This window comes from Bdellovibrio bacteriovorus (assembly GCF_041888015.1).
In the GTDB taxonomy this organism is placed as follows: domain Bacteria; phylum Bdellovibrionota; class Bdellovibrionia; order Bdellovibrionales; family Bdellovibrionaceae; genus Bdellovibrio.
The window spans coordinates 284379-340793 of the sequence record NZ_CP168968.1; the positions used below are offsets into that span (position 1 = coordinate 284379).

59 protein-coding genes and 1 tRNA gene (2 of these 60 running past the window's edge) are annotated in these 56415 nt (G+C 48.5%); 31 read left to right on the forward strand and 29 right to left on the reverse strand.

What is annotated here, in order from left to right; genetic code table 11:
* The 3 genes in view from ACES2G_RS01450 to ACES2G_RS01460 are tightly spaced (at most 9 nt apart) and all read left to right on the forward strand, a layout consistent with a single transcriptional unit that may run on beyond the window.
* Positions 1–104: the 3' end of a helix-turn-helix domain-containing protein gene (locus ACES2G_RS01450; RefSeq protein ID WP_374001098.1), read on the forward strand. It extends 1072 nt beyond the left edge of the window; the window shows 104 of its 1176 coding nt (coding positions 1073–1176); its start codon lies beyond the left edge, outside the window; the stop codon is at positions 102–104.
* 5 nt (positions 105–109) lie between these two features.
* On the forward strand, positions 110–739 hold the full coding sequence (locus ACES2G_RS01455; protein ID WP_374001099.1) for a hypothetical protein: 630 nt from the start codon (positions 110–112) through the stop codon (positions 737–739).
* A 9-nt stretch (positions 740–748) separates the two neighbouring features.
* Positions 749–1435, forward strand: a complete 687-nt coding sequence (locus tag ACES2G_RS01460; protein WP_374001101.1) for a hypothetical protein — start codon at positions 749–751, stop codon at positions 1433–1435.
* 238 nt (positions 1436–1673) lie between these two features.
* Here ACES2G_RS01460 and ACES2G_RS01465 read toward each other — a convergent pair.
* The 8 genes from ACES2G_RS01465 to ACES2G_RS01500 form a co-directional block, all read right to left on the reverse strand.
* Positions 1674–1764 (reverse strand) — tRNA-Ser (locus ACES2G_RS01465).
* Positions 1765–1841: 77 nt separating this feature from the next.
* A complete protein-coding gene (locus ACES2G_RS01470) occupies positions 1842–2342 on the reverse strand; it encodes a hypothetical protein (RefSeq protein ID WP_347356783.1) in 501 nt (166 codons plus the stop codon).
* Complete coding sequence (locus ACES2G_RS01475) at positions 2339–3448, reverse strand: 3-oxoacyl-[acyl-carrier-protein] synthase III C-terminal domain-containing protein (protein ID WP_347356785.1); 1110 nt, start codon at positions 3446–3448, stop codon at positions 2339–2341. Before ACES2G_RS01475 ends, ACES2G_RS01470 begins: the two co-directional genes overlap by 4 nt.
* Positions 3449–3492: 44 nt before the next feature.
* A complete protein-coding gene (locus ACES2G_RS01480) occupies positions 3493–4767 on the reverse strand; it encodes an NAD(P)/FAD-dependent oxidoreductase (protein WP_347356787.1) in 1275 nt (424 codons plus the stop codon).
* Between the two features lie 182 nt (positions 4768–4949).
* A complete protein-coding gene (locus ACES2G_RS01485; protein ID WP_347356789.1) occupies positions 4950–6290 on the reverse strand; it encodes an MFS transporter in 1341 nt (446 codons plus the stop codon).
* Positions 6287–7930, reverse strand: coding sequence for a hypothetical protein (locus ACES2G_RS01490; protein WP_347356791.1), 1644 nt, complete (start codon positions 7928–7930; stop codon positions 6287–6289). Before ACES2G_RS01490 ends, ACES2G_RS01485 begins: the two co-directional genes overlap by 4 nt.
* Before the next feature lie 54 nt (positions 7931–7984).
* Entirely contained in the window at positions 7985–8440 is a 456-nt protein-coding gene (locus ACES2G_RS01495) for a GNAT family N-acetyltransferase (RefSeq protein ID WP_347356793.1), read from the reverse strand.
* Complete coding sequence (locus ACES2G_RS01500) at positions 8437–8970, reverse strand: HNH endonuclease (RefSeq protein ID WP_374001102.1); 534 nt, start codon at positions 8968–8970, stop codon at positions 8437–8439. Before ACES2G_RS01500 ends, ACES2G_RS01495 begins: the two co-directional genes overlap by 4 nt.
* Before the next feature lie 185 nt (positions 8971–9155).
* Between ACES2G_RS01500 and ACES2G_RS01505 the strand changes: the two genes are divergently transcribed.
* The 7 genes from ACES2G_RS01505 to ACES2G_RS01535 all read left to right on the forward strand — a co-directional run bounded on the left by ACES2G_RS01505 (position 9156) and on the right by ACES2G_RS01535 (position 15538).
* The gene (locus tag ACES2G_RS01505; protein ID WP_374001103.1) at positions 9156–9635 is read left to right on the forward strand and encodes a peptidylprolyl isomerase; all 480 of its coding nucleotides are present in this window, start codon (positions 9156–9158) and stop codon (positions 9633–9635) included.
* A 27-nt stretch (positions 9636–9662) separates the two neighbouring features.
* Positions 9663–10148 carry a YajQ family cyclic di-GMP-binding protein gene (locus ACES2G_RS01510; protein ID WP_262554589.1) on the forward strand — a complete coding sequence of 162 codons (486 nt, stop codon included), beginning with the start codon at positions 9663–9665 and terminating at the stop codon, positions 10146–10148.
* 130 nt (positions 10149–10278) lie between these two features.
* Complete coding sequence (locus ACES2G_RS01515; protein WP_347356800.1) at positions 10279–10632, forward strand: RNA-binding protein; 354 nt, start codon at positions 10279–10281, stop codon at positions 10630–10632.
* Between the two features lie 168 nt (positions 10633–10800).
* Positions 10801–11298, forward strand: coding sequence for an arylesterase (locus ACES2G_RS01520; RefSeq protein ID WP_374001104.1), 498 nt, complete (start codon positions 10801–10803; stop codon positions 11296–11298).
* Positions 11295–11960 carry an ABC transporter ATP-binding protein gene (locus ACES2G_RS01525; RefSeq protein ID WP_347356804.1) on the forward strand — a complete coding sequence of 222 codons (666 nt, stop codon included), beginning with the start codon at positions 11295–11297 and terminating at the stop codon, positions 11958–11960. Before ACES2G_RS01520 ends, ACES2G_RS01525 begins: the two co-directional genes overlap by 4 nt.
* Complete coding sequence (locus tag ACES2G_RS01530; protein WP_347356806.1) at positions 11960–14509, forward strand: FtsX-like permease family protein; 2550 nt, start codon at positions 11960–11962, stop codon at positions 14507–14509. Before ACES2G_RS01525 ends, ACES2G_RS01530 begins: the two co-directional genes overlap by 1 nt.
* 15 nt (positions 14510–14524) lie before the next feature.
* Positions 14525–15538, forward strand: coding sequence for an L-threonylcarbamoyladenylate synthase (locus ACES2G_RS01535; RefSeq protein WP_374001105.1), 1014 nt, complete (start codon positions 14525–14527; stop codon positions 15536–15538).
* On the opposite strand, the gene ACES2G_RS01540 is transcribed toward ACES2G_RS01535, so the two are convergent.
* Positions 15539–16060: a hypothetical protein gene (locus ACES2G_RS01540; protein WP_347356810.1), complete on the reverse strand. Its 522-nt coding sequence runs from the start codon at positions 16058–16060 to the stop codon at positions 15539–15541.
* Between the two features lie 117 nt (positions 16061–16177).
* Between ACES2G_RS01540 and ACES2G_RS01545 the strand changes: the two genes are divergently transcribed.
* The 5 genes from ACES2G_RS01545 (at position 16178) to ACES2G_RS01565 (ending at position 19530) form a co-directional block, all read left to right on the forward strand.
* Positions 16178–16915 (forward strand): GNAT family N-acetyltransferase, encoded by a 738-nt coding sequence (locus ACES2G_RS01545; RefSeq protein ID WP_374001106.1) that lies wholly within the window; start codon positions 16178–16180, stop codon positions 16913–16915.
* A 100-nt stretch (positions 16916–17015) separates the two neighbouring features.
* Entirely contained in the window at positions 17016–17852 is an 837-nt protein-coding gene (locus tag ACES2G_RS01550) for a lysophospholipid acyltransferase family protein (protein WP_347356815.1), read from the forward strand.
* A 32-nt stretch (positions 17853–17884) separates the two neighbouring features.
* A complete protein-coding gene (gene dinB / locus ACES2G_RS01555; RefSeq protein ID WP_347356817.1) occupies positions 17885–18955 on the forward strand; it encodes a DNA polymerase IV in 1071 nt (356 codons plus the stop codon).
* A 195-nt stretch (positions 18956–19150) separates the two neighbouring features.
* Positions 19151–19321 carry a hypothetical protein gene (locus tag ACES2G_RS01560; RefSeq protein ID WP_347356819.1) on the forward strand — a complete coding sequence of 57 codons (171 nt, stop codon included), beginning with the start codon at positions 19151–19153 and terminating at the stop codon, positions 19319–19321.
* A gap of 68 nt (positions 19322–19389) precedes the next feature.
* Positions 19390–19530 carry a hypothetical protein gene (locus ACES2G_RS01565; protein WP_347356820.1) on the forward strand — a complete coding sequence of 47 codons (141 nt, stop codon included), beginning with the start codon at positions 19390–19392 and terminating at the stop codon, positions 19528–19530.
* A 34-nt stretch (positions 19531–19564) separates the two neighbouring features.
* Here ACES2G_RS01565 and ACES2G_RS01570 read toward each other — a convergent pair whose 3' ends face one another.
* Both ACES2G_RS01570 and ACES2G_RS01575 read right to left on the reverse strand, forming a co-directional pair.
* Complete coding sequence (locus ACES2G_RS01570) at positions 19565–19924, reverse strand: arsenate reductase family protein (protein WP_347356822.1); 360 nt, start codon at positions 19922–19924, stop codon at positions 19565–19567.
* The gene (locus tag ACES2G_RS01575) at positions 19917–20972 is read right to left on the reverse strand and encodes an agmatinase family protein (RefSeq protein ID WP_374001107.1); all 1056 of its coding nucleotides are present in this window, start codon (positions 20970–20972) and stop codon (positions 19917–19919) included. The genes ACES2G_RS01570 and ACES2G_RS01575 overlap by 8 nt, the downstream gene beginning before the upstream one ends.
* 154 nt (positions 20973–21126) lie before the next feature.
* On the opposite strand from ACES2G_RS01575, the gene ACES2G_RS01580 reads away from it, so the two are divergent.
* From ACES2G_RS01580 to ACES2G_RS01600, 5 genes are all read left to right on the forward strand, one after another.
* Entirely contained in the window at positions 21127–21672 is a 546-nt protein-coding gene (locus tag ACES2G_RS01580; RefSeq protein ID WP_374001108.1) for an ABC transporter substrate-binding protein, read from the forward strand.
* On the forward strand, positions 21669–22742 hold the full coding sequence (locus ACES2G_RS01585; RefSeq protein WP_374001109.1) for an ABC transporter substrate-binding protein: 1074 nt from the start codon (positions 21669–21671) through the stop codon (positions 22740–22742). Before ACES2G_RS01580 ends, ACES2G_RS01585 begins: the two co-directional genes overlap by 4 nt.
* A 138-nt stretch (positions 22743–22880) precedes the next feature.
* Positions 22881–23918 carry an ABC transporter permease subunit gene (locus ACES2G_RS01590; protein ID WP_347356828.1) on the forward strand — a complete coding sequence of 346 codons (1038 nt, stop codon included), beginning with the start codon at positions 22881–22883 and terminating at the stop codon, positions 23916–23918.
* Entirely contained in the window at positions 23915–24934 is a 1020-nt protein-coding gene (locus ACES2G_RS01595) for an ABC transporter permease subunit (RefSeq protein ID WP_347356830.1), read from the forward strand. Before ACES2G_RS01590 ends, ACES2G_RS01595 begins: the two co-directional genes overlap by 4 nt.
* Before the next feature lie 121 nt (positions 24935–25055).
* Positions 25056–25649, forward strand: coding sequence for a hypothetical protein (locus tag ACES2G_RS01600; RefSeq protein ID WP_374001110.1), 594 nt, complete (start codon positions 25056–25058; stop codon positions 25647–25649).
* Positions 25650–25727: 78 nt separating this feature from the next.
* On the opposite strand, the gene speA is transcribed toward ACES2G_RS01600, so the two are convergent.
* Both speA and leuS read right to left on the reverse strand, forming a co-directional pair.
* The gene (gene speA / locus ACES2G_RS01605) at positions 25728–27632 is read right to left on the reverse strand and encodes a biosynthetic arginine decarboxylase (RefSeq protein ID WP_374001112.1); all 1905 of its coding nucleotides are present in this window, start codon (positions 27630–27632) and stop codon (positions 25728–25730) included.
* Between the two features lie 82 nt (positions 27633–27714).
* Positions 27715–30105, reverse strand: a complete 2391-nt coding sequence (gene leuS, locus ACES2G_RS01610; RefSeq protein ID WP_374001113.1) for a leucine--tRNA ligase — start codon at positions 30103–30105, stop codon at positions 27715–27717.
* A 442-nt stretch (positions 30106–30547) separates the two neighbouring features.
* Here leuS and ACES2G_RS01615 point away from each other — a divergent pair, with 442 nt between their 5' ends.
* The 4 genes from ACES2G_RS01615 to ACES2G_RS01630 all read left to right on the forward strand — a co-directional run bounded on the left by ACES2G_RS01615 (position 30548) and on the right by ACES2G_RS01630 (position 33697).
* On the forward strand, positions 30548–31549 hold the full coding sequence (locus ACES2G_RS01615) for a diguanylate cyclase (RefSeq protein ID WP_347356838.1): 1002 nt from the start codon (positions 30548–30550) through the stop codon (positions 31547–31549).
* 44 nt (positions 31550–31593) lie between these two features.
* Positions 31594–32634, forward strand: a complete 1041-nt coding sequence (locus ACES2G_RS01620) for a cation diffusion facilitator family transporter (RefSeq protein ID WP_374001114.1) — start codon at positions 31594–31596, stop codon at positions 32632–32634.
* The gene (gene trmB, locus ACES2G_RS01625; RefSeq protein ID WP_347356842.1) at positions 32603–33310 is read left to right on the forward strand and encodes a tRNA (guanosine(46)-N7)-methyltransferase TrmB; all 708 of its coding nucleotides are present in this window, start codon (positions 32603–32605) and stop codon (positions 33308–33310) included. The genes ACES2G_RS01620 and trmB overlap by 32 nt, the downstream gene beginning before the upstream one ends.
* Before the next feature lie 87 nt (positions 33311–33397).
* Positions 33398–33697 carry a hypothetical protein gene (locus ACES2G_RS01630; RefSeq protein ID WP_347356844.1) on the forward strand — a complete coding sequence of 100 codons (300 nt, stop codon included), beginning with the start codon at positions 33398–33400 and terminating at the stop codon, positions 33695–33697.
* 1 nt (position 33698) lies between these two features.
* On the opposite strand, the gene ACES2G_RS01635 is transcribed toward ACES2G_RS01630, so the two are convergent.
* Positions 33699–33989 (reverse strand): 2Fe-2S iron-sulfur cluster-binding protein, encoded by a 291-nt coding sequence (locus tag ACES2G_RS01635; protein ID WP_347356845.1) that lies wholly within the window; start codon positions 33987–33989, stop codon positions 33699–33701.
* Positions 33990–34097: 108 nt separating this feature from the next.
* Here ACES2G_RS01635 and trxB point away from each other — a divergent pair, with 108 nt between their 5' ends.
* The 4 genes from trxB (at position 34098) to ACES2G_RS01655 (ending at position 38189) form a co-directional block, all read left to right on the forward strand.
* A complete protein-coding gene (trxB, locus tag ACES2G_RS01640) occupies positions 34098–35042 on the forward strand; it encodes a thioredoxin-disulfide reductase (protein ID WP_374001117.1) in 945 nt (314 codons plus the stop codon).
* Positions 35043–35049: 7 nt separating this feature from the next.
* Positions 35050–35547: a response regulator gene (locus ACES2G_RS01645; RefSeq protein WP_374001119.1), complete on the forward strand. Its 498-nt coding sequence runs from the start codon at positions 35050–35052 to the stop codon at positions 35545–35547.
* A gap of 172 nt (positions 35548–35719) precedes the next feature.
* Positions 35720–36460, forward strand: coding sequence for a hypothetical protein (locus ACES2G_RS01650; protein ID WP_374001120.1), 741 nt, complete (start codon positions 35720–35722; stop codon positions 36458–36460).
* Positions 36447–38189 (forward strand): S8 family peptidase, encoded by a 1743-nt coding sequence (locus ACES2G_RS01655; protein WP_374001122.1) that lies wholly within the window; start codon positions 36447–36449, stop codon positions 38187–38189. Before ACES2G_RS01650 ends, ACES2G_RS01655 begins: the two co-directional genes overlap by 14 nt.
* 9 nt (positions 38190–38198) lie before the next feature.
* Here ACES2G_RS01655 and ACES2G_RS01660 read toward each other — a convergent pair whose 3' ends face one another.
* The 6 genes from ACES2G_RS01660 to ACES2G_RS01685 form a co-directional block, all read right to left on the reverse strand.
* Entirely contained in the window at positions 38199–39329 is a 1131-nt protein-coding gene (locus ACES2G_RS01660) for a hypothetical protein (protein WP_374001123.1), read from the reverse strand.
* A gap of 235 nt (positions 39330–39564) precedes the next feature.
* Positions 39565–40419: a PilZ domain-containing protein gene (locus ACES2G_RS01665; RefSeq protein WP_374001124.1), complete on the reverse strand. Its 855-nt coding sequence runs from the start codon at positions 40417–40419 to the stop codon at positions 39565–39567.
* A 51-nt stretch (positions 40420–40470) separates the two neighbouring features.
* Positions 40471–41439 (reverse strand): ABC transporter ATP-binding protein, encoded by a 969-nt coding sequence (locus ACES2G_RS01670; RefSeq protein ID WP_374001125.1) that lies wholly within the window; start codon positions 41437–41439, stop codon positions 40471–40473.
* Entirely contained in the window at positions 41439–42431 is a 993-nt protein-coding gene (locus ACES2G_RS01675) for an ABC transporter ATP-binding protein (protein ID WP_374001126.1), read from the reverse strand. Before ACES2G_RS01675 ends, ACES2G_RS01670 begins: the two co-directional genes overlap by 1 nt.
* Before the next feature lie 105 nt (positions 42432–42536).
* The gene (locus ACES2G_RS01680; protein WP_374001127.1) at positions 42537–43199 is read right to left on the reverse strand and encodes an HAD family hydrolase; all 663 of its coding nucleotides are present in this window, start codon (positions 43197–43199) and stop codon (positions 42537–42539) included.
* A gap of 26 nt (positions 43200–43225) precedes the next feature.
* Complete coding sequence (locus tag ACES2G_RS01685) at positions 43226–43750, reverse strand: OmpA family protein (protein WP_374001128.1); 525 nt, start codon at positions 43748–43750, stop codon at positions 43226–43228.
* Positions 43751–43865: 115 nt separating this feature from the next.
* Between ACES2G_RS01685 and ACES2G_RS01690 the strand changes: the two genes are divergently transcribed.
* The gene (locus ACES2G_RS01690) at positions 43866–44522 is read left to right on the forward strand and encodes an O-methyltransferase (protein ID WP_374001129.1); all 657 of its coding nucleotides are present in this window, start codon (positions 43866–43868) and stop codon (positions 44520–44522) included.
* A 46-nt stretch (positions 44523–44568) separates the two neighbouring features.
* Here the strand turns inward: ACES2G_RS01690 and ACES2G_RS01695 are convergent, their stop codons facing one another.
* Positions 44569–45627 (reverse strand): OmpA family protein, encoded by a 1059-nt coding sequence (locus ACES2G_RS01695; protein ID WP_374001130.1) that lies wholly within the window; start codon positions 45625–45627, stop codon positions 44569–44571.
* A gap of 252 nt (positions 45628–45879) precedes the next feature.
* Here ACES2G_RS01695 and ACES2G_RS01700 point away from each other — a divergent pair, with 252 nt between their 5' ends.
* Entirely contained in the window at positions 45880–46899 is a 1020-nt protein-coding gene (locus ACES2G_RS01700) for a hypothetical protein (protein WP_374001131.1), read from the forward strand.
* On the opposite strand, the gene ACES2G_RS01705 is transcribed toward ACES2G_RS01700, so the two are convergent.
* From ACES2G_RS01705 to ACES2G_RS01725, 5 genes are all read right to left on the reverse strand, one after another.
* A complete protein-coding gene (locus tag ACES2G_RS01705) occupies positions 46880–47686 on the reverse strand; it encodes a hypothetical protein (RefSeq protein WP_347358810.1) in 807 nt (268 codons plus the stop codon). The two genes, ACES2G_RS01700 and ACES2G_RS01705, sit on opposite strands and share 20 nt — an antisense overlap.
* Positions 47687–47707: 21 nt before the next feature.
* Positions 47708–50905 (reverse strand): error-prone DNA polymerase, encoded by a 3198-nt coding sequence (locus ACES2G_RS01710; RefSeq protein ID WP_374001132.1) that lies wholly within the window; start codon positions 50903–50905, stop codon positions 47708–47710.
* Positions 50889–52211 carry a hypothetical protein gene (locus ACES2G_RS01715; RefSeq protein ID WP_347358808.1) on the reverse strand — a complete coding sequence of 441 codons (1323 nt, stop codon included), beginning with the start codon at positions 52209–52211 and terminating at the stop codon, positions 50889–50891. The genes ACES2G_RS01710 and ACES2G_RS01715 overlap by 17 nt, the downstream gene beginning before the upstream one ends.
* On the reverse strand, positions 52159–52815 hold the full coding sequence (locus ACES2G_RS01720) for a recA protein (protein ID WP_347358807.1): 657 nt from the start codon (positions 52813–52815) through the stop codon (positions 52159–52161). The genes ACES2G_RS01715 and ACES2G_RS01720 overlap by 53 nt, the downstream gene beginning before the upstream one ends.
* 136 nt (positions 52816–52951) lie before the next feature.
* A complete protein-coding gene (locus tag ACES2G_RS01725; RefSeq protein ID WP_374001133.1) occupies positions 52952–53602 on the reverse strand; it encodes a hypothetical protein in 651 nt (216 codons plus the stop codon).
* A 16-nt stretch (positions 53603–53618) separates the two neighbouring features.
* Here ACES2G_RS01725 and ACES2G_RS01730 point away from each other — a divergent pair, with 16 nt between their 5' ends.
* Positions 53619–54596: a hypothetical protein gene (locus tag ACES2G_RS01730; protein WP_374001134.1), complete on the forward strand. Its 978-nt coding sequence runs from the start codon at positions 53619–53621 to the stop codon at positions 54594–54596.
* On the opposite strand, the gene ACES2G_RS01735 is transcribed toward ACES2G_RS01730, so the two are convergent.
* The 3 genes from ACES2G_RS01735 to ACES2G_RS01745 form a co-directional block, all read right to left on the reverse strand.
* Positions 54593–55084 carry a methylated-DNA--[protein]-cysteine S-methyltransferase gene (locus ACES2G_RS01735; protein ID WP_374001137.1) on the reverse strand — a complete coding sequence of 164 codons (492 nt, stop codon included), beginning with the start codon at positions 55082–55084 and terminating at the stop codon, positions 54593–54595. The genes ACES2G_RS01730 and ACES2G_RS01735 overlap by 4 nt on opposite strands.
* Before the next feature lie 45 nt (positions 55085–55129).
* Complete coding sequence (locus tag ACES2G_RS01740) at positions 55130–55549, reverse strand: hypothetical protein (RefSeq protein WP_347358803.1); 420 nt, start codon at positions 55547–55549, stop codon at positions 55130–55132.
* Positions 55550–55664: 115 nt separating this feature from the next.
* Positions 55665–56415: the 3' portion of a hypothetical protein gene (locus ACES2G_RS01745; RefSeq protein ID WP_374001139.1), read on the reverse strand. 272 nt of this gene lie beyond the right edge of the window; the window shows 751 of its 1023 coding nt (coding positions 273–1023); the start codon falls outside the window, past its right edge — the gene reads right to left on this strand; it ends in the stop codon at positions 55665–55667.

Sequence of the window (56415 nt, forward strand, 5' to 3'; positions counted from 1 at the left end):
TTGCCAATTTGACGGATAGTTTTTTTAAATCGAAAGAACAACTCAATTTGGAATTTATTATGAATGATTTTCCCAGTAATGTTGTTCCATTAAGACGAGGCTAATTATTATGGCAGAAGCAATTAAACTCACCGAAGACGAAGCGAGATTAGTGATTGAATTGACTACCATGTTAGATGAGGCCAGAAAAAATGAATGGAAGTGCGATTACGATAAGCTTGATTCCATTGCAAATGAACTTCATGGCAGTCTTGCAAAGCGTGGCCTAGAGCCTATTCATCATAAGTATATGATTAAAAATCGTGGCACTAAGCCTGGAACCAAAGGTTTCTATGATCATATTCATCCGGTACAAGACCTACTGAAGTTTGTAAAGGATCCCGAGGCAAATAAAGATCCAGAAGACAAGACGCTTGGAGAAGAGTTTAGGTTTGAAGTTTACACTCAACGTTGGGGGCACTCTGATAGCTATAAGGTTGTGAGAACAAAGAGTGGTTGGGACATTTCGCATATCGCGATAGGTGGCAGTTGTGATATGGAAGGCAACCCTTATTTATTCAAAAACCTTCAGCAAGATTATGTTAGTTATCCTGAAGATCTGGGAAGTTTTTTCTGGTCAATTTGGAAAAGAGCCGAAGATCAAGGACTGTCTAAGCAGGAGGTTCAGGCAATGCTCGATGCAGTCAGCATATGGGTCTCCAACTGCGAGAAGTCTAAGCCTGATCAAATTATACTTTAAGGTTTTGCTGTGAATAATTTCGACTCTGGAGCAGTTACTTTTATTGATGTGCTTGGTTGGAAAGGGATTTGGGCTCGCAAAAACAGCCAATCTCCTATCGAAAAACTGAAAAGAATTGTTGAAAATGTAAATGTTGAAATTCAGTCCATAATCACGAGTCTTATTGATCGTGTACCTGAGTTGCATGGTCTGGATGCCAAGAGCGTTTCGATTCTAAACATTTCGGATACGATCGTAATCATCACCAAAGGTGATGCAGTTGCAACAATTTGCTTACATGGCGAAATTTCCAAAAGAATTCTGACTGATGGTCTGCTTAGTGAACTACCAATGCGAGGGGCAACTTCATATGGGGAATTTTCTCATGAGGATTTGACTTTTATGGGGCCTGCCGTCGATGAGGCAGCAGCTTGGCATGAGGTGACGAATTGGGTGGGAATTATTTTAACACCCTCTGCACTTCTGAAGTTGAAGACTCCGAAGGAGTCCTGGATAAGCTATCAGAAAGTGCCGTACAAGAGCGCGGATATTCGGATAGGAAAATCTCTTGTCCTGAACTGGGCTGCTGAGTGGTCAAAAAGAGGAAAGCAAGCTGATGACTTCAGAGAAATATCATATTTGGCAGGGCCACTTTTGCCTGAAGTTGGAAAGTATTATCTCAATGCTTTGGACTTTTTAGAAGAAGTGACAACATGATCGGTATTCGCGCTTTCCGCGCTTATCGCGCGTAAGGTTTTTCCTGTAGTTGGCAAAGCCGTAGTAGATGAATCAAAAACTACAGCTCCAACTACAAACAGTAAGCACACGGAAAAGTCTCCCTAGGTAACTCGAGATAATCGAAGAAAAAGGATCTGAGAAGTCGGATTCATCCAACCATTTGATGTTATTTTGTTTTTATTAATTTTCAGTTGATTCTGTATCTAACAGGAAAAAATGGCGGAGAGAGAGAGATTCGAACTCTCGGTAGGCTTGTGACCTACACACGCGTTCCAGGCGTGCGCCTTCAACCACTCGGCCACCTCTCCGCAAACAGGAACGTAAAGAGAAGCCAAGATAGCATAGCGCATTGCAGCAAGGCAAGAGCTTCTAAGGAAAAAAGACCTCACTCGCTGAAGTATTCGTACAATTCCTCCTGTCGAACCCGGGCATAGTGGGCCTTTTGCTTGGCTTTGCGGGCTTGGGCCTCGACAAAATTCCAATAAACGATCTGATAGACGAAAAATACGAAAACTCCTCCAGCCACGGCCAGGAAAAGGGGGCGGTTGTCTTCCCATTCGGCCATCGCGGTAAATAGAACCAACGGATGCATAATGAATAAAACCGCGTGCAGCCACATTTCTTCGGCTGAACAAAACTTGCGATGCACCCATTCGTCTTTAGTGACCAGAAGGCAGGACCCGATCGCCATCGCATAATAGATAGTTTCGGTGGTGGGAGTGCGATCCGCGAACGTCAAAAATAACAAACAAATGATCACCGACAGAGTGTCTATGGGATGTCCGATGCGCTCCCACCGCGGCAGTCCGCGGCGGCGATGAAAGACGAATTCATCAAATAAAATGACAGCTCCTTGTACGACCGAAGCAATTAAAAACGCACTCATAGTTTCTCCATCAAACTTCCACAGACGGTCAGGCCGGGGCCAAATGCATAGCTGATAATCGGAGTTCCGGAGGGCACAGAGTCATCGCGCAGAATTTGTTCCCACAAGTGAGGAAGCGTCGCCGAAGACATATTCCCCCGCTGACGCAGCAGTTGGCGGCTGTGGGTGACTTGATCTTCGCTCAGTTCAAGATGTTTCAAGGTCTGGTCGATGATCTTCGGCCCGCCGGGGTGAACCGCGAACAGTCCGTTCTTCATAATGGAAGCCACATCGAAACCACGCTCATTCAGCCAACGGTAAGTGAAGTCGCGGATCTTATCGCCGACCATCATCGGCACGTCCTTGGACAGGGTCATTTTCATGCCCCAGTCAGAAACCATCCATTCCATGGCGCCAGTGGTGTTGGGCAGAAGTTCTTCATACAGTGACAGAACCTTAAATCCCGTCTTGGGTTTATCGTGTGACATTGAATAGGCGATGCAGCCGTCGGCGAAAAGGCTTTGGATCACCATCTGCTCCAGGGTCGGATCTTCGGGGTTTAAGTGCAGACTGCAAAGTTCGGTGTGCACTAGATCGACTTTTTTCTTTTTTCCCAGAATACTTTCGTTGGCCAAAAATCCTGAAGCCATTCGCAATGCCGGGAAAGCCCCATAACAACCCATATGGTAAGAGTGGGTCACCGTCACCGGAGTCGCCGACTTCACAGCTGTCATTTGGGCGGCACTGGGAGAGATATATCCCGTGCAGCTGACGTGGATCAGGTCATCCGGGAAGGCTCGCTCGGTGTAAATGCGATCAAAAAGTTCAGTGACGATCTTGTGATAGTACTCATGCCGCCGATGCATGCTGACTCCATGAGAACTTTCTTTCACCGGATAGATGGGCTTATCCTCCCATCGGGTTTTTTCCACATCGGGAATGAAGAAATACCTTTTTTCGATTTGCGTCTCCGAACAACCCACACGCTGAAGCATCTTCAGGTATTCTTCTTGAGAAAAACCCTGTTTCTTCTGCGCCAGTTTGTGAGCTTCGGAAAGCCACTCAAGGCATTCGTTTTGATTTTTTTGATAAGGCGGCTGTATGGAGTGAAAGTTTTCTAAGTACATGTCTTGAGGCTAGAGATCGCCTCAAGACTTGAATAGATCCAGTGTTACGAAACAGGCGGCTTAGGTTTTGATCTCCACTCTTTATCAACGATCAAGCGTGCTCCACGCTTGAAGGTAAAGTAAGCGTAGGCCCATTGCCAGATGACGAAGACCTTGTTCTTAAAACCAATTAAATAGTAAACGTGGATAAAGAGCCACAAAAGCCATGCAAAAAAACCACTGAATTTTAGGTTATGTATCTGCGCGATGGCCTTCCTGCGACCGATGGTGGCCATCTGGCCCTTGTCGAGATACTTGAACTCGGTCCGCGACTTTCCGGCAATTTCATTCAGAATGACATGCGCAGCATGCACGCCTTGTTGCATGGCCACCGACGCAAGGCCAGGCAAGGATTTGCCGTCTTCTGTTGGGAAGCAGGATTGGTCACCCAAAACGAAAACTTCCGGATGATTTTTAAGGCTCAAATCTTTTTCAATAATCACGCGGCCCGCGCGGTCCAAGGGGGCATCCAGAGTTTTGTTGATACTGGAAGGTTGCACTCCGGCGGCCCACAGGATGGTGGAAGCTTTGATCACCTCATCGCCCAAGACCACAGAGTCTGATCGCACATCGGTCACGCGTGTGTTTGTCCAGATCTGCACGCCGAGGTCTTCCAGATCGCGAGCCGCTTTGCGGGAAAGGTCGGGATGGAAGGCGGCAAGGATGCGAGGCCCGGCTTCGATTAAAATGACACGAGTTCGTGAAGGGTCAATATGGCGGAAGTCTTTGGTAAGGGTGTGGCGGCTGATTTCGGCGATAGTTCCGGCCAGCTCAACGCCGGTCGGCCCGGCTCCGACGATAACAAAGCTAAGTTGTTGCTTTTGTTTTTCAGGATCGGTTTCTTTCTCTGCCAGTTCAAAAGCCATCAGAACACGGCGACGGATTTCAGTGGCTTGCTCCAGCGTTTTCAGGCCGGGAGCATTTTCCTCCCATTCGGGATGGGCGAAATAGCTGTGCTTGGCTCCGCAGGCAAGAATCAGATAGTCGTAGCTGATGTCGCGACCGGTGACGTGAATCTTTTTATTCTGAAGATCCACGGATTCAAGATTATCAAGAAACACAGAGATGTTCTGATACTTGGAAAGAATGCCGCGGATAGGTCCTGAGATTTCCGCCGGAGAAAGTCCCGCTGTGGCGACTTGATAAAGTAAGGGCTGAAAAAGATGATAGTTGCGTCGATCAATCAGTGTGACAGAGATGTCCTTCTGATTGCCCAGAGCGCGAGCTGCCTTGAGACCTGCAAAACCACCACCGACGATGACGACTTTTTTAGCTGGCATAAATACCTCTGGGCACACCTTAGCATCTTCTGTGTCAGAGAGAAATAGAAAGACCTTTGTCAATGCTGCGAAGTAACTTGGGCTCTGAAGCATTGTCTTTCCAATCCAAGGCGAAAGTGGTGTTGGAAAAACAACATTGTTGCATCTTGGAAACTAAAAAGGCCCCAGCGGGGCCTTTTCGTTTATTGCTTTGAAGCACTTGGAAGTTTGGTGTTGCTTCGAACCAACAGAATACAAAGAAGTAAAGCAGGAATACCGATCAAGGCTGTCCCCAGGAAGAAGATGGCATAAGATTCCAGCAACGCGTGGGTTTCAGAAAGCTTCTGAACCACAAAGCCCGAGAATCCTTTTAAAACTTTTCCTAACAAAGCATAGAACGAACTTAGCAGGGCGTATTGTGTGGCCGTATATCCCAACGTTGTCAGGCTGGACATATAGCCAACCAAGGCCGTTCCGGCAAAGCCTGTGGCAAAGTTGTCCACGATCATCGCGCCAGTGAAAACTTCAGTGCTAGGTCCTACCATCGCCAGAACTGAGAATCCCAAGTTAGAGGCGGGCCCAATCACCGCGCCAATCAAAAGCGTTGAGATAAACCCGAAGCGAACTGCTGTCAGACCGGCTGCAGCAACACCCACAACAGAAGCAATCAGTCCGACAGAGCCACGAACGGCACCCACGGTTTCTTTGGTCAGACCCAAGTCTGCATAGAACGGATTGGCCATCGGACCCATAACGAAATCGGAAAGGCGATACAGGCACACAGCCGCCAGAATTAGAAGAGCTCTGTGACCGTGTTGTTTGAAGAAGGAAATGAAAGGACCTGCAACTGCATCGAACAAACCGCGCGCACTCCATAGTGGTGCGACGTCGGCTACGGCCGGGCCTCTTTTGGGTTCTGCTGCAAATAAAGTGGCGACAATCCCGACGGCCATCAATGCGCCCATGGCCGAGTAAGAAACCGACCAGCCAATAGCGCCAGCCAAAATCAAAATCAGGGCATCGGTAACCAGCAAGGACGCCCGATATCCCAACTGATAAGACGATGACAAGAGCGCCATATCTTCACTGGCATCGGAAACCTCAATCCTCCAGGCATCCACCACAATATCCTGAGTGGCTGAAGCAAAGGCGGCGATCGCGGCCAGCAAGGTAAAGAGCATCAGTCCGCCTTCAGGCTTGATGTACGACATGCCCAAGAGGCATAGCCCGACAAGAATTTGCGAAATGATCATCCAACCGCGGCGCCGACCCAGCCAGGCACCAACCAGCGGAGCATCCATTTTGTCAATAAGCGGAGCCCAGAGAAACTTCAGGGAGTAAGCTAGACCCACCCACGACAGGAAGCCGATGGTCGCCAAGGCAATGCCGCTTTCGCGCAACCAGTAGCCGAGTGTATTTCCCACAAGCATGAACGGAAGGCCGGAAGAAAAACCCAAGGCCAACATGATGGAAACCTTCGGTCGGGCAAGAGAGCGGATGGTATCCATCCAGCTCAGGCGTCGTGATTTTTTAACAGTTGTCATTTCTGTGCTGTCTTTCCAAGTTGCTTTCTCATCTTCCAAAGAAGGTGGCTGATGTAAGGGCGGCGGGTTTCGCCCGTCGTCACCATCAAAAGTTTTGTGATCTTCAAGTTCACGGCATCCGTGTAAAGAAGGATTAACATTTCATAGATGAAGTTGGTGTTCAGTGTCACGTGATTGTCAGTGCCGACGCCCAGTTGAACGCCTTTTTTCTCCCACCACGAGAACGGGTGGTCTTTGTAATCTTCAAACTTGCCGGTCAGCTTGTTATTCGAAGAAGGCAGGGATACCAGGGTGACACCTTTTTGGATCATGCGGTTTAAAACGTCGTGCTGATAATGCTCAACTTCCCGGGCTGTGTGGAACTTGGCTTTGACAAAAAGAATGTCTTCTTCTGTTGTCAGCTTGGTTCCCTTCAGAAGCTTTTCAAGGACATGGCGGTTGAAGCCCCAATCCAATTCGTTCAGCTCGCGGAACAGAGGATCTTTTTCTGTGATGGCTTGTCCTTGTTGATTTTTCTCTAAAATATCCTGATAGATTCGGTGGAAGTACTTATTGGGATTGATCCCCAAACTGATTCCGTGTTCCAGCGTATCGATGTGCCAGATGTTCATGGCATTGTCGACCGCTTGGATACCTTTTTTCAAAGTGTGCCAAGTCTCGCCGTGGTGCGAACGTATTTTGAAGCCACGATATTGCAGCTTGCGGAATCCGGACTGCATTTCATTAAAGTGCTCTTTGCGATAAAGATCGCGCTCGTCGCCGACAGTGTCGACATCGCGCAAATGGCGTTCCAGGAACGGATACTTGTCGACCATGTCCACGATCTCGTTGATCTGCGCCATAAAGTGTTCTTGGCGAGTTTCAAATTTCTCAGAGTCAAAGTGATTGGCTTCTTTTCTGAAAGACGGCGACAGGATGAAGTCAAAGTTCGGATGTTTTTCCTGGAAAGCGCGGAAGCCGTCATAAAGTCCCAGTACAACGTCTTCGGAGGTTACATTGTCGATGCCGGGAATCTGTTCCGAGGAGCTCGCGGTTGAGCGAGATAGCGAAAACTTCAGACGAACGCGACCGACGTTGAATTTGTAATAAAGTTCTTCCGCCATGGAATAGGCGGCTTCCTTGTGGACTTCGCGGTTGATAAAAATCAACTTCGGAAGATACAGAATTTTCAGATAGCGTGAAAAGCCTTCGTTTTCCTGCAGGCGAATCAGTCGATCCACGTCTTCGACAGAGCGAATTGGCAAGGCCTTGTCGCCGTACACCTCAGTGATTTTTTGTTCATAGATGGCTTTGTCCGGGCCTTCCAAAAGTTTCTTCAGACGGGGATAGATAAACTCCGCTGTAATGGCGCCGGTCAGGTGAATATGTTCTTCGTGATATTTCAATGGAAAGTGCTTGAAGAATTCAAACAGCGCCGCTGATAGTGGGTGTTTCAGTAAAGAAGAGATCGTGACCTGGTTGATTTGAAAGCTATTTAGCAGTTCGCGAAACTCAACCACCAGTTGATAAGCTTCAGTGCTTTCGTTTTTAAGTTTTGAAGAAATCAACAGATCGATGGTGTCGGAAAGAGAGATCCCGTTGGTTTCGCTGATGATAGTGGTAAGAGCTGAAGTCAGCTTGTTGTGAACGTCCTTATTCACGGGAATCCTCCTGACAAAACGAGGACTTAAGATCATTTAAGTCCTACAGGAAGATTAACGGGGAATCAGATGCTTGTACATGACTTTATGGGGGCCGATGTCCTTGATGTCGAACAGGTCTCCATAGAATGAAAAACCGAGTCTTTCATAAAATGGAAACGCCTTGATGCGTGCGTTGAACCACACCAGATCACAGCGGCGTTGCTTCAGGTCTTCGACGGCAAATCGTACAAGCTTTTGTCCGATGCCATGACCGCGATAATTGTCGTCGGTGGCCATACCACGAAGTCGATATGGGAAGCCGGAGCTAAAAGCTGGATGTGATTCCTGGATGAAGGTCGCGACGGAAATCAGTTTGTCGGCATGAAAGAGTCCATAGTGATGGGTCGTGATCAGGTCATCACCAGGATTGATGCATTCTTCTTCGGAAAGAAAAGGTTTTAAAACTCGTTTGCGAATCGGAAGAGTGTCGGTGGTTTTAATGCGTTTGATTTCGTACTCGAATGTCATCCTGTGCTCAGTCGTAAGTAAGGCGTCCAATCCGGTGGAATGTGATCTTCGCCGATTTCCAGTTCCAGTGTCGGCAGCCATGATGGAGCACGAGGCTCATTCAGTAAAGGCATATTGGCAGTGCGGGGGGTTCGATTGGCTTTTTTCTGATTGCAGTCTCGGCAGGCGGAGACAACATTGGTCCAGTTTTTGGGGCCGTTGTGAGAAGCGGGGACGACGTGATCAAGAGTGAGCTGTTTGGCGGCGAGTTTGGTGCCGCAGTACTGGCAGGTGTAATTATCGCGGATATAAACATTTTCTCGGCAGAATCGGACGGCGGCGACGGCCCGTGGCCGGACATAGGTTTTCAGCCGCAAGACACTGGGCAACTGAAACCTCCGGTGGACCGACCGGGCAAACGCTGAATGAAACTCAAGTATTTCTACCTTACCCTGAAACCACAAAACCAAGGCCTTTTGCCAACTTACAACCCGCATGGGTTCGTAACTAGAGTTGAGCAATAAGGACCTCAGCGAGGACACGTGCATCATGCTTTCCCCCCTCAGGTGCGAGACCAGATCTCATTCAGAAATTGGTCCTAAATATGATTATATCTAGCTCTGCGTCTCAATTTCAAGTCCCTCGTTAAATATTCAAAAGAACTGGGTCTTTTCGGTTGCCTGAGGGGGCCCAAAATGGGATACCCTCGGGCATTAGCGCTACAGGAGGCCTAAAAATGAAAAGAGTCTTGGCATTTAATTACGTTCTAAAAGGGCCTGACGGCAATGTGTTGGATGCTTCTGAGAAGAGTCAGCCACTTCCATTCCTTGAAGGTGCGGGCCAGATCATTCCTAAATTGGAAGAAGAAATTAAAGACCTGAAAGAAGGCGATAAAAAAACTGTTAAGCTTGCTGCCAAAGACGCTTACGGTGAAGTGAAGGACAACATGTACATGGATGTTCCTAAGCAAGAGCTTGCACACCTTCCACAGTTGGAAGTAGGCGCTCACCTTCGTTTGGAATTGGGTCAAGGTGCGCACATCGTTCGCGTCACTAAAATCACTGATGAATCTGTAACTTTGGATGGTAACCACCCATTGGCTGGTCAGGATCTTGAATTCGCTATCGAAATGGTTTTGGTTCGTGAAGCCACTGCAGAAGAAATTCAACACGGTCACCCGCATGGTTTGCACGGGGACGCTGGTCACCACCACTAATTGATTTTTTAGATAGAGGAAAACGTTATGCCATCTTTTGATATCGTATCTGAAATCGACATTCAGGAAGTGGACAACGCCATCAATCAGGCGCGCAAGGAAATCGAAGCGCGCTATGATTTTAAAGGCAGTAAGGCTGAAGTTCTGTGGGACAAAAAAGAAGTCACACTGACGGCGGAAGACGACTACAAAGTCGGCGCTATGGCCAGCATCCTTCAGACAAAACTACATCGTCGTGGGATTGATATTAAAGCGATCAAGTTTGAAAAGATTGAAGAAGCAGGTGGAAGAATGCTTCGTCAAAAGGTCACTTTGGTGCAGGGAATTGACCGCGAGGTGGCGAAAGATATCATTAAATTGATTAAAGATTCCAAGCTTAAGGTTCAACCGCAAGTCGCAGATGATAAATTGAAGGTGTCGTCAAAAAGTATTGATGAGCTTCAAGAGTGCATCAGCCTGGTACGGGGTGGAAACTTCCCAGTTCCCTTACAATTTAATAATATGCGCGCTTAAAATTGGTCTTGCACGTTTTTTGGGCTATGCTAGCGTTATTGATAGTTAAGGTCCCCGTGTGAGTAACTCGATTTTATCTTGTTCGAAGGCTTCCTCGGGTATAACAGCCCAACCATTATAGGAGGTCTTTGTGGCTAAGAAACTTTACGTCGGAAATTTGCCTTACTCTGTAGACGATGAGGCACTTCACCAGCACTTCGCACAATTCGGTGCGGTTGATTCAGCAAAGGTTATCATGGACAGAGAAACGGGTCGTTCTAAAGGCTTCGGCTTTGTGGAAATGGCTGAAGACTCTGCTGCTGATCAAGCAATTGAAAGAGGAAACGGCATTGAATTGAATGGCCGTCCTATCAATGTGTCTGAGGCTCGTCCTCAAGCTCCTCGTGAGGGCGGTCCTCGTCGTGGTGGTTTCGGTGGTGGCGGACGCAATGCTGGTGGTCCACGTGGCGGCGGCTTCGGTGGCGGTCGTGGTGGCCCTCGCTAAGTAGCCCATACTTTGACGAAGCTGGACTTGTCATTGTCTTAAAAACTAAGGTCTCATAGGAACCCTATGAGACCTTTTTTATTTCTCCTTATCTTTGCTTTTAGCTCCCTATCATTTGCTCAAAAAAAACTAATCGTCTTGGGTGATTCGCTCACCGAAGGTTATGGTGTGGCTAAAGATGCGGCCTTCCCCGCTGTGCTTGAAAAAAAGCTGCACGAAGCTGGCAAAAAGGAATGGACGGTCATTAATGCCGGGGTCAGTGGGTCGACGACGGCGTCTGGTATCAGCCGCATGAAATGGGTGTTTAAATCCAAACCCGATGCGGTGATCCTGGCGTTGGGAGCCAACGATGGACTGCGTGGTCTTAAGATCGAAGACAGTGAAAAACATCTGGCCCAGGCAATTGAATATGCTCAAGGGCAAAAAGTGCAAGTGATTTTGGGTGGTCTTTATATGCCACCGAACTATGGCAAAGCCTATACGGATCAGTTCAAAAAAATGTATGAGACTTTGGCAAAGAAATACAAAGTCACTTTTATTCCGTTCATTTTGGATAAGGTGGCGGGAAATCCTAAATACAATCTGGCCGATGGAATTCATCCAAATGAAGAAGGCCATAAAATTATCGCTGACAATGTTTTTACAGCTTTGAAGGGGGCCCTGTGAGCTTGATCCTGAAAGATGTCCGTAAAGGTTTTCACCAAGGTGAAGCCGAGATCCAGGTGCTTAAAGGCCTGAACGTCACTATTGAGCCCGGCCAGGTGGTTTCCGTCGTTGGTCAGTCGGGAAGTGGTAAATCCACACTGCTTTCGATTCTTGCCGGTCTGGAGCGCGCAGATCGTGGGGAAATCCTTGTGGATAATATCAACCTGACCCCGATGACAGAGCAGCAGATGACCTTGTTCCGTGCGCAGAACATCGCTGTTGTTTTCCAGCAGTATCATTTGATTGCGCACTTAACAGCTTTGGAAAACGTGATGCTGGCGTTGGAGATTCTGAAAATGGAAAACCCGCGTGAACGAGCTGAGGAGGCTTTGCGTGAGTTGGGATTGGGGCATCGCCTGACTCACTTCCCAAGTCAGCTCAGCGGCGGGGAATGTCAGCGTGTGGCGATCGCCCGGGCCTTGGTGGTAAAACCCAAAATTCTTTTGGCGGATGAGCCCAGTGGAAATCTGGATACGCACACGGGTGACAAGGTCATGGATGTGTTCTTTGATATCGTTCGCAAACACAAGATTACAACCTTGCTGGTGACACACAGTGAAGCTCTGGCGAAAAAGTGTGAACGCACTTTACGTCTTGAAGAAGGTCAATTGAGGGAAGCGTAATGTTGTTAAGACTGGCATGTCGAGAGCTTCTGCGCAGTTGGCGCTTTGGCTTGTTCTTTATTTTCAATTTAAGTCTGGGGCTGACGGGCTTTGTGTCCTTGCAAGCTTTCAATGAGGCATTGGAAACGGAAATCCAAGCCAACTCTAAAGCCATCTTGTCGGCGGATCTGGCCGTGGCCGCTCGTCGAGAGCTGACCGAAGATGAAACGACAAAGATGCGGGAAGTCCTGCCTGCGGGGACTAAAGAAGGCAAGATCTACGAATTCTTTGCGATGCTGAGTTCCGTCAAGGGCTCGCGTCTGGTTCTGGTGAAGGCTGTTGATAGCGCCTATCCGTTCTATGGGGAACTGGAGCTGGAATCAGGTCGACAGATCACCGCAACCAGTGACAACAAAGATATTCTGAAAGAGCAAAAGGCGTGGATTTATCCCGAGCTGAAATCCCAACTGGGATTGGATGCCGGAGATGAAATTCAACTGGGTCAATTGAAGTTGCAGATTTCGGATCTGGTTAAGAAGGACGCAACTCAGACTTTCCGGGCGGCAAGTCTGGCTCCGCGTGTTTTTATCAATCGTGAGTTGTTGCCTCAGTCGGGTCTGCTTCAGTATGGCAGTACGTTTTCTTTAGCGCATTTATTCCTGCTGCCGCAAGGAGCGGTGGAAGCTCAGGTGCGGGATGGTCTTTACAATGTGCTGACGGATCCACAGATCAATGTGGAAACGCCAGCGACAGCGGGTGAGGATTCCGGTCGCCAGTTGGGCTATCTTTCTGACTATCTGGGGCTGGTATCTATTGTGGCGCTTTTCATGTCAGCCTTGGGGGCTGCGTATATTTACCGCCTGTTCCTTTCCACGCGCATGAAGGAAATTGCGATTCTTAGAACTCTGGGGCTGCAGAGTGGGCAGGCCGTCGGAGTTTATATTTTGCAGGCTTCGATGCTGGGGTTGATTGCAACGATTCCGACGATGCTTTTCAGTCTTTTGGTGTTGCCACTATTAAGTAAACTGTTAGGAAGCTTCACTCCATTTGATTTGCATCCGACCATCACGGGCGAAGCTTTTGTGATTTGCCTTTTGATGGCCGTATTTGGCAGCTTTGTAGTCAGTATCCCATTCCTGACGAAAATCTTTGATCTTCGTGCGGCAAAACTGTTCAGCGAAGAAAAATTTTCCGTTGGGGAGGGGCAAAGGCGTTATTGGACGTTCCTGCCTTGTCTGGTGCTGTTTTATTTCCTGGCAGTCTATCAGGCGCATTCCTGGAAGATTGGAAGTCTGTTTATTGGCTCGATGATTTTGGTGGTGCTGGCTTTGCTGCTGATCGGGTATGTCACGGTCAAGGCGGCAGGTTTGATCAAAGGACTGCATCGCTGGTTCCTTAAGTTCAGTTTCTTAAGTCTGTCACGCCGGGCAGGGGCCAGTCTTGCCGTCTTTGTGGCGCTGGGAATGGGAGCTTTGCTGATAAATATCCTGCCGCAGTTGAAGAATTCTTTGCAGGCTGAATTCCAGTTTGAAGGAAAATCCAAAATTCCGTCCTTGTTTATGTTTGATATTCAGGACGAACAATGGCCGGGTATTGATCAGGTTTTGAAAGAAAAGAATGTGACACCGCTGGCAAGATCCCCGTTGGTGCGTGCGCGTATTCTGAAGGTCAATGGGCAGGACTATGAAAGAAAGATCGAAAGTGAAGGATTTAAAACCCGCGAAGAAGAACGCGAGGCCCGCTTCCGCAACCGTGGGATGAATCTTTCTTATCGCGAAGGTCTGTCGAATTCAGAAATTATGACCAAGGGTCGCCCGTTCTCTGGTCCGTTTGATCCGGACAAGCAAAAACGAGCTGAACTTTCCGTGGAAACCCGCTTCGCCGAGCGCATGGGCTTTAAACTTGGCGATGTGCTGGTCTTTGATGTTCAGGGTGTGGAAGTTGAAGGTGAAATCATCAACTTGCGCAAAGTAAAGTGGACCAGCTTCCAGCCGAATTTCTTCATCCTGGTTCAGGATGGTGTTCTGAATGAAGCTCCGAAATCCTGGATTTCGGCGATTCCATTCCTGCCAGAAATGCAGCGTGTGGACTTGCAAAATGCACTAGCCAAACAGTTTTCCAACGTGTCGATCATTGATGTGGTTCGCACGGTGGATGATGTTTTAAAGACCGCAGAAAAGATGAGCTGGTCGCTGGAGCTGATGGCGGGATTGGCGCTGATCACCGGATACATTGTTCTATTCTCAATTGTGCGAAGTCAGATCAAACTGCGTCGTTGGGAGCTGAATATGTTGAAGATCCTGGGGGCTTCCGGCGGCGAGGTGGCCAGCTTCATTCTGACGGAGTTTGCATTCCTGGCATTTATTGCCTCGTTCTTTGGGGCGGCTTTAAGTGTGTTGGTCAGCTTTGCGCTGAATACTTTCATATTTGAAAGCGATTTCAGACTGTCTTTCGTTCAGCCCCTGGTGTCGGTGTTGATCATCACGGGTCTGAGCTTGCTTATTTCGTTCCTGGCCAGTGTGGATATTGTCCGGGAAAGCGCTTTAAGTATTCTCCGCGAAGAAAAGTAATGGTACAAAAGGACCATGACGCCGAACGAAGCCTTGGCTAAGGCAAAAACGATTCTAGAAGAAGGGGGAGTCATTGGCTTCCCTACCGAAACTGTCTATGGGCTGGCAGCCCGTATTGATATTCCCTCAGCCATTGAAAAGATCTTTACGACGAAAGAGCGTCCCTTCTTTGATCCCTTGATCGTGCATGTGGCCTCGATTGAGCAGGCGAAGAAAGTGACGGCGTTCTGGGGACCGGCTTCTCAGGCATTGGCGGAAGTCTTCTGGCCGGGACCGTTGACGATGGTTTTGCCGCGGGACCCTTCCGTGGATGCCATGATTACTTCTGGTCTGGAATCTGTGGGCATTCGTATGCCGAATCATCCGTTGGCGCTGGAACTTTTGCAGCAGGTGGGTGTTCCGCTGGCAGCGCCAAGCGCGAATAAATTTGGCCGGACTTCGCCGACTTCAGCCAGTCATGTGCGTGTGGAATTCAAAAATGAAAATGTTTTTGTTGTGGATGGTGGCGATTGCGAAATCGGTATTGAGTCCACAGTGTTATTGGTTCGCCATTTGGCGGACAAAGTGATGCTGTCAATTCTGCGTCGTGGGCACATTCTAAAGTCAGACCTCGAACAGGTTTTGCAAAGCAAAGGCCTTGCTTACGAGTTTGTTGAGCAGGTGGATAAGAGAGAATCCCCGGGTCACATGAAACATCACTATATGCCGCCAGTGCCATTGATCATGTGTCTGGATCCGAAGCGCAGCCCTGAAAGTGTTTTGGCGGAAGTAAATACCAAGATGAATGATCTTCCTGATGAAATCGAAAGCATCAAGATCATCAAACCCAAGGGCGGCATTCATTCTTATGAAATTTTGAAGCTTGCAGCGGACCCCTTGCTGGCCACGCGGGAGCTTTACGGACATCTGCGTGAATCAGCATCCCATGGCAAGGACTGTATCTTGTTCTATCGCGAAGGCCATCAGCAGGGCGAGCGTTGGGAATCCCTGTTTGATCGCCTGAACAAAGCGGCATCACTGATTGTTTGATTAGTTCTTTTTGTTTTTTCTCCAGATAAAGAATCCTAATGCACCAAAAAACACCACCAGAGTCACCACCAGCATAACAGTGTTGGTGGTGCTGGGGGCCGCGGCAGAGTGCATTCCGAAGTAGAAGAAGCTGGTCTTCAAGACCAGCAACCCCAGGGTCATGATCAAGATGTAAGGCCACATCTCGCGGAAGGTCTTTTGTTCCTGGGTCAGGATTTTTTCAGGTTTTTTATCCGTCACAGGGTAGTTCCAGTTATTGTTGCGGTGATAGTCCACCACAATATCCGTCCATACCGAGCGAAGCTCTGCAAATCCAATAGTGCCCGAAACGGCAGCCAATTGTTGCGCCAGTCTTTCTGCAGCTTCGGTGTAAAGTTTTTCATTGGTTTCATGAGAATAGTAGCCGGGACGATCTGGTGCTAAGTCCTGCGGCAGGTTCTGAATGATCTCCTTCAGATAGGATTGAGCTTCATCGTTCAGCTGCAAAGGACTGAGGATTTTTTTAAAGATGTCTTCACCCATGAGCTGGTCATAGCACGGATCTTCAAGGTAATGCCAACAATATCCTGATGGAGTTCTGACAATTCCAAAAATGAAACCCCGCTACACTGAAGCAGATCCTAAAGGGGAGGGGCCTTGATGATCAACTCACTAGCGTATGCAAGTCTGGAACGTGTTTCGTTGAACCTGCAATCTTTCTATCAGTTGCGTTTGAACCGCATCCATAAGTTCAAAGCCAAGATTCATATTCAATCCGAGGTGGGGCCTTTTGAAATCAAGACCGTGACCGATGTGGAGGAATTGAAAGAGGCACTAACTCTTCGCTATGAAGTTTTTCATCGCGAAATGCAGGGTAAGACAGCTTCGACCGGAGTGGATGTTGATGAATTTGATTTTGATTGTGACCATCTGATCATCAAGGAAAAACGCAGTAATCGAATTGTCGGAACCTATCGTCTGAACTGCTCTCTCTTCGCGGAGGAGTTCTATTCAGCCCAAGAATTTATGATGAATGGAATTCTGGCGCAGCCGGGGGTGAAGCTGGAGCTGGGGCGAGCTTGTATTCACAAGGATTTCCGTCGTGGTGTTTTGATTTCTCTTTTGTGGAGAGGAATTGCTGAATACATGGCGGCCTCGGATTCCAAAATGCTTTTCGGATGTGCCACGGTGAAAACGGATGATCCCCGTGATGCGGCTTTATTGACCCGCTATTTCGAGGAAGAAGGCCGTATAGTGCCGGCTTTGCGCACGCGTCCGACCCTGGCATACACCATGCCGATGTTGAATCACTTTTTAGAAGAAGTCCGAGGCCCTCTCACGGAGACTCAGAGAGCCCAGACCGAGGAACTTCTTCCCCTTTATGCCGGGCGTACCTGAAGGCGGGAGCCTATATCGGCGGTGAACCTGCCTGGGACCGTGAGTTTCAGTGCATTGACTTCTTGACCATTCTTCATAGGGAAGATTTAAATAGGACCCTGTGGAAGAGATTCAAGCTGGACTCCGCGGAGTCATAAAACTTACTGTTTTTGTTATCATCATTTTGACCTTTATGGTGTGGTCCTTTATCTGCCATCTGGTGGTGCGGGACCCGCATAAACGATTGATTCGTTTTTCCAGCAATTCCAGATTCTTTTCCGGTCTGATTTTGAAAGTTTTTAATCTGGATCTGAAAGTGGTGAACAAGCCGCCCGCAGATCAGAAGTGCCTGATCGTCAGCAACCACATGGGCTTTGTGGATATTCTGATGCTGGCGTCTTGTCAGCCGATGCTATTTGTGACTTCCAATGAAATGCGAGAAACGCCGTTCCTGGGAACTCTCACTGAAATGGGCGGATGTATCTATGTTGAGCGCCGCAGTCGCACCAAAATTCTGGAAGAGATGAAGTCCATCGTAAGTGCTCTGCGTGCCGGTTTCCGCGTGGTGCTTTATCCTGAGGCGACCTCCACCAACGGAGAGCGTGTTTTGCCATTCAAGAAAACCCTGATGATGGCGGCCGCTCAGGCCGGAGTCCCGATTCAGCCTGTGGTGATCAATTTCCGCGAAGTGAACGGCGAGGAATTTTCGCTGAAGTGGCGGGATCATCTTTGTTGGTATGGGGATATTCCTTTTGCGACTTCGATGTGGAAGTCCGCTGTTTTAAAATCCGTGAAGGGTGAGATCGAATTCCTTGAGCCGATCTATACAACCCCGGAAGATGACCGTGGTTTGATTGCTGACAAGGCTCACGCGATGATCTCGTCCAAGTTCGTTCCCGTTAAAGGATTGCCGACCGAGGCCCAGCCTCCGGCCGAGATGGAAGCAGATCCTACTTGATTTAGTTCTTTTGATATGTAAATAATGTGTAAATGAGAAAGATCATTCACATCGACATGGACTGCTTTTATGCGGCTGTAGAGGTGAAGCACCGTCCTGAACTGAAGGGAAAGCCTTTGGGGATTGGTGGGCCACCGAACTCTCGCAGTGTTCTTTGTACTGCTAGCTATGAGGCTCGCAAGTTCGGAGTTCGTTCGGCCATGCCATCTTCACAGGCGGTGCGGTTATGCCCGCAATTGATTCTGATCCCTCCGCATTTCGACTTGTATAAAAATGAAAGTCGCAAAGTTCGCGAAATTCTTGAAAGATTCACAAACAAAATTGAGCCGTTGTCTTTGGATGAAGCCTATCTGGATGTGACGGATTGTCCGTTGTTTGGTGGCAGTGCTACCCTGATTGCACAGGAAATCCGTCGTTTGATTTATACCGAATTGAATCTGACCGCTTCGGCGGGGGTGGCTCCGAATAAGTTTCTGGCCAAGATTGCCAGTGACTGGAAAAAGCCCAATGGGCAGTTCGTGATTCGTCCAGGCGACGTGGAAGCCTTTATAAAGGATTTGCCTGTTGGAAAAATTTTTGGCGTTGGCAAGGTCACCGGACAGAAGATGAATGATCTGGGGCTTTACACTTGTGGCGACATTCAGAGGTATTCTGTTTCCGAGCTGTCCCATTGGTTTGGCTCACGCGCGGCAGAGCTTTATGATTTTGCCCGTGGCATTGATCATCGCGAAGTGATCACAGAGTGGGAAAGAAAGTCCCTGACGGTTGAGGAAACCTTCAATAAGGATCTGCAAACACTGGAAGAGTGTGCCAAGGCTTTGCCTGCTTTGTATGAGGACTTTGTTTTACGCATGGATCGTGGGCAGTACCATGATCGCATCAAAGGTTTGGTGGTGAAGTTGAAGTTCTTCGATTTTAAACAAACCACGCACGAAGAAGTCATTCACGAGCTTCCAACGCTGCAGGATTTTGGGCGTCTTTTGGAAAAAGCCTGGAGCCGGCGTGGGGTGCCGGTCCGCTTGGTGGGTTTGGGAGTCCGCTTAGGTTCCCAAAAGAAACCCACGGTGGATGAGGACTCTTCGCAATTGAAGTTCGCTATCTGATAGGGGTGGTGCGTTTTTTTCTGGCATCACTGTTGCTTTAGATCCTTTTTGCCCAGCAATGGAGTCACAACGACTTCGTTTGTAATAGAAAGGACACCCCTATGAAGAAGATGGTTTTATCTGGCCTTCTCATAGCCACCTTATTTCGTTATTCAGGCCATCTCGGTTAGAATCCTGCAGGAGGAACTGTCAGGATTGTCACCGGCATTAGCCCTTATTCCTGGTTCTATGGCCGTGGTCACTGTGATGATCGTGGTACTGCACGTATTGGTAAATCTGGACGATCTGTCTGAAACGACGCCTATGCGTCGTACAGCCAAGCGCTGGATGCGAAGAATTTCTGATTTGTTTAAAAACAAGAACTAAGGATGCACAACAACTAGGGACTCACATTTTCATATGTCAGAATAAGGAAGCGAAGAGAGGAGGTTTATATGATCAGCCTATCTGTCGTGATACTGGCGTTGGCTTTAAGTTTCGGAGGGGCTTTTTTAATTCTGCGCTTTAAAAAGCATGGTTTCTTTGAAGAGGAAGTGAATAAAAAACGCCCACCAAGCTATCGCCCTCACCATTAAAAAAGGGATTCAGTATCTGAATCCCTTTTCTTATTTAGAACTCTTTTTTCCAGTCGTCTTCTTTAAAACCGACCAGATGGATATCGTCGCCAATAACAAACGGGCGCTTCACCAGCTTGCCATTTTCAGAAAGCAGTTTCAGGGATTCAGCCTCTGTCATGGACGGAAGCTTTTCGCTAAGTTTCATCTCTTTGTACATCACGCCGGAGGTGTTGAAGAGATTGCGAATACTGCCGCCACGTTCTTTCAGGGCGGCTAACATTTCTTTGAGCTCTTTCTGTGTGGGGGCTTTGTCAACGATCGGCAGTTTGTCGTATTTGACTTTTTTGCCGTCGAGGAACTTCAAAGCTTTCACACAAGTGGAGCACTTGGCGTATTCGTAAACCTTAAGCATTGCTCTTCACCAACCAGCCGCACATTTTATACAAAATACGCGCGCCGACGTTGCCGTCCCACTCAACCTCTTCTTCTGCAAGACCGCCAGTGGACACTTCGTTCAGGTCAAAGGCGACAATCTTGCGGCCGGAAGCATGAACTTCGCGGAACAGGAAGAAGACCTGATCCACACTCAACCCACCTGGAACCGGAGTTCCTGTGTGAGGGCAGAACGCCGGGTCCAGACCATCGATATCAAAAGAAATATAAACATTCTGCGGAAGCTCTTTGATGATGTCTTTGCAGACCTGTTCCCAAGTTTCGCCTTTCAACATGCGACGCTTCAGTTCCAGATCATAGAAGGTCTTGATGTCTTCGCGGGAGTTGCTGAAGTCGTACTCTTCCTCGCAGAAGTCACGGATTCCGACCTGAACCAGCTTCTGAGGCTTTTTAGCATCAGTCATCACGTTATACATGATGGAAGCGTGGGATTGTTTGAAGCCCTGATAGGCTGTGCGCAGATCCGCATGGGCATCGATGTGCAAAACGCCGAACTCGCCTTTGTATTTATCGCTGACAGCCTGAATCGCGCCCAGCGGAGTGGAGTGATCGCCGCCAACTAGACCCAGCAACTTGCCTTTTTTAAGTACGTCAGAGCACTGATCGTACACCCACTGGGTCATCTCAGAGCAGGCCTCGTTGACCTGGGCAGCCAGCTTGTTCATCTTGGCTTCATCCTCGCTGAGATTTGTTCGCATTTCGATCAGTTCTTGAGCCACAGCTTTGAACTTGTCGTTCATGTTGCACAGATCTTCGGGGAAGTCGCGCATGTGGTAGCCGACTTCATAAGCCTTGCCGACTTCGATGTCGAAAAGATCAATCTGTTCACTGGCTTGGCGGATGATTTTAGGGCCACGGGAGGCGCCCTCACCGTAAGAGGTTGTTACTTCCCAGGGAACTGGGACCAGGACGACTTTGGATTCTTCTTCTGTCATCGGAATTCCGAAGATTCCGAACTCTGCAGAGATGGTAGTTGTGGGATCAAATTTCGTAGTCTTTTCAGACATTTTTTACTCCTTAAATCAGCCCCAATGGTATAGCATTTAAGCGCGGCGTCAATCGAGCAATAACTTGATTATTTTTGTCGCATAACCCATTTTAAGCCCACTTTGGGAACTATTGAAATTCCCTACGAAATTCTTTGGAGGAAACACAATGAATATGAAGGGTCTCCTAGCTCTACTTCTGAGCTCAGCTTTGACAGCCCCCGCTTTAGCAGCAGCACCCAATGCGAACGCTCCTAAAGGCGGAAATTTCGTCTTCAACCTTGGAGGAGAACCTCCAACAGTTCACCCGATCACTGCAACTGACGCTTACTCTCGTCGTGTGCAAGAATACGTGTGTGAAGGTTTGGCAACTCGTGATTCCGAGACTTACGATTGGAAACCACGTTTGGCTGAAAAATGGGAAATCTCTAAAGACAACAAAGTATTCACGTTCCACCTCCGCAAAGACGCTGTTTTCCACGACGGTACGCCTGTAACGGCTGACGACGTGAAGTTCTCTTTCGACGCGATCTTTGAGCCTAAGTACGAAGCAGCTCACTTGCGTCCGTACTACGAAGGTTTGACAAAAGCTGAAGTTATCGACGCTCACACAATCCGTTTCACGGCTCGTGATCTTTACTTCAACAACTTCGAATCTGCTGCGACTTTGACTGTGATCCCTAAGAAGATCTACAGCGATGTTGAAAAGTCCAAAAAATGAACCGTCAGCTTATCTGCGCGGGTCCTTATGTGCTTTCCAAGTTTGACCGTGGTCAGCTTATCTCTTTGAAAAAATTTGATAAGTGGTATGGCAACAAAGACGTTGCTTACGCTGGTATGTACAACTTCGACACAATCACTATGCGTTTCTACAAAGATGAAAACGTAGAGCTTGAGCGTGCGAAAAAAGGTGAGCTTGATTACCTTGATCTTCGTGTTGAAGCGTTCATGAAAAAAGCGGTTGGTGCTCCTTGGGGCAAAACTATCATCAAGAACAAAGTTGAAAACAGCGCGCCGAAATCCTACGGCTTCATTGGCTGGAACTTCCGTAAAGATTTGTTCCAGGACAAAAACGTGCGTGTGGCTTTGGCTCACTTGTTGAACCGCGAAGAAATGAACAAAAAATTCCGTTATGGCATGTCCGACCTTGCTAACGGTGCGATCTACCTTCGTTCTGAGTACAACCCAGGCAACAAAGCTTTGGAATTCAATCCGAAGAAAGCTCAAGAGCTATTGGCTAAAGCTGGCTGGACTGACAAAGACAAGAACGGTGTTCTTGAAAAAGAAGTTGGCGGCAAAAAGATGGAATTCAAATTCACTTTGATTTACCCATCTAAAGACACTGAAAAGTACTACACAATGTACCGTGAAGACCTGAAAAAAGCGGGTATCGATATGGACTTGAAATACTTGGAATGGAACTCATTCTTGAAGCTTGTTGACGAAGGTAACTTCGACGCTGTGACAATGGCTTGGGGTGGCGGTTCCGTAGATCCAGATCCTAAACAAATCTGGCACTCTGCAAGTGCTGTTGCCGGTGGTTCTAACTTCATCGCGTACAAAAACCCTGAAGTGGACAAATTGATCGACCAAGCACGTGTTGAGCCAAATAAAGCAAAACGTGTTGCTGCTCTTAAGAAAGTTTACGCGAAGATCGCTGAAGACGCTCCATATGCGTTCCTGTTCAACGATAAGTATGCATTTTATGCAAACTCCTCTCGCATGGGTAAACCTGCAGAGACCTTCAAATATGAGATTGGTAGAGACTACTGGTGGTTGCAGGCTAAATAGCCTTTGCCCTGCGCAATCATGATTAATTTTTTACCAGAAGGCGTACAATGTACGCCTTCTTTCTTGCGCCTCATCGAAATTAGTATTACAGCGTAACTGTCTTATCTGTAATCGAATGCATATTGTGGGAGTAAGGCCTTGATCGTTTACCTGATTCGCCGATTGTTATTGATGATCCCGACATTTTTCGGGATTACCATCGTCACCTTTGCGTTGATTAATCTCGCTCCTGGAAGCCCTATTGAACAGAAGCTTCAAGCCATCCGTTTCGGTGCTGCCGGCGGTGGTGGGGGCGGCGGCGGTGGAGGCGGGATCAACACCCGTGGCGACACCTCTGTAAATGAAGAAGTTATTGAGGCTTTGAAAAAGCAATACGGCTTCGATAAACCGATTCACGTTCGTTATTTTATCTGGGTTAAGAACCTGGTTCGTATGGACTTCGGTGAAAGCTTCACCTATCAAGAGCCAGTTATCGACGTTATTAAGAGTAAATTTCCGGTTTCCCTGCAGTTTGGTATTGCGTCTTTGCTTCTGACCTATCTGGTGTGTATCCCGTTGGGGGTTCGTAAGGCCATCAATGCCGGCGGAGCTTTTGACCGCTGGACGACCATCATCCTGAATCTGACTTACTCTATTCCTCCAATCGTTCTGGGTATCTTCCTTATCGTTGTTTTGGCCGGTAAATTGAACTTGTTCCCGCTGGGTGGTTTGCATTCCGACGATTATGAGTCCCTGACTGCTTGGGGTAAGATCGTGGACCGCGCCCACCACTTTGTATTGCCTTTGATCTGTTACATGATTGGTGGTTTCACGGAGCTTTCCACTTTGATGAGAAACTCCATGCTGGATGTCATCAAGTCTGACTTCGTTCGTACAGCACGTGCGAAGGGTCTTTCTGAAAGAGTTGTTGTCTTCAAGCATGCTCTTCGTAATGCCCTGATCCCGATTGCAACAGGTTTGGGTGGCTTCTTTGGAGCATTCCTTGCCGGTTCTTTGATTATCGAACAGATGTTCAATTTGGATGGAATTGGTTTGTTGGGTTATCAATCCGTTTTGTCCCGTGACTATAACGTGATCATGGGTCTGACCTTTATTTCATCCATGCTGTTGATGATGGGCCGTATTTTCAGTGACGTCATTTACGTTCTTATTGATCCAAGGATTGACTTCAAATGATCGAAAAATATCTTATTCGCAATGAACTGACGTTGAAGAGATATAAGCGATTTAAGCGCGATCGCGTGGCTGTGGTCTCTTTCTGGATTTTGATGGCGATGTTCTTCGTAAGCTTCACTGCGGAGCTTTGGGCGAACAATCATCCTCACGTATTGAGCTATCAAGGTAAATTGTATTTCCCTCTAGTTAAGGATTACCACCCAACTGCATTTGGCCGTGATGACATCTTTGTGATGGACTATCGCGATCTTGAAATGAAAGAGGGTGACTGGGCGATCTGGCCACTGGTTCAGTGGGACCCTTATGAGGCCAATAAAGCGGTCGACACTTATCCGTCTCCTCCGACAAAAGTTAACTGGATCGGAACTGACGAAAGCGGTCGCGACGTTCTGACTCGTCTGCTTTACGGTTTCCGCTATACGATGTTGTTCTCTATCGGCTGCTGGATCGTCACTTATGCTATCGGTATCACGATGGGTGCCTTGATGGGTTACCTGGGTGGTAAGGCGGATTTGTTCGGTCAGCGTATCGTTGAGGTTGTGGAAAGTATCCCAATCCTGTTCGTATTGATCACGGTGATCTCGATCTTCAATCCAAGCTTGCCTTTGCTGGTTGTGTTCTTCTCGATCTTCAGTTGGACAGGGATTTCTGCATATATGCGTGCCCAGTTCCTTTCTTTGAGAAAGCGTGAATACGTTGAGGCGGCCCGCGCTATCGGTGCGGACCATAAGCGTATTATCGGTAAGCATATCCTGCCGAACGGTTTGACTCCAATTGTGACCTTCGCGCCGTTCTTTATCGCGGGTGGTGTGAATACGTTGTCTTTCCTGGATTACCTGGGATTGGGTCTTCGTCCGCCGACGCCAAGTTGGGGTGAGTTGCTGGCTCAGGCTCAAAAGTGGTTCACGATCGCAGAGTGGATTGTTTGGGGTCCGATGGTGGCTATCGTATTGACTCTGACCTTGTTGATTAATATCGGTTTTGCAGTCCGCGATGCCTTCGATTCAAAAATGTAAGGCTCAGCGACCTCATTTTTAGTGCAAAATAAAAACAGATTTGATTATGTGGGTGAACGAAAGTTCACCCATTTTTTTTTGGAAAAAGGCGCCTGTTTGGTCCCTGTCTGAAGGAGTTTCGATGAATTACATGGCTTTTGTTTTAGTTGTTCTGGGCTTTTCTGTTTCTCAGGCTCAAGTATTGGGAGAGTTGAAAGGCGCAGGTCCTATGACGGCTTCTTTTGAGCGTCTGGACGGCAAGTATGAGAACATGGATCTAAAGTGCACAGTGGCTTTGAACTACCACCAGTCCGCCGAAAAGGTGGAGTTGGATTTTTCCTTCTATGACTGCAATCGCTTGGGTGGCTGGAATGATCTGCCAGTCTCTTTGAAGGTTCAGGGTGGTTCTTTGGTGGACGCTCAAGGGCAGGAAAAAGGTCGCATCCTGGCGGATGGAACTGTCGAGTTTACAGCCAACACTTACTCCACAATCCAGTATCAGGACACACAATATGACTTTGATTGCCGTCCGTATTCAACCAGCCGCAAGACTTTGCGCCTTGATACAGTCACTTCTTATTCCTTTGCCAAGTCTGCGGAAGGTTATCGTTTTGCCCGCAAACAGTCTCAGGATCGTGTGGCTTATAAGTCGAAAAAAGACTATGCCCGTTGCCCGGCGGTGGTTATTCCGACCAAGATGAAATCCAGCAGTTCTCTGACTGCGACGATTCAGTAATATCAGAACCACAGTATATTCCAAAAAAAAAGGGCTTCTTGCGAAGCCCTTTTTCTTTTTGGGAACTTGTAAAATTTCTTACTCAGCCTCTTCAAGGTATGTGTAACCAGAAAGACCTTCTTCATAGTGTTTAATCAGAAGTTTGGCTTCTTGCTTGGTGATAGAACCTTTTTGGATAGATTCTTCTGTCGCCTGACGAACGCTATCAACCATTTCAGAACGGCCGTACTGAACGTAGGAAAGAACTTCTGTCACAGTGTCACCAGGAACATAGTGGTCAATAGTGTAGCCCACACCGTTCAAAGAGATGTGAACTGCATCGGTGTCACCAAATAGATTGTGCAAATCACCCAGGATCTCTTGGTATGCACCAGTCAGGAACACGCCCAGATAGTACTGCTGGCCATCCGTGAACTGATGCAAGCGGATGGTTTCTTTCGGTTCTCCAGATGCGGTGTCGATGAATTTTTCGATCACACCGTCAGAGTCACAAGTCAGATCCGCCAAAGTCGCTTCACGTTTAGGTTCTTCGCCCAGACGGTGAATAGGGATTACCGGGAACAACTGACCTACCGCCCAAGAATCCGGAACAGACTGGAACACAGAGAAGTTAGAGAAGTAAGTATCACACAGCTCTTTACCCAGTGCTGCCACGATGTCTTCACAGTCCGGAGTCGCGCGTGCCAGTTTGATCATCTTGGTTGCGATCGCAAAGTACATGGATTCACACCATGCACGCTGCTCAAGGCTCAAGACGCCGTAAGTGAACAATTGCAGAGTTTCTTGTTTGGCTTGTTCCAGGTCATTGAAGCACTCGTTGATATTGTCTTTGTTCACCTTTTCGTAGATGTACTGCATGTCTTGCATGATGGAATGATCCGTTTTCGTCGCTGGACGAGGCGGTTCATGGCGGTGAAGATCGTTCACGCCCATCACGTTGAATACCAAAACCGAGTGGTGAGCCACCAGGAAGCGGCCGGACTCAGTCACGATGTTTGGATGTGGAATGCCTTTTTCATCACACAGAGTCTGAAGTACAGACACGATGTCGTTGGCATATTCCTGCTCAGAATAGTTCACAGAGCTGTCAGAGTGGCCGGAACCGTCATAGTCGACACCCAGGCCGCCGCCCACGTCGATGTACTTCAGGCCTGCGCCCATTTTGTACAATTCAGTATAGAAGCGTGCGCCTTCTTTCAAAGAGGACTTGATGGACTGGATCTGAGGAACTTGAGAACCGATATGGTAATGCAGAAGCTCCAGGCAATCCAACATGCCTTCGTTTTTCAGGAACTCAACGCCCTCAACGATTTCAGAGGAAGTCAGACCGAATTTAGAGCGAGCGCCGGAAGAATCAACCCATTTACCCGCACCTTGAGTGTTCAATTTCGCGCGGAAGCCGATTTTTGGACGGGCATTGAACTTTTTCGCCACGTCCACGATCATCTTCAATTCTTCTTTGCGATCCACCACGATGATGGTGTTGCGGCCCAGCTTCTGGGACAGGATGGCTGTTTCGATGTATTCTGCATCTTTAAAGCCGTTGCAGATAATCAGTGCATCTTCGGTGTTCATCAAAGCCAGAACTACCAGAAGCTCTGGTTTGGATCCGGCCTCAAGACCCATGGTGTAGTCTTTGCCGTATTTTACCAGTTCTTGAACCAGATGACGCTGTTGATTCACCTTGATCGGATAGACGCCACGGTACTGGCCTTTGTAGCCATGATCAGCAAATGCTTTTTGGAAGCAGCCGTTCAAAAGCTCCACGCGGGATTTAATAATTTCCGGAAAGCGAATCATGATAGGAACGCGAATACCACGGTCCAAAAGATCTTGGGTCAGCTCATGCAAGTCCACAGTTGGACCGTTAGCCCCCATAGGAGTGACAGCAACATTTCCTGCGCTGTTAATTCTGAAATAACCGTTGCCCCAGTTGTTGATCCCATAAAGCTCAGCGCTTTTTTCAGGACTCCAATTAGACATCTCTTTTGGCCCTCACGACTAGGGGGCCCGGATAAAGGACCCCATGTTGTTTTTCGGGGTCCTCTTCGGTAAAAGAACCCAGTTATTTAACGATCAAATTCAAAATCTTCCCAGCTTTGTAAATCACCTTATCGGGATTTTTGCCGCCAAGAACGGAAGCCACCTGCTCCACGGCTTTCGCCGCTGTCACAGCCTCCTGCTCGGAAGCTGCCACGCCAATCTCGATCGTGCCGCGCATTTTTCCGTTCACTTGCACGCCGATTGTTACAGTGTCGTCAGCGCACAGGGTGTTATCATATTTTGGCCATGGAGCCAAAGCGCAAAGTCCCTCGCCATTCATTTTTTCCCACAATTCTTCAGCCAAGTGCGGGGCAAATGGCGCCAGAATCTGTACCAGTGGTTTCAGAGCCAAAACCGAGCGGCATTCTGCGCGGTAAAGTTCGTTCACCAGAATCATCATGGCGCTGATCGCTGTGTTGAAACTCATGGATTCGATATCTTCTGTGACTTTTTTAATCGTTTTGTGAACTAATTTCTCAATCTCCGGAGTTAAAGCCTCCGAAGTCGCCACTAGCTGACCGTCATCGTTCACCACCAAGCGGGTGATGCGATCCAGGAAGCGTCTTACACCATCGATACCAGTCGGAGCCCAAGGCTTGTCCTTGTCCACCGGACCCATAAAGCTGATAAAGGTTCTCAAAGCATCAGCACCGTGAGATCGCGCAATTTCTTCTGGAGAAATCACGTTTCCGCGGGATTTCGACATTTTCTCGCCATCCGGGCCTAGGATCATCCCTTGGTGCGCCAGTTTTTGGAAGGGCTCATCATGGGTCACCAGACCGCAGTCAAAAAGAACCTTTGTCCAGAAACGGGCGTACAGCAAGTGACCGACAGTATGCTCAGGACCGCCGACGTAAAGGTCGACTGGCATCCAGTACTTTTCCGCCTCAGGGCTGAACGGAGCTTCGTTGTTTTTCGGGTCAATATAGCGCAGGAAGTACCAAGACGATCCCGCGGCACCTGGCATCGTGTCAGTCTCACGACGGCCCTCTTGATCTCCGTTCATGTATTTCACCCAGTCGGCATTACGAGCCAATGGCGCTTCTCCGGTGTCAGCCGGCTCATAGTCCGCCACTTCCGGCAAAACCACCGGAAGCTCATTGACGGGAACTCCTTTGGAGCCATTGGCAAAGTGAACAATCGGGAACGGCTCGCCCCAGTAGCGCTGGCGGCTGAACAGCCAGTCGCGCAGCTTGTATTGAACTTCGCGAACACCCAGTTTGTTTTGCTCAAGGTATTCCAGCATTTTTTTGATGGCGTCTTTTTTGTTCAGGCCATTCAGGAATTCAGAATTGATCATGACGCTGTCGCCTTCAAACGGCATTTGGTCACTTTCCAGAACACTCTTGATTGGAATATTGAACTTCGTTGCAAACTCAAAGTCGCGGGCATCGTGACCTGGAACCGCCATGATGGCGCCCGTGCCGTAGTCCATCAGAACATAATCCGCGATCCAGATTTCAATCTTTTCGCCCGTGATCGGGTGGATGGCGTGAGCTCCGGTGAAGACGCCGGTTTTTTCTGTCGTGGCTTTGCGATCCACTTCAGATTTTTTTGAAGTGTCTGCGATATAGTTTTCCACGGCTGCGTACTGTGGCTGAGAAGTGATCTTTTTCACCAGTGGGTGTTCTGGGGCCATCACCATAAAGGTCACGCCGTACAAAGTGTCAGGACGGGTGGTGAACACCTCAAAGGATTCAGGATCTTCCGAAACCTGGAAAGTCACACGTGCGCCTTCGGATTTTCCAATCCAGTTGCGCTGACCTTCTTTGGTTCTTTCCGGCCAGTCCAATTTGTCCAGATCATTCAAAAGACGTTCCGCATAGTCCGTAATTTTCAGCATCCACTGCTTCATCGGAACACGGATCACCGGGTGACCGCCGCGCTCGGATTTGCCGTCGACAACTTCGTCGTTGGCCAAAACAGTTTTCAAAGCCGGGCACCAGTTGACCGGAACTTCTTTTTGATAAGCTAAACCACGTTCATAAAGCTTCAGGAAAATAAATTGAGTCCACTTGTAGTAATCAGGTTCGCACGTGGAAATCTCGCGACTCCAGTCAAAACTGAAACCAAATGTTTGAAGCGTCTTGCGGAAGCTGTCGATGGCTTTTTTGGTTGTGATCGCAGGGTGTACACCCGTCTGGATGGCATATTGTTCTGCAGGCAAACCAAAAGCATCATAGCCCATCGGATGAAGAACGTTGAACCCGTTCACGCGCTTATAGCGGGAAATAATATCGCCCGGAGTGTAAGAGGCCATGTGACCCACATGTAGTCCGGAAGCAGAAGGGTAAGGGAACATATCCAAGGCATAGTATTTAGGCTTGGAACTTGTTGTCTCAGCCTGAAACGCCTTCGCGTCCGCCCATTTTTTCTGCCACTTTGCTTCGTACTCGGTGAAGTTCAAACTCATAAAAACATCCTTCAAAATTCAAAGAAAAACACCACAACCATAAATAACGAAAATCCCCAGACAATTCAACGAATAAGCCCACACAAGACCGCGTAAAAACACCCCACAAAAAATCACAGAAAATTTAAGAATCCCCCCAGTCTTAAGTCTGCGTAAGAAACAAGGTCGTCGCGCCGGAGAAGGGCTTTGGGAGGGGCTCCGCCGCAAGTTCCGCAGTGATCCCAGGCCACTTAACCAACAGGCCCACCAACGAGCCCTAAGGCCATCTCGAAGCCTAAAGAAAGCAACGAGCGAGGATGTGTCCGAAGCGCCGGAGCCCCTCCCAAAGCCCTTCTCCGACCCGACCTCGACCGAAGTCCACTCTGGTCTAATGATTAGAAAATCGTCTAAATAATTCCCAGAATTAACCGATCAGTATCCCAAACGTTACACTGGTATGTAGATGAGTTTTGAAGTCAGCCCCAAACAACCTAAAAGTCGCCGTATCCTGGTGATCGACGATGACAAAGACAGCCTGGAGATTCTCCTGGAGCCTTTGCGTTGGGAAGGCTATGACGCTCGTGGTGTGACGACCGAAGCTGAAGCCCACAAGCTGATCGAATCCTGGATTCCTCACATTGTGATTCTTGACTGGATGGCACCGTCCATGGCGGGTTTGCGGGTTTTGAAGTCCGTGCGTGAGCGTCTGTCTCACGTTTCCTGCGTGTTCGTATCTGAAAACTCCAGCACCGAGGCGATCATTGAAGCCCTGGATGCGGGGGCGGATGATTACATCGTCAAACCGTTTGTGCCGCTTGAGCTGCTGGCGCGCATTCGCTCTCAGTTGCGTATTCGCGATTTGCACGAGCAACTTCTTTTTGCCAATGAAAAACTCAAAGAGCTTGTGGATACCGATGACCTGACGGGTCTGTACAACATGCGTTCGCTGTATCAACGTCTGGACTTCGAGATGGAGCGGGGACGTCGGTTCCATCGTGATGTCTGTGTGGTGATGATGGATATGGACTACTTCAAGACGGTGAATGATGGTCATGACCATTTGTTCGGAAGTTATGTTCTGTCGGAAGTGGGTAAGATCATTCGCGCCAACACGCGCAATATTGATATTCCAGCCCGTTACGGCGGAGATGAGTTCCTGATGGTTTTGACCGAGACCAACCATGCCGGTGCGATGTATTTCTGCGAACGCCTGCGTGAGAACATTGAGAAAACGACCTTCCGCAATGGCGAGGACTCCATGAAGCTGACGGCTTCCTTGGGCTTTGCAATTACGGTCCCGGGTGAAAACATCAGCGCTCGCGAACTGGTTCGCCGTGCGGACCACGCCCTTTATGAGTCCAAACGTGGTGGCAGAAACCGTGTGGCTTTCTACAAGCCCGAGACAGCTCCGGTGGTGGAGCTCAAATCTGCAGCGGCTATGAAGCGTCGTAAGGCTGCAGGCTAATATCTATTGACCTTCCCGAGGGGATCTACGAAAACCCTCTTATTATGCAAAAAACAATGCCGTCCTCTTCAGATAAAATCCGTTCGCGCGCTGCCTGGGTTTCAGCAGTTGCCAGTGTTTTGATTTTCAGTTTGAAAATCGGTGCTTACAAAGTGACGGGTTCGGCGGCGGTTTTGTCTGACGCTCTGGAAAGTATTGTGAATGTGATTGCGGCAGTGGTCGCTCTTTTCGTGATCCGCTTTGCTGCTCAGCCAGCTGACGAGGATCATCCTTATGGACACGGCAAGGCAGAATACTTTTCTTCGGCCTTTGAAGGAGGGATGATCTTCTTTGCGGCGATCATGATTATCGGAGAGAGTGCGAAGGCCCTGCTGTTTCATGAGCCTCCACAGCGGCTGGAAACCGGTTTGTTGATTGTGGCCGGGGCTGCTATTTTGAATCTGATTCTTGGTATTTACCTTAAGGCAGTGGGGGCTCGTCATCATTCTGATGCTTTGAAGGCCAGTGGGTCCCACGTTTTGTCGGATGTATGGACTACCGTGGGCGTCATGGTGGGCCTGGGATTGGTGCTGCTGACAGGACTTCAGTGGTTGGACCCGGTGATTGCCATTGTTGTGGGGTTGCAGTTGGCCTATTCCGGATTCAAAATTGTTCGTGAGTCACTGGGTGGCTTGTTGGACGCTCAGGATTTGGGCTCTTTGGAGCTTCTGGCTGCAGCGTTAAAAAAGAATAGGGTTCCGGCAGTCATTGATATTCATCATATGCGCGTGATCCGCTCAGGGCGTTTCCATCACGTGGATGCGCACATGGTGGTTCCAGAATATTGGGATGTGGCTCAGGTTCATGAGATGACTCAGGGATTTGAGGCCCGTGTGGTGAAGGATTACGAGTTTGATGGTGAGCTGGCGTTTCATTTGGACCCTTGTAAAAAATCCTTTTGTGCCCATTGCGAGATGCCTCAGTGCCCGATTCGTTTGCAGCCGTTCCAGTCCTTGCCGGACTTCTCTGTGAAAAGCTTGACCGATGACCCGGCTCCGACTAATCAAGGGACCCATGACGACTCAGGCTCCAAGACGACAAATTAATATCACCAAAGACCTTCCAAATCAGAATGCTTACACACTGGCTTTGAACGGGGAGTACTCCCACGTGGCCTTTGATGAGCTGCGTGCGCCGCTAAACAAAGGCAAATGGCGTTCAGATGTATTCAAGGCGGATGCAAAGATGCCGATGGATGTGGAAGTGGGCACTGGGAATGGGACTTATTTTGCTCATCACGCAAAGACCCATTCTGATCGTTTGCTGGTGGGGCTGGAGCTGAAGTACAAGCCTTTGATTCAGACAATCCGTCGTGCGGTGAACGCAGGCTGCACAAATGCGGCGATCACACGCTTCCACGCGTTCAATATTTCCGAGCTGTTTGAAGAAAACGAGATCGACAACGTTTACATTCATTTCCCGGACCCTTGGACGTCTCCGAAGAAGCCGAAAAACCGTTTTGTGTGCAAACAGAATCTGGAACTTCTTTATCGTCTGCAAAAACCAGGTTCCTATATCAATTTCAAAACAGACTCATTGGTGTACTTCTTATGGGCGATGGATGAAATCCGTCAGTCTCCGTATGAAATCGTTTTCGAGACTCAGGATCTGCATAACTCAGAAATGAAAGATCAGAATTTTGAGACAGCTTTCGAGAAGATCTTCTTGCGCGAAGGCATCAAAATCAACTTTGTCCGCCTGAGAAATAATCGCACCTCCTAAGCTGGCGTTCTGTCCAGCGTTGTCTGACAGGTTTCAGCTTTTTCCAGTTTAGTGGACTATAATAAAGGCCTCGATGAAGGGGGCTTTATGAAAGCTTTGGCTTTTTGCTTAGGCCTGGGGGTTGGAATCTTGGTCTCCGATTCTTTTGCGGCGATCACCAAAGGTTCTGACTATGTGATGCCGGCCGAGGAGTCGGTATCGACCCTGCGCAGCTCGGCACTTCCCTGTTACAATCGAAATCAAAAAATGGTGGGTGTGCGGGCCCGGCTTTCCTATATTGAAGGGGAGCGCTGCGCTTTGCCCAAGCCTACCGAGGCTCGTCGTCTGGATCGACCTGATCATGAGCCTGCTGACCCGGGTATTCCTTTTCAGAAGCGGGATCTTTAGTTTACCAGTAGGTGGCATCCACGGTGATGTCGCCTAAAACCTGCGTCTGGCAACTGATGCGGACATCTTTGGGGACGTTGTTGGTTTCCCTTAGAAAACTTTCGGTTTCATTTTCTGAGGTCAGATTCTCTTTTCCTTCTACAATCACGATCTTGCACTTTGCGCAAACGCCGTCTCCATCACAACTCGAAGCCACGGGCAGGCCTGCGTCTAGCAAAGCGGTCATAAGGACGGTTTGCGAGGGAACCTCAATAGGTGCATGAATGTTCTTCTTAAAGGAAATCAAGGGCATAACCCAGTGTAGCTGACGCAGCCCAAAACGTGCAAAGAACTAATGAAAAGGGTCCTATTTGTTGATAGCCTTTGAGCGTAATTCCTGACCCTATTTGTGAGGTAAACTATGACTGAAGATCAAAAAGTAGAAAACGTCATTATCATCGGCTCTGGCCCAGCGGGACTGACTTCCGCTATCTATACATCGCGTGCAAACTTGAATCCTTTGATGATTGAAGGTGAAGAGGCTGGCGGCCAGCTGATGACAACGACAGAAGTTGAAAATTTCCCTGGTTTTGATCATGGCATCACAGGTCCTGACCTGATCACTGTGATGAGAAAACAAGCGGAAAGATTTGGTACACGTTTCATCACCCGCAACGTGACAAAAGTGGATTTCTCTCAACGTCCGTTCAAGGTGTGGATTGGTGACAAACTTCACCTGGCAAAATCCATCATCATTTCTACAGGTGCTAGCGCCAAGTATCTGGGCCTGCCTTCTGAAAAAACTTACGCCAATCGTGGCGTTTCTGCGTGCGCAACCTGTGATGGCGCCTTCTTCCGTAATCAGGAGATCGGCGTTGTCGGTGGTGGTGACACAGCTATGGAAGAGGCGCAATTCCTGACTCGCTTTGCTTCCAAGGTTTATTTGATTCACAGACGCGATCATTTCCGCGCCTCTAAGATCATGGTTGATCGTGCGTTGAAAAATCCCAAGATTGAAGTTTTGTACAATACGGAAGTGATTGAAGTGTTGGGTGATGGCAAAGGGATGACAGGCGCAAAAATTAAGGGCACGGTTGATGGTGCTGTCAAAGAACTTCCGATCACGGGTCTATTCCTGGCCATTGGCCATAAGCCGAATACAGACCTTTTCAAGGGAATGTTGGATATGAATGAGACAGGCTATTTGGTCACTCAACCAAATACCACATATACTAATATTCCAGGTGTCTTTGCGGCCGGAGACGTGCAAGATCATGTATATCGCCAGGCGATCACAGCGGCGGGCACAGGGTGCATGGCTGCGATTGACGCAGAAAGATGGCTCGAAGCTCAAGAGTCTCACTAAGGAATGTATGAAGGATAAAAGAATCAACACCAAGGATTTGATCGAAAAGATCGAGAAGATGACCAAGGCGCGTATCGCTTCCCAGGAAGTAGTGCCTTTGGATCAGTTCCGTGAAGCGAAAAAGAAGCTCGACCCTAAAATCATTCTGGTTATCGAAGACGACGAAACAATGCGTTTGGCGATGAAGAGGATTCTGGAAAGCGAAGGCTACGTCACGAAGCTGGCTGCAGATGGAACCGAGCTGTCCACGGTGCTTGATGATCATCCGGTGGATTTGATTCTGATGGATGTCGGTTTGCCTTGGGTGAATGGTTTTGAGCTGGCTCAGTTGCTGAAAGACCATCGTGATCTGAAGAAGATTCCTTTGGTGTTTGTCTCGGGGAAGGCGTCTGAAGATGACATGAAGAAAGCCTTCGATCTGGGAGCTGATGATTACATCAAAAAGCCATTTGATGTTGAGAAGCTTAAAAAGACTGTGGAAACGCTTTTGAAGCTGAATCCTTAAGTCCTGCATAGCATATGAATTATAAAGCCCCTGCTGGAAACATCAGGGGCTTTTTTTATGGACCAAAGTTCTGTCTCATTTTGGGATTCCATCTTGTCTCCATACTTTCCCAATAGTTCTTACAGAAAATAGTGATCGGGACTGCGTTTTCCAGCTAGAATAAAAAGGACTCATGGCACGTAAACACACGTATATATTCATTGCTGCTGCCGCCGGACTGGTGGCATTGGGCTTGTTCTTTAAAAAGGATCAAGAGCCGACTTTCGTGGAATCTGTAGAAGAGGCTGCCGCTGTTGTGGAGGCCTCTGATCCGCAAAGTGAAGATGAAATTGCGCTAGCCAATAAACCTTTGGATAAAACACAGGTCACAGAAATTCCGTCTCACGGAGAAAACACGGCAGAGACGGCGCGCCGCCTACGCTTGCCGGAAGCAAAAGCGCAAGCGACAACGCATGCACCGACCGCTCGTCAGTTGGCTCAATCTTCGATGTTGTCAGACACGGCATGGAAGGTATGGGAAGGGATGACCGCGTATCCAATGTCGGCAGGTGTGCGAAAAGATGCTGTTGGGGAAGTCAGTGGATTTTATCTTGTTCCTCAAACAGGCCTTCGGGTGGATGAACGGGCTTACTTCAATACTCAGCCCATGATCGTTTACAACGAACGCAAAGGCTTGGCGGGGGTGGTGACTGGCAGTATTCAGATCACCCTGCGTGAGGGTGTGGCGCTGGATCCTCTGCTTGAGACTTTTGATCTTAAAGTCGTCGGTGAATTGCCAGAGATTCGTGCTTACTTCGTCACTTCATCACAACAGCCCTATGATTTGTTTTCTTTGAAAGATCGGTTGGGCAGTGAGCCTGGTATTAGTGATGTTCGTTTGGAGATTTTAAGCAGGCAGTATGAAAAGTTTTAAGCGAAAAGCAAAAATATTTCTGCCGTTGATGATGGTGGGTGCCGTCATTGGTTTGCTTTTTACCAACTGCTCAAAGCAGGGCTTTGATGGTGCCGTCGCAGAGATCAAACAAGGCGACGATCCATTTCTGGGATACGCCTGGCATATTAACAATACCGGGCAGTCTGTTTTTGCTGCGTCGGGTGGTGGGGTTCCTGGGTTTGATTTGAATTTGCTGAAGACATGGACTTCAGGGTTGTCTGGAGCAGGCCTGAAGATTGTTGTATCAGATGATGGTGTTCAGGACAGTCACGAGGATCTAAAGAGTAATTTTATTTATGGATCGTCTATTAACTATCATATCTCGCCTGCGACAGGGGCGAATAATTCCCCGCCAAACTCGTCCGACGACAATCACGGAACTGCAGTTGCAGGTCTGATTGCGGCAGTGGGGGGTAATGGGGTCGGCACAAAAGGCATTGCTTACGGGGCCAAGTTTATTTCCTACAACTTGCTTTCCAAGAATGTGGCGCAATTGGATGAACGTATTGTTCAGCAGGTTGCGGGGGGGCACGACATTTACAACATGAGCTGGGGTAATTCTCAGAATAATCTTCCCAATCCGGTTCCTCTTTGGGACAGCCAGCTTCTGACGGGTGTTATTAATGGACGGGGCGGAAAAGGCTCTATCTATGTGAAGTCTGCGGGCAATGATTTCTTAGTCAAATGCCGTGGTTCCGAAAGCACTTATTGTGTTGGTAATGCCAACTTCGATCCGGATAACAGCTCGCCTTACACGATTCTTACCGGGGCACTGAATTCCCTGGGCGAAGTGGCATCGTATTCGTCAATTGGTTCCAATTTGTGGGTGGCCTCTTTTGGGGGTGAATTTGGCGATGACTATCCGGCGATGATCACCACAGATCGCAGCGGTTGCAGCGCGGGCTATTCGCAAACTTTGATTTCGGGGAAGGTTGAATTCGAGCGCGGTCGAAATGGAAATAGCAATTGCAGTTATACGACGACTTTCAATGGCACATCAGCGGCGGCACCGGTGCTGGCGGGGGCGATTGCTCTGATTTTAGAGGCCAATCCCGCTCTGACTTGGCGAGATGTAAAATATATTTTGGCAAAAACGGCGGTGCCGGTCAGTCCGAACATGTCGGCCATCACAAGTCACCCTCTGGTGAAATATCCTGGGGATGCCTCCAAGAATGTACGTTTGCCCAGCGGGGCTGTCTGGGAAAACCGTTGGGTGACGAATGCCGCTGGATTCAAGTTTCATAATTGGTTTGGTTTTGGACGGGTGGATGTCGATGCGGCTGTTGCTTTGGCCAAGAACTACAGTTCCCCTTATAGCACACAGGTGACGGCGACAAATTTTATTACCCAATCCAGTCCAAATCCGAACTCTATTCCGGACGACAGTGCCACGGGGTTGTCCAGTACGCTGACCGTGTCTGCCAACTACAGAATTGAGGCTGTGCAGGTCCGCTTTAAGATCGCTCACAACAGTATCGCGGATTTGGGGGTGGAGCTGATTTCTCCATCAGGTACCAGAAGCATGATTATCAATATGCGCAACTCATTGGTGGGTATTGCCGGATATGATGACGAAGTTTTTCTAAGCAATGCCTTCTTCCACGAAAGATCGGTGGGAACTTGGACTTTGAAAGTCTATGACGGGGCCGGCAATGATATCACCGGTACGTTGACCAATTGGGGCGTCAATATCATCGGCACTCCGTAGAGTGCACTCCTAGTTTCCAATAAACATTGATGAAATGCAGCGAGTTTCCAGATTTCCTGGATAGAAGGACGTGGAGCCTGCACGTGTGAATTCTTTGGTTGTACTGTTATAGGTGAATTTTTCAATGTTGTAGGGGATGGTTCCTGTTGTGAAGTTGTTGGTGATGGCTCCACCCGTGGCGACATAAAGGGTCTTTGTCGATTTATCATAGGTCATGGCAGAAGCTCCATAAATCACGCTGGGAACTTCATAGCCTTTGAATTCATCGCTGATGGTATTGGCGGTTTCATCCACGTCATAGGAATAAATTGAGTTCAGCATAGATCCGGAGATACCTGCATAACTGACCACCACACGGCCAGCGTCCTCCATATAAACGGACGAAGTTGGATAGGCAGTCAAAGCCGGTGCGGCCTGACTGGCAAGACAACCTGTGGTTCCGTTCCATCCTGTCAGGCCATTGATGATCCCGATACGATTATTGGCGCTGGAGGCATTCTGGGAATGTGTATAGATAATGTTGTATCCCAGCGTGTTTGAGCTTGTTGGGTAGGTGGCCAGTGAAGTGATGTTCGTGATGGAGGCGCTGCAAGCGCCACCCGGTGCCTGCACCCAGGCATTGGTTCCGGTTCCTGTTTCCCGGGCTTTACCGGTGTCCAACTTTTCAATCGCAGTGGAACGGCTGATCAGCAGTCCATCGATGGTTTTGAAAATAAAACGGGCGGCCGATTGTAACGCGCCAATAGGGGCCGCCGCTGAAGTGTTATTATAGTAAGTCTGTCTTTCGCCTGAGAGAGTTTTTTTGATCAACTCTATTCGGCGTTGTCCTGTATGTTCCAGTAAAACCAGCAAGTGATCTGAATCATAGTCAGCGATTCCCACGGGAGTTGTGCCGGGAGCATCAAAGCCTGTGGTGAAGTCAGCAATGCGTCCTTCGTACTGTGCAGTCTCCAGATTCATTCGAAAGATTACGTTCGAGGCGGTTGTCGCAGAGTATGTTGTATTTCCTGTTCCGGAGTAGCACAGGCCGCTGGCGACATACAGATAACGGGGCTTAGCTGCCTCTTCCACCTCTGGCTGACAGGCGGTAAGAAAGTTTGCCAGGACACTAACTGCAACAACGTATCTCAAGTGACTCATAGGCTCTCCTTCGGAGTTCTCAAAATAAGATATCGGCGTTTGTTAAGAGTCCTTGACTGACTTTGAGGAAAACTAGCCTAAACGTATCGTTAAGATACCTTAATATAATAAAGGCTCTGGAAATTTATCCTGCAAAATAAGAGATGAACAAAACGAGCATGCAAGGAATACGACGAAAGACGAGAGTCTGCGGTCAAGTGGGCTGCGAAGTGAAATTGAATTTTGATGAAAGAAATTATCCGGCGTTTTTGCGGACTTGATCTTGATAGGCGACGTAAGCTTTCAGCAAAGCATCCAGACGTAAAGTCATGGCCACGTCTTGCTCAATGAACATCAGACGGCGTGGATCGGCCAGGTCGCCGACAATCTTCGCTCTGAATAGCAGACGAGCTTTTGCTGGATCTGGTTCAAAGGGGTTAACGATAATCAAATCAAAGGGCTTGTTCAGGAAGTCTCTTGGGATCTCATCTTCAAGCATGGTTCCGCTCAAAGAAATATCCTTGGAATAAGTTCGGAACGAGCGCACTTTGGAAACCAGCACAACTTCGATTTTGAAATTATGACGAGGATCGCGACGGCGATCTGAACCTTTGGGTTCGGCTTTGGCGACCAGGGGTGCCGCTTCCTCTTCTGCCTGAGCTGCTTTTTTCGGCTTCGGCATATCGGATTTGTCTTTTTTGATCTTATTCAGATCCAGATCGTCACCATTGAAATCTTTGACGTGATAGCCGCCGACTTCGCGAGGTTTCAGAGGCACATCGCCAACCACAACTTGTGTGTATTGGCTGTCACCCTTGGTGGCAGGAGCATTCTTGGTGGCCGTTAAGGTGTGTTCATCCGTAGTGCCCGGAGGGCTCGGCATTTCACCCGGTTTTGGCGGTTGAACAATCACGAAGTAAGTTTGATCTGAATCGAGGAAGTCCTTAATGGAAAGCCAGCCTTCCCAGCCGGGTGTCCACAGGAAGAATTTGGTATGATCTTGAACCGCGATAGAGAGAATTGTCACCTGTGCCTGAACCACAGACATAGGCTTCGTCTGCGTTTTAGTCTCGGCATCATAGATAATCCAGATTTTCCCCTGCGTCTTCATGAACTCCTCAGTATGTACTAAGGAGTTTATCGGAAAAGTTTGGTTAGTTCTTTACACTCGGATGCAGGAAGCAACGTGATCTTTGGACTTTATTTCCAAGGACGGGACGATAGTCTTGCAATCGTCGATCGCCATTGGACAGCGAGGATGGAAATGGCATCCAGAAGGCGGGTTGATCGGAGACGGAACGTCGCCAGTCAAAATGATACGCTCTTCTTTTTTGCGTGGGTCCGGAACCGGGATCGCTGACATCAGGGCTTTGGTATAGGGATGCTTCGGATTCTTGTAAAGTTCTTCAGAATCCGCCATCTCGACAACTTTACCCAGATACATAACGGCAACACGTGTAGAAACGTGTTCAACCACTTTCAAGTCATGCGCAATAAAGATGTAAGTCAGTCCCAACTTCTGTTGGAGTTCCATCAGAAGGTTGATCACCTGAGCTTGAATGGAAACGTCCAAGGCAGAAACCGGCTCATCGCAGACGATCAGTTCCGGGTTTACCGCCAAAGCACGGGCAATGCCCACACGCTGACGTTGACCACCCGAGAATTCATGCGGGTAACGGTTTAAGTGCTCACGGCGCAAACCCACCAGATCGATCAGTTCGTGAATGCGATCCTGACGTTCTTTGGCGGTGGCATAAAGATTATGGATAATCAGAGGCTCTTCCAGAATCGCTCCGATTGTCATGCGCGGATTCAAAGAGGCAAATGGATCCTGGAAAATGATCTGAATTTTACGGCGCATTTCACGAAGTTCTTCACCTTCGATATGAGTGATATCTTTGCCGTTATAAATGATTTTTCCAGAGGTCGTGTCGTGAAGACGCATCAAGCAGCGACCCAAGGTGGACTTACCACAACCGGATTCGCCCACAAGACCCAAAGTCTCGCCTTTGTTGATTTCAAAGGACACGCCCTGAACCGCTTTTACGGCGGCAACTTCGCGATTGAAGAGACCACCAAAAATAGGAAAACTTTTTACCAGGTTTTCAACTTTCAACAGAGGAGTGCTCATTATTTCGTGACCTCGTCAGACAAGGGGTGGAAACAAGCGACTTTATGGATGCCGCGAAGATTCTCAGTGGATGGATAAGACTGGCGGCAGTCATCCTGTGCATAAGGACAACGGTCCGCAAAGCGACAGCCCTTCGGAAGATTGTAAAGACTTGGAACCATCCCTTTGATGGTCTTAAGCTGATCCAGCTTGTGACCGGTTTCAAAGTGTGGAATGGAATCCAGCAATCCGCGAGTGTACGGATGCTTCGGACGATAGAAGATATCTTCCACTGTTCCGAATTCAACCACGCGGCCAGCATACATCACGGCCACTTCGTTGCACATCTCCGCCACAACGCCCAGATCGTGAGTGATCAGGATCATGCCGGCATTGAAGTCTTTTTGAAGTTTGCGCATCAGATCCAGAATCTGAGCCTGAATAGTCACGTCCAAAGCCGTCGTCGGCTCATCGGCAATCAACAGTTCCGGATTGCACGAGATCGCCATGGCAATCATCACACGCTGTCTCATACCGCCCGAAAGCTGGTGCGGGAATTCATGGAAGCGTTTTTCCGGAGCTGGAATACCCACAATACGAAGCATTTCGATAGCTCGTTCGCGAGCTTGAACTTTAGTAAGGTCCTTTTGGTGTAAAAGGATGGCTTCTTCGATCTGATCGCCCACGGTGTAAACCGGGTTCAGGGAAGTCATTGGCTCTTGGAAGATCATCGCGATTTCGTTACCGCGGATTTGTCTCATGCGGTCGTCTGACAATTCCAGAAGGTTTTGACCTTTAAACAGAACTTTTCCAGATTCGACGTGGCCCGGTTTCTGAACAAGACGCATAACGGACAGGGAGGTTACGGATTTTCCGCATCCAGATTCCCCAACAATTCCAAGCGTTTGGCCTTTTTTAACGTTAAAGGACACGTCGTCAACAGCGAGGAAAGTGCCGTCGTCAGTTCTAAAGCGCGTCTTAAGATTTTGAACTTCTAAAAGAATGTCGTTCACCGGAGACAACCCCCCATTATCAAAAAGCTTTCACCTTATATAGTCCACGCCGCCCTGAGGCAAGCCCGCAAAGGGTGCATGGCTATTTTTTACGGCAAAGATGCGTCAAGCTTTTTGGGTGATTTTCTCCAGCAGCGCGGACAGGTCCTGATAGTGATCCAGAACTGCCAGGGGCTCATATTTTTCAAGAATATGAGTCGCGGTATAGCCGAAACCGATCGCGATGGAGCCCACGCCAGCTCGTTGGGCCGAGAGCATATCTGGAGTTCCATCACCGATCATAAGTGTATTTCCGGGCAGACGACCTGCCAGCCTCATCATCGTGCGCAGGGGCAGGGGACTGGGCTTTCTTTCCTCCAGAGTATCTGCTCCGAAGATGTTCACCCACGGAAAACGGTTTAGTCCCAAGTGATCGATGATGACCTTGGCTGGTTCTTCGTTTTTGTTGGTGATAATGGCGATAGGCCCCTGATACTGAGTCAGGAAACTTTCGACTCCGGGGTAAATGCGGGTTTTATTCAGCATTTCCTCTTCATAGGTGCGCAGGAATTCCATCTCAAGACCGATGATATCGCCGGGCTCCAGGTTGTCGCCCTTAAATAAATCGGCGATGAGTTTTTTGATACCCTCGCCGATATGGGAAATAATTGTGGCGTCACTTAACGTGGGTTTCGAGTGATTCGCCAAGGTGCGATTGACTGCGGTGATAATATCCGGAGCAGAGTCAATCAAAGTGCCATCAAGATCAAAGACAAGAAGAGGATTCATAGCCCCCCATCTTGCCGACTTTATGGTTATTCGACAATCTCAAAGTCCACGCGGCGGTCGCGGGCTCTTTGGGAAGCTGTGCCCAGAGTGTCCCGTGCGACGGCACCTTTGCCGATGGTTTCCAGTTTTGTATCCGGCACACCTTTGGAAATCAGATAGTCGCGCACGCGGTCAGCACGCTCTTCAGAAAGTCGCTGATTGCGACTGGTATCGCCCTGAGGGTCGGCCAAACCGGCGATGCGGATTTTTTCAAACGAGCCTGAAGTCTTTTTCATTTCCGAGGCAATCTCATCCAGCGCGCGACGACTGGAGGCGGTGAGTTCGGAACTGCCGACATGGAAGCGGATATTCTGGGAAAGGGTGGAAAACTTGGTGCTTTTGCTAAGATCCCTTGCTGCGCCTGAGAGAGCTGATTGTGGTCCACGATCCGAGGACCGTTGGGAACTCACCATATTTTCACTGTCTTTCTTGTATTTATTGGCGCAAGCCCCGAGAGTCAGAATCAAAGCCAGTGATGTTACAACCTTCAAAGTCGTGGATTGAAAATGCATAAAAAACCTCCGTCAATGGATAAAGTTTATATCTAGAAAAGGCTATGCGCTGTCGGGCGAAGCGGGCAAATTAACTTCCTGTTAACTTCATAGCTGGAATATGCGAGGATGGGGTATGCGTGAATCCGTGTTAACCAACAAAGAAGAATACATGCTGTCTCTTCTCACTGAAGAGTCAGAGCCGAAAAAACTTTCCCGCCAGTTTGCTGATGAGTTGAACCTGGGGCGCATCAGTATCAATCCTGCCGAGGCACAGTTGGTGGGCACATTGGTCCGTCTTCATGGCTGCCGTAAGTTTGTAGAGATCGGGACCCTGACGGGATTGTCAGCGCAATATATTTTCGAGGCTCTGCCAGAAGGCGGTACGCTGTGGACGTTGGAAAAAGAGCCACGTCATGGTGACTATGCATCACAGGCTTTCGCAAAGCTGGATCAAAGCAAAAAGAAAATACAATTGGTGATGGGGGATGCCCGCGCTGAATTGGAAAAGCTGTCCAGTGAAGGCCCTTTTGATGGCGTCTTTATCGACGGCAATAAAGCGGCCTATTTTGATTATCTGACCTGGGCGGAAAAAAATCTGCGTTCTGGCGGATTGATTCTGGCGGACAATATCTTCCTGTCCGGAGGAGTGTGGGGAGAACCCACGCAAAGATTCTCTGACAAGCAGATCAATATCATGCAAGAGTTCAACAAGCGGCTGTCAGATCCGGCGCTTTATGAGTCCGCGATCGTGCCTACCTATGAAGGTCTTTTTGTCGCTATTAAAAAATAGAAAATAAAAAAGGGCTTCGTATGAAGCCCTTTTTTTGTGGAGTTTTTTAAAGAGCCAAAGCTTTTTGCAGAGCTTTTTCGTCTTTTACGCCAGTGAACAGAAGTTCAACCTTGCGATCTTGAGCCAGAACTTCTTTAGCCTGGCTGGAGCCTTTGCCCAAAGCCACAATATTTTCTTTATTCAGACCACCCTTGATCAGTTGAGCCTTTACTTGCTCCGCCCTTTTTTCAGAAAGAGACTGGTTCAGTGCTTCAGATCCGGAGATATCTGCGTAACCGTGAACTTCCACTTTGCTGAAAAGATTTTTATTCTTTTGCAGCAGGGTCGCCAATTTTTTCAATTGAGCTTGATTTTTTGCATCAATGCTGTAGCTGGCCTCTTGGAAGAAGATGCTGTTGCCGTTTTCAAAGGAAGCATAGTTGATGTATTCCAAAGCGGAAGCTGGTTTAACTTCGATTGTTTTGGCAACCGGAGCAGCCTGAACTTTCGGTGCCGCGGCGACAGATTTCACTGTTGTTGCTTGAGCATGTGGATTCCAACCCAACTGAAGGTCTATCATGTACATGTTCACCATTTCGCCAGTGTTGTTGGTTTCAGTCATTGCACGTCCACCAACGCGAGCCAGCCAACCTTTGGCGATAGAGAATTCTTTCAGGGCCTGCAAACCTACGAATTGTGCATCACCTTGAGAAGCCGCATAGGAAGAGCCCATTTCAAAAAGATGGTTGGCCACAAGACCAGCCTGCCAAGCGTTAGCAAAACGATAACGTGCTGCCAATTCCAGGCTAGAGCCAGTGACAGCGGTGTCTTTTGCGCCGGACTGAGAGAACTGCTGATTGGAGATGCCAAAGCCCGCATCAAACACATACGGTTGTGCCAAGTAGTAAGAACCTAGGACTTTCAAGGAAACGGGAGTGCCTTCGACAGGAACATTGTCGTTGTTGCCAGTGTAACCACCACCGAAACCAATAAATGGCAACAAACCTTGAGGCGCCATTTCCACAGCTTCCTTGGAAAATTCCAGGCTGCTTGAGTTAACGTTTTGATCAGCATAGCTGTTCAGAGAAAGTGTTAGCATAGTTGCCAGCACGATGATGGACTTCATATTAAACCCCTTTTGTTTAGTGCCTTGGTTATGAGCGCCCTTAATATTCCTGTCAACGTGTGCAACATAGGGTTATGACAGAATTGCTTCAAATTTATCTGGGAACATTGTTTCTGAGGTTGATTCATTTTGAGACGGCTCACTGGCCCCGCAATTGCTTTCTTATATCGGTGAAGGCGAGCCTCATTGGGGTTGCTTTCAGGCGAAGAAGTGACACTTTTTTGTCTTCATGCGTATAGAGAAGGAGCAGTTATGAAAAAAATCAGTCTTATTCTTGCTGTGAGCTTGGGACTTACCGCTTGTGCCCAAAGTGACTCTGATTACGCACGGAAGTACAGAAATAAAGAAGGCCCCAAAGCAAAAGCTGAACAGACTGTTCCTGATGGTAAGACCGTCAGTATGTGCGATAAACCAGCCCTGGTCATCTGTGAAGGCTTGAGTAATATAGGGACCAAGGCGCAGGCCGAGCTGGCGAAGAATGCCTTGAGCTCTTTGAAGAAGGCTCATGGTTTGAGCGAAGACTTTGATGGTTCCCCTGCCAGCTTTGCAGCTTTGAGTGAAGACAAGAAAGCGCTGAATCTGGATTCTGAACTGCTGAAAAAGGCCGACGAAGAATATCAGGCTCTTTATAAGTACGACGCTGATGTGATGGAAGCAGCTGAAATCGCCCGCACGGCTTTGATTGGTGTGGTCGAAAAGGAACAAGGCATGTCTGAAGACGACAAGCGCCACCTGTTCAGTATTATTAATACGTCTTTGGTGTTCTCTGTGACAGAGACATTGACGAATCATTTTACTTTCAAAGATCAAGTGGTGACACAGTTGAAAGAGACCTGTGGCTTGGATGGTGGTAAGAATGCCTCCCTGTCTATTGTTCCTGGTGGTGGTCCGAATGGTGTGATTGCTCTGTGTCCAGGCCGTTTGTTAAGAAACGCAGGCGTGGATAAAGAAGACCGTATTTTGAGTTTGGTTTTTGATTTGACCCGTGAAATCGCAGTGCAAATGAGGCTGCGTGGAGCAAAGTCAGATGATAAGACTGAGGCTTGTCTGGCAGGAGGTTCTGCTAAGGTTCAAGCTGACTTATGGGGCTATAAAGTAGTTAATGCTCTCTTGAAGGATGGAAAAGACATCGAGGCAAAAAAAGCTAAAGTCAAAAAAGCTTTCCGTAGCTTGTGTTTGGATGGCAAGACAGAAGAAGAGCGTATTTTGAACTTCTTCAAATTGGATGAAACAGGAGTTTCGCTTTCCTGCTCTAACGGACCTCGCTGCTAGTATAAGCTTCGACTTTCATTTCTATGGAATAGTCTTTGGAGGCCTCTTTTAATGGGGCCAGCATCCAGTTCCAATCTTTTATTTTCGTGAAGCCGTCAAAGTGGACAGGGTAAGAACCGCTATAGGTGATTTTCCCTTCCGGATCGCGATAGGTGACGGCGCGATCGCTGTAAACCAGCTTCTTTCCTTTGCAAGAACGCAGATTCTTAAGGTGGATTTCCCCATAGGCCGTACAGATCTCATCTTTTTCCTCAAGGCTCAGGTTTTGTTTGGTGAACTTTTCCAACGCTTCCATCGGAAGCAGTGCCAGTTGGGAAAGTAGATTTCCGGACACAATCAAATCAGCTTCGAAATGGAACAGCTCTTTGTGTGACAGCTCCTGAATCAGGTTCTTCAGATCCTGCAACGATTTGAGTTTTTCAAGTTCAGCCAGGGAACCGCCCAGATCCATAGTGACAAGCTTCAGGCGCGGATTTCTTTTCGCGGTCCAATGATGTTTGAGCGGATGCACAACATCCACCAAAGTGATGGATTCAAAGTTATTCACCAATAGATGCAGGGGAATTTCATGCAGGTGGGCACTTCCCAGCACGACCACGGATTTCTTCTGGGGCAGATCCTGAATGCTTTGCAGAAAGATGTCCTGGCAGTTTTTCAGATGCGGAAGCCAGACCTTTTCACAGCGCTCATAGCGGTGCTTTAAAGAAATCGAGTGATACAAAAAACCGTATTTCTTGGCAAGGGGAGTGGCTGGAGTGAAAATCATTTCAATGGCTTCGCGGATCATGTCGGCACCATAACACCAGCTTCAGGTCAGAGGCAACACTCGTTCGGCTCGGATATTGGTGATCCCGCCGACTTTTTCAAGATGGCCTTGAATTTCCAGCAAGGACCGGGTGTAAATGGTCGGTCGGTATTTCTGATAAATTTCCGGATGAATGACGATATTCATAAATCCGAACTCGTCTTCCAGCGTGATAAAGCACATTCCTTTTGCGGTGGGGGGTCTTTGTGTGATGGAAACCAGGCCCGCCACCCGCACCTTGGTTTTTGTTTTAAAACGTTTAAGCTCTTCTGAGCTCATGTAAGGGACGTAGCGCTGAAGAATTAAAGACTGACTTTTTCCCTGCAGGTAAGACCTCAAAATGGAAATCGGATGAGCATCAACAGAATATCCCTTACTGTCGTATTCCCGGCGCAGTCGATCCCAGTTGGATTCAAAGGGCAGGTGCTCAGGTTCATCTTCATCATCGCCAAGTTCAAATTGTTCCTTCGGGTGTCCCCAAAGGAAGCTGTGTTGATCCAGACTTAAGCTTTCCAAGTGCCAGATCAGTTCGCGAGTATTGTTGTTGAAAGACTCAAAAGCTCCCGCAGCTGCAAGTTTCAATAAAATACTTCGTGGCAGGCCCGTGCGCTGAATAAAATCAGTGAGATCCTTAAAGGGACCTTCTTCTTTGCGGGCCTGTTCGATTCGTTGAGCTAGCGGGGCTGGCAAGCCATAGATAGAGCGTAAGCCCACACGCAGGATATGGTGAGCGCCGTCTTTTTCCTCCAGTGTATAGTCGTAATCGGATTTTTGTACATCCAGTGGTGCGACCTTCACGCCATTGCGCTGAGCTTCGGCAATGAGCGTGCGGGGAGCATAGAAACCCATTGGCTGACTGTTTAACAGACAGCAAGTGAAGACATCCGGATGATGCCATTTCAGATAACAACTGGCATAGGTCAAGAGTGCAAAACTGGCCGAATGACTTTCCGGGAATCCATAGTTGGCAAAACCCTCGATGGTTTTATAAATCTGATCGGCGTACTCGTTGGAGATTCCATGGTGGGCAAACCCCGTGCGCAGACGCTGTTCGATGCCGCCCATGGTGGCTTTGCGTTTCCAGGCTGAAGACATCACCCGGCGCAGTTCATCGGCTTCCCCCGGAGTGAAGTCGGCCACGGCCACCACCATCTTCATCACTTGCTCCTGAAAGATGGGAACCCCCATGGTTTTTTCAAGAATAGGTTCCAGCGCGGGGTGGGCATATTTGATTTCTTTGGGGCGATTCTGGCGCAGCTTCAAGAACGGATGCACCATGCCCCCTTGCAATGGGCCCGGGCGGATCAGGGCGATCTCAATCACCAGATCATAAAAGTTTCTGGGCTGCATGCGGGGCAAAGTGTTCATCTGCGCACGGGATTCAATCTGAAAGACACCGACAGTTTCCGCGCGGCAGATCATGTCGTAAGTGGGTTTATCATCGGCTGGCAAAGTGGCAAGGCTGTAGTTCTGGCCTTTCACATCACGCAAAAGATCAAAGCACTTGCGCAGGCAAGTCAGCATTCCCAGACTTAAAATGTCAATCTTCATCAGACGCAGAAAATCCACGTCGTCCTTGTTCCACTGAATGACATAACGCCCATCCATGGTGGCTTTTTCGACGGGAACCATTTCGGTGATGGGATCTTGAGTGATTAAAAAACCGCCGCTGTGAATCCCCAGATGACGGGGGAATCCGTGCAGCTGCTGAGCCAGGGTCATGAACATCTTCCACGGCCCCGGTTCCATGCCGAAATCCGCTGCCACGGCGGGATCCAGCAGGCGCTTCATTCCATCGCGGCCCATGAATTTGATCATGGCATTGATCTTGGTCAGTGGCATGCCGAACACCTTGGCGGTTTCACGGATGGCCATGCGGGAACGATAACGAATCACCGTGCATACCATGGCGGCATGGCGTTCGTTGTATTTTTCATAGATATGCTGAATCACTTCCTCGCGACGGCTGTGTTCAAAGTCGATATCAATGTCCGGTGGCTCGCGCCGTTCACGCGACAGAAAACGTTCAAACAACAGATTCATTTTCACCGGATCAATCGCGGTTAATCCCAGGCAAAAACACACCACCGAATTGGCGGCTGAGCCACGGCCCTGATAAAGAATTCCTCTGGATGAAGCGAAATCACAGATCTCTTTCAAAGTTAAAAAATAATCCTCGTACTGCAAATCCTTGATCAGTTCCAGCTCGTGTTCGATTTGTTTTAAGGTTTTTTCAGGAATGCCTTCAGGGTAGCGGCATTGCGCTCCCTTCATCGTCAAATCGCGCATGTGTTCGGTGGACGTCATCCCGAAAGGTAAGCTGGATGCGGGATAGCGGTAACGTATCTCGTTTAATGAAAACGTCACACGTGCCGAGATCTCCACAGTTTTTTCCACAAGATCAAGCCGGTCCTGCCAAAGCCATGAAATATCATCGAGGCTTTTTAAGCATCTTTCGGAATTCTGAATCAGTTTATTTTTCGCCTCTGCCAAAGTGGTGTGATGAAGCGTGCAGGTTAGAACATCAAACAAAGGTTTGCGTTCCGGGCTGTGCATGAACGGGCGTTGACTGACAAACAAACGGGCCTGGTATTTTTCTTCCAGCGCAAAGCCCTGCCGGCAGAATTCCTGCGATTCCCAGGTCAGATCCCGCCACAGTGGCAGATACAGGCGGTTGTCGAAAATCTTTTCAAGTCTTTCATAGCGTTCGTCCGTCCATGGCGGAATGGCCAGGCACAAAAGACCTTGATTGTATTTTTCAATCTGTTCCAGACTGAGTTTTGAAAATCCCTTGGCGGCCTGGCGTTTTCCCAAAGTCAGAATCTCGCACAGGTGCGAATAGCCCTGTTTGTTCATCGGGATCAGCACGATGGAACTTTCATCGGTCAAAGTCAGCTCGGAACCAATCAGATAATGAAAGCCTTCCTTTACTTGCGGCGAAGCCGTAAACAAAGACGGTGATTGAATGGTTTGAAAACCACGGACCACGCCGTAAAGACCATTCAGATCACACAGTGCCATACCGTCGTAGCCAAACTCCACGGCTTGCGACACCATTTCTTCAGGACTGGATGCCCCTTGCAGAAATGAAAAATTACTGCGACCCAGAAGTTCGACGAATCCTTTGGCCCGCGGCCGGGGCTTGGCTGGCAGGCGTGAGTTCTGTGACGGAGCTAAAGATTTACTAGTCAAAGTACCCATGTAAATAAACCTGTGAATTTATGCGATCTTTGAAAACCCACAGCAGTTGACCTTGATGAGAGAGCGCAAAGTAATAATCTCTGTTTTTTAAATCTTGAACGCTGATCTGCCACCAGGCCGATTCAATACGTTCACTGGGAAGGGACGAAACAAAGCGAAGTTTCTGCACTTCGCCAGTGCTCAGTGCCTGCGGTTTTTCCAGCAGCAGGGACGGGCGTGGGCTGGAAGCCAAAGCTTTTGCATAGACTGATTTGATCTGCAAAGCTTCGTCCTGTCTTTCCACCAGATCCTGAGGTTTAAAGTCCTCAGGCCAGTCCGTCACCAGGCGGAAGCTTTGTTCGGGAAAGTGACTGGCTTCCATTTGCAGAAAGCCCATTTCACACTGGGATTGTTTGGCAAAACTGATCAGGCGGCGCCAGCGGTCCTCAGTGTTGTCCCGGGGCTCAAAGAAATCCAGCTGCTGGATTTTTTCCGGCACATCAAACAGAGTGATTTCAAATTCACGGATCGGATTTTCCAGAACTTGCTGTTCTAGTTTTTTAAGCAACAGATCCTCAAAAAGATTCTGATCGCGGGTGGGACTGACGGGTTCAATCGATATGTTATAGCGTTTGTCTGAATACTCACAGTGTAAAACCACATCCAGTCGCTGCGCATGACGGGCCAATCCCAGCAAACGCGCAAATAACACATCCAAATGCACTTTCAGGCGCACCATTAACAAGGGCGCAGACCCTATGGGATCATCCAGGTAGCCATAGCCCACAAGAGGGTCGCGAGGCACAAGAGGTGAAATGACTTGAGAGTCCTGAGAATGCAAACGATTCCAAAGTAAAACACCGAAATCCCCCCAGCGTTCCCGCAGTGAATTCAGACGGAAATTTAAAACATCTTCCAATCCATGTACGCCCAAGGTGTGAAAAAAGGCGATCATGTGCTCAATCGGTTTTTTCTGCGCCCACGGGGATAGCCCCTCCAGATCTTTCAAGGCATCCAGTCCCAAGCCTTTGAAGCTTTCCTGTTCTTTCCCACGCAGGGAAATGTGCGAAGGTCGCCACTTCGCCAGCATCTGGGCGGCAGGGGCTGTGTCAGCAATAGCAGCGGCGGCATCGGATGAAAACTTTCCGGCAATTTCCAGGGCTTTTTCCAGACAGCCGCGCTCTCCTCCTAAAAGGTGCTGGGTGGAGGCGATGTCCACGAAAATAAAATGGGGGAAGCGGAACTGAACCCGGGGGCTCAGTACTAAAAACGCCTCAGCTGAGGAGCTTTCTTGTGGTGTTTTTAAATTGATGCATAAAGTTCGCATGGATCATACTCCCAGCCAGATTGAATGGTGTTGGACGGTGAAGTGCGCGTTGAATAGTGATAAAATCCCGTTGAAAGTGAATCATCAGACTGAAAAGAGGATTCACAAATTTGCTGGCCTTCTGATTCACAAAAACCAAAGCCACTTTGTGCAGGCGGCACAGGCGTTTTAGTTTTTGCAGCTGGTGATTCTTTAAAAACATTTCCTTCAGGTTGCAACCGATGACTTCAAACAGGGAACTGGTGATCAGTTCTTGCAGCAGCCAGAACAGTTGTTCTTGATCTTTGGGCTCTTTCACCACGAGCAGTTTTTTCAGATTGATTTGATAGTTGTTCAGATGGGCTGGGAACAGTTGCGTATCGCCATTCACCCACGCGGCCCATTTGTTCTGGGAATGCACCCCTTGAACAATACGAATCCACAAAGAAGTGGCCCCCGTACCGGGAGTTCCCTGCAGAAGACTCAGATCCCCTTGAGGCAATCCTTTCCATAGAAGGAAGTCATCCAGCAGGCGAACACCGGTGGGAAGCCCTGCCGGTGGCTGCAATTGCTCGGCAGAGACAAAAGGAATATTGGCTAACTCGGGAAGGGCAAGGGTGCTCATACGCTCTCCATTTACATATGAATTTACTATGTAAATTATATGTAAGTAAAGGGCGTATTTTAAATATGGACCAAAGTTAGTGTTTTAAAAATAGCAAATAAAAACATTAACTTAAGTAAGTTAAACAACCAGTCTTTTAGGGTTGGCGCAGCTCTTTGGGGGCGGCCACGCGACTTTGGATGAAGTAACGAAGCCCGACAGATCCTCCGTACTGATCTACATATTCATGGGCTTTCTTGGTCAAAGAATAGGAATAGCGTCCTTCCGCCACGATGGCATACCGACCACTGTTCCAGAGCTCTGCCTGCAGAGCCAGATCCAAACCTGTTTCAGAAGAAGAGCGTGCTGTGGTGGTCATGTCGTCAGCGACAGTGAAGTCATTATGAAGAACTGTGATATTGCCCATGGGATAAGACGTGTACACGGACAGAGAGCTTGAGAAGGACGGGGTCCACCAGCGACGATATCCCAAAGTGATGTGCATCACTTGAGTTTTTTCGACGACATATTTGTTGTCATCTTCACGGAAGAAGAGCTTGTTCATATAAATGGCTGCGATTTCCAGGCTGCCTTTGTTATCAACGTCGCCATTGGCAACCAGGGCAAGTCCTGTCGAGTTCAGGGCATTTTCGTCGGACTTTTTTCCTTCATAATTGGTTTTGAAGATGTAAGGACCCAACGTCGCATAGACATTTCCGCGCTGTGGAATATAGGCCGAAGCTGTTTTTGCAGCGAGAAGTGAGATACTCAGCGACAGAAAGCAAAGGATGAGTCTAAAATAATTCATGTTTGGAGACTAAAACGTGAAAGAGGAAAAAGCATCAACATCTTTGAAGACGTTCGTTTCCATCCTGCTTGTTTTGGGGACAAGCTCGTGGGCGTGGGCTCGCAAGCCTGCCAGCGCCACGACTCCCGCAGCCAAACAAACTCCCGCAGAAAGTATCGAAGAGTCCCTGATCAGCGGTAATATCGCCATTTCTGAATGGTTTGATGGCGTGGCGGAGGGCCTGGATTTGTTTCTGGCAGGCCGTCAGTACACCAGTAAAAAAAATCCCACCTCTGCGACCATCTCGTCGGCTTTTTATTATAATGAAAAGAATCACTACTCGGATGCGACCAGCTTTAATCTGAACCTGCGTCTGCCGAATGTGGAAGAATACTGGATGATCACGTTCACAAGCTATGATGAAACCAAAGAGCGTGGTGTCAGTCAGACCTATCTTCGTCAAACACCGCGTGAGCAGGATTACGGGGCGACCTTGGGCTTCTTTCAGAAGTTGGGTGACGTCCGCACATCCTTTCAACCACACATCAGTTTTGCCGGGTCTTTTAAAATTTCAAACTCTTTGACCTTTGAAAGCGTCGCCGAGCGTGGCAAGAATTATCGGGTCAATCCCAAGCTGCAATTTTATGCTGATGCGGACAAGGGGACGGGGATCTTTCAGGCTTTCAACTTTAACTTCTTGCTGACGAAAATCTTCACCCTGACCTTCATCAATGAAGGGGACTATGAAGATCGAACGCACCTTTATACGGTGACCAACGGTGTGGCTTTGGGGCAGTGGTTTAATAAAACCGCCAACATCTCGTACAACTTCTTTGTGATATCAGAAAACAAACCCAGCTATCGCATGACCGGCTTTAGCCTCTCCACATCCTGGAGTCAGACTCTTTACAAGAACATGCTGTCATACCAGTTGATTCCGGGGCTGGGTTTTAATACTGATGACAACTATCGCGGTATCCCCGGAATGACCTTGATTCTGGATTTGCAGTTTTAAAGGGCGCCTTCCACTTTCAGCAAATATTCTTTTACTTCCGGTCCCCAGTGATATTTCAGCGTATTGCCGTTTTTCCCAACCACACGGTGGCAGGGAATCCAATAGCTGATGGGGTTTTTGCCGACAGCAGACGCCACAGCTCGGACAGCGGAAGGGCGGCGCAGCTTCTTAGCCAGCTCGGAATAGGTGACTGTCTTGCCTGCGGGAATCTTTAAAAGCTCCAACCACACTTTCATTTGGAATTCCGTGCCTTGTAATTTGATTTTATGCTTTTGAGTCCAGAAGTTACCCTGATTCCATTTGGCAGGAACGAAGGATCCCACTTTGAAAGCATAGTGAGTTTTGAAGAAATCAGCCAGATCGCCTTCGACCAGCTTCTTTCCGGCGTTATAGCTGCCCAAGAAGATAAGCTCATCCTGATCAAAGGCGGCCAGCCACTCGCCATATTCAGAAGGAACTTTATAGATATGAAACTCCAAATCCGCCATACTCACCTCATTTGTGAGCTGACAGCTTTATCGCAGAAGAATCCTTTAGACAACCTCCTCGAAATAAAGGCCGGTGCAATAGCGGATATCGTAGGCATGGAACCGCTTTAAAATCGGCACGGCCTTGTTCTTGTCTTCATCACTCATTGTGACCAGGCAAACAAGCACGTGCCCGCGTCGAAGTTCATCATCCGCTTCGGTTAAAAAGTGCCATTCGGCCGCATCGGAAAACTTCACGAACTTGCGGAAGTACTTGCCGACCAGGTCGGAATGGGTGGAATCCAGATCCACGGCTTCAACCCCCTCGTCACCTTCAAAGATATTGATGTCAGCTTCGTGAAAGCCGATGTTAATCAAAGCAGAGGCGGCTTTGCGGACGTCTTCGGCATTGGTAAAAAAGGCCAGTGTGTGATGATTTAAGGATGGCAAATGACTTGGATGAGGCAGGTGTTCCAGCCGACTCATAGATCTCCTCCTTGATAAGATTATTATACGGCATTCGGTGGACTCTGAATGCCGGGAATAAGACGTTTACATATTTGTAAATTCAGTTAGGACAAACAGCCGGGTGAATCAGAGTTTATTCAAACATTCCATCCATGGTGATGAACTTCTGATTGTTGTTTGTCATGCGGATGGATTGATAGAAGCTCTGTTGGCACTGACCCCGCAGCAGCGCATCGACTCCACCAATCATCGCTGTATAAACCTCGTCCACATTTAAGACATCCATGGAAGTGATGATGCCAGAGTTTGGAGCTGCTGCCCGGGTGCGCGAAAGGAAGTGGTCGCGGGAGGCACAGGACATCAGCCCCAGAACCGGGGCTTGTTTGGAGCCGGAGGACAGTGCATTCAACATTTTCTTAAATCCAGGTCGTTGGGCTTTGTAGTAACCCGAATAATCCAATTTGTTGGTGCTGCCGATAAAAACAGGCGGAGCAAAGTCAGGTCCCCCGCCATTGCGGGAGTGTCCGAAGTAAAATACGGCATCGGCTTCACGCAGGGCCTTGCTGAAGTAGTTTTCCATATACTGGGTTCTTTGGCGCTGTTGTTCGCGGTATCTGCCAAGGTTGTCCGAAAGAATTTCCGACTGAGAAGAAAAGCGAATTTCCACGCGAGCCTGGATGCGCCGCCCATGAATCATCACATCGCGGACAAAGACGGAAGAGCCCTCAGAGCTTTGCTGGAATCCACAGAAACGCGCATTCCCACTGCAGCGCGAAGTTAGCAGCTCTTTCAGGGCTTCAAAGGCACCAATGTCCATGGAAGGACTCAGTCCGTAACTTCGCCCGGAATAGCCGACATTGCTTCCGGTTGTCCAGTCGAAGTAC

Coding starts and splice junctions, on each gene's coding strand:
- ACES2G_RS01635 (WP_347356845.1), bottom strand. CDS start 33,989: ATGCCCTTGATTTCCTTTAAGAAGAACATTCATGCACCTATTGAGGTT.
- ACES2G_RS01575 (WP_374001107.1), bottom strand. CDS start 20,972: ATGTCTGAAAAGACTACGAAATTTGATCCCACAACTACCATCTCTGCA.
- ACES2G_RS01455 (WP_374001099.1), top strand. CDS start 110: ATGGCAGAAGCAATTAAACTCACCGAAGACGAAGCGAGATTAGTGATT.
- ACES2G_RS01725 (WP_374001133.1), bottom strand. CDS start 53,602: ATGAATTATTTTAGACTCATCCTTTGCTTTCTGTCGCTGAGTATCTCA.
- ACES2G_RS01535 (WP_374001105.1), top strand. CDS start 14,525: ATGACGCCGAACGAAGCCTTGGCTAAGGCAAAAACGATTCTAGAAGAA.
- ACES2G_RS01715 (WP_347358808.1), bottom strand. CDS start 52,211: ATGCGAACTTTATGCATCAATTTAAAAACACCACAAGAAAGCTCCTCA.
- ACES2G_RS01565 (WP_347356820.1), top strand. CDS start 19,390: ATGATCAGCCTATCTGTCGTGATACTGGCGTTGGCTTTAAGTTTCGGA.
- ACES2G_RS01680 (WP_374001127.1), bottom strand. CDS start 43,199: ATGAATCCTCTTCTTGTCTTTGATCTTGATGGCACTTTGATTGACTCT.
- speA (WP_374001112.1), bottom strand. CDS start 27,632: ATGTCTAATTGGAGTCCTGAAAAAAGCGCTGAGCTTTATGGGATCAAC.
- ACES2G_RS01600 (WP_374001110.1), top strand. CDS start 25,056: ATGAATTACATGGCTTTTGTTTTAGTTGTTCTGGGCTTTTCTGTTTCT.
- ACES2G_RS01480 (WP_347356787.1), bottom strand. CDS start 4,767: ATGCCAGCTAAAAAAGTCGTCATCGTCGGTGGTGGTTTTGCAGGTCTC.
- ACES2G_RS01740 (WP_347358803.1), bottom strand. CDS start 55,549: ATGAGTCGGCTGGAACACCTGCCTCATCCAAGTCATTTGCCATCCTTA.
- ACES2G_RS01695 (WP_374001130.1), bottom strand. CDS start 45,627: ATGAAGTCCATCATCGTGCTGGCAACTATGCTAACACTTTCTCTGAAC.
- ACES2G_RS01595 (WP_347356830.1), top strand. CDS start 23,915: ATGATCGAAAAATATCTTATTCGCAATGAACTGACGTTGAAGAGATAT.
- ACES2G_RS01510 (WP_262554589.1), top strand. CDS start 9,663: ATGCCATCTTTTGATATCGTATCTGAAATCGACATTCAGGAAGTGGAC.
- ACES2G_RS01660 (WP_374001123.1), bottom strand. CDS start 39,329: ATGAGTCACTTGAGATACGTTGTTGCAGTTAGTGTCCTGGCAAACTTT.
- ACES2G_RS01500 (WP_374001102.1), bottom strand. CDS start 8,970: ATGATGCACGTGTCCTCGCTGAGGTCCTTATTGCTCAACTCTAGTTAC.
- ACES2G_RS01685 (WP_374001128.1), bottom strand. CDS start 43,750: ATGCATTTTCAATCCACGACTTTGAAGGTTGTAACATCACTGGCTTTG.
- ACES2G_RS01470 (WP_347356783.1), bottom strand. CDS start 2,342: ATGAGTGCGTTTTTAATTGCTTCGGTCGTACAAGGAGCTGTCATTTTA.
- dinB (WP_347356817.1), top strand. CDS start 17,885: ATGAGAAAGATCATTCACATCGACATGGACTGCTTTTATGCGGCTGTA.
- trmB (WP_347356842.1), top strand. CDS start 32,603: ATGACGACTCAGGCTCCAAGACGACAAATTAATATCACCAAAGACCTT.
- ACES2G_RS01585 (WP_374001109.1), top strand. CDS start 21,669: ATGAACCGTCAGCTTATCTGCGCGGGTCCTTATGTGCTTTCCAAGTTT.
- ACES2G_RS01665 (WP_374001124.1), bottom strand. CDS start 40,419: ATGAAGACGCAGGGGAAAATCTGGATTATCTATGATGCCGAGACTAAA.
- trxB (WP_374001117.1), top strand. CDS start 34,098: ATGACTGAAGATCAAAAAGTAGAAAACGTCATTATCATCGGCTCTGGC.
- ACES2G_RS01700 (WP_374001131.1), top strand. CDS start 45,880: ATGAAAAAAATCAGTCTTATTCTTGCTGTGAGCTTGGGACTTACCGCT.
- ACES2G_RS01690 (WP_374001129.1), top strand. CDS start 43,866: ATGCGTGAATCCGTGTTAACCAACAAAGAAGAATACATGCTGTCTCTT.
- ACES2G_RS01530 (WP_347356806.1), top strand. CDS start 11,960: ATGTTGTTAAGACTGGCATGTCGAGAGCTTCTGCGCAGTTGGCGCTTT.
- ACES2G_RS01710 (WP_374001132.1), bottom strand. CDS start 50,905: ATGGGTACTTTGACTAGTAAATCTTTAGCTCCGTCACAGAACTCACGC.
- ACES2G_RS01620 (WP_374001114.1), top strand. CDS start 31,594: ATGCAAAAAACAATGCCGTCCTCTTCAGATAAAATCCGTTCGCGCGCT.
- ACES2G_RS01720 (WP_347358807.1), bottom strand. CDS start 52,815: ATGAGCACCCTTGCCCTTCCCGAGTTAGCCAATATTCCTTTTGTCTCT.
- ACES2G_RS01505 (WP_374001103.1), top strand. CDS start 9,156: ATGAAAAGAGTCTTGGCATTTAATTACGTTCTAAAAGGGCCTGACGGC.
- ACES2G_RS01650 (WP_374001120.1), top strand. CDS start 35,720: ATGGCACGTAAACACACGTATATATTCATTGCTGCTGCCGCCGGACTG.
- ACES2G_RS01655 (WP_374001122.1), top strand. CDS start 36,447: ATGAAAAGTTTTAAGCGAAAAGCAAAAATATTTCTGCCGTTGATGATG.
- ACES2G_RS01630 (WP_347356844.1), top strand. CDS start 33,398: ATGAAAGCTTTGGCTTTTTGCTTAGGCCTGGGGGTTGGAATCTTGGTC.
- ACES2G_RS01580 (WP_374001108.1), top strand. CDS start 21,127: ATGAAGGGTCTCCTAGCTCTACTTCTGAGCTCAGCTTTGACAGCCCCC.
- ACES2G_RS01540 (WP_347356810.1), bottom strand. CDS start 16,060: ATGGGTGAAGACATCTTTAAAAAAATCCTCAGTCCTTTGCAGCTGAAC.
- ACES2G_RS01705 (WP_347358810.1), bottom strand. CDS start 47,686: ATGATCCGCGAAGCCATTGAAATGATTTTCACTCCAGCCACTCCCCTT.
- ACES2G_RS01570 (WP_347356822.1), bottom strand. CDS start 19,924: ATGCTTAAGGTTTACGAATACGCCAAGTGCTCCACTTGTGTGAAAGCT.
- ACES2G_RS01475 (WP_347356785.1), bottom strand. CDS start 3,448: ATGTACTTAGAAAACTTTCACTCCATACAGCCGCCTTATCAAAAAAAT.
- leuS (WP_374001113.1), bottom strand. CDS start 30,105: ATGAGTTTGAACTTCACCGAGTACGAAGCAAAGTGGCAGAAAAAATGG.
- ACES2G_RS01735 (WP_374001137.1), bottom strand. CDS start 55,084: ATGGCGGATTTGGAGTTTCATATCTATAAAGTTCCTTCTGAATATGGC.
- ACES2G_RS01615 (WP_347356838.1), top strand. CDS start 30,548: ATGAGTTTTGAAGTCAGCCCCAAACAACCTAAAAGTCGCCGTATCCTG.
- ACES2G_RS01645 (WP_374001119.1), top strand. CDS start 35,050: ATGAAGGATAAAAGAATCAACACCAAGGATTTGATCGAAAAGATCGAG.
- ACES2G_RS01545 (WP_374001106.1), top strand. CDS start 16,178: ATGATCAACTCACTAGCGTATGCAAGTCTGGAACGTGTTTCGTTGAAC.
- ACES2G_RS01485 (WP_347356789.1), bottom strand. CDS start 6,290: ATGACAACTGTTAAAAAATCACGACGCCTGAGCTGGATGGATACCATC.
- ACES2G_RS01495 (WP_347356793.1), bottom strand. CDS start 8,440: ATGACATTCGAGTACGAAATCAAACGCATTAAAACCACCGACACTCTT.
- ACES2G_RS01670 (WP_374001125.1), bottom strand. CDS start 41,439: ATGAGCACTCCTCTGTTGAAAGTTGAAAACCTGGTAAAAAGTTTTCCT.